The sequence below is a fragment of the Amniculibacterium aquaticum genome, from assembly GCF_003852705.1.
Taxonomy (GTDB): Bacteria; Bacteroidota; Bacteroidia; order Flavobacteriales; family Weeksellaceae; genus Amniculibacterium; species Amniculibacterium aquaticum.
The window spans coordinates 1-57,671 of the sequence record NZ_REFA01000004.1 but is presented as its reverse complement, the minus strand read 5'-3'; the positions used below and the strand labels follow the sequence as shown (position 1 = coordinate 57,671).

52 protein-coding genes (1 of these 52 running past the window's edge) are annotated in these 57,671 nt (G+C 37.5%); 29 read left to right on the top strand and 23 right to left on the bottom strand.

The window, feature by feature from the left end:
- The 6 genes from EIY84_RS02865 to EIY84_RS02840 all read left to right on the top strand — a co-directional run.
- On the top strand, nt 1-1,094 hold the 3' portion of the coding sequence (locus tag EIY84_RS02865; protein WP_124640323.1) for an OmpP1/FadL family transporter. It extends 145 nt beyond the left edge of the window; only the last 1,094 of its 1,239 coding nucleotides appear in the window; the start codon falls outside the window, past its left edge; its stop codon occupies nt 1,092-1,094.
- A 15-nt stretch (nt 1,095-1,109) separates the two neighbouring features.
- Nucleotides 1,110-2,627, top strand: coding sequence for an SGNH/GDSL hydrolase family protein (locus EIY84_RS02860; RefSeq protein WP_124640321.1), 1,518 nt, complete (start codon nt 1,110-1,112; stop codon nt 2,625-2,627).
- Between the two features lie 98 nt (nt 2,628-2,725).
- Nucleotides 2,726-3,664 carry a ribose-phosphate pyrophosphokinase gene (locus EIY84_RS02855; protein WP_124640320.1) on the top strand — a complete coding sequence of 313 codons (939 nt, stop codon included), beginning with the start codon at nt 2,726-2,728 and terminating at the stop codon, nt 3,662-3,664.
- A gap of 109 nt (nt 3,665-3,773) precedes the next feature.
- Nucleotides 3,774-4,418, top strand: coding sequence for a 50S ribosomal protein L25/general stress protein Ctc (locus tag EIY84_RS02850; RefSeq protein ID WP_124640318.1), 645 nt, complete (start codon nt 3,774-3,776; stop codon nt 4,416-4,418).
- Nucleotides 4,419-4,544: 126 nt separating this feature from the next.
- Nucleotides 4,545-5,771, top strand: coding sequence for an aminotransferase class V-fold PLP-dependent enzyme (locus EIY84_RS02845; RefSeq protein WP_124640316.1), 1,227 nt, complete (start codon nt 4,545-4,547; stop codon nt 5,769-5,771).
- 9 nt (nt 5,772-5,780) lie between these two features.
- A complete protein-coding gene (locus EIY84_RS02840; RefSeq protein WP_124640314.1) occupies nt 5,781-7,055 on the top strand; it encodes a DUF6080 domain-containing protein in 1,275 nt (424 codons plus the stop codon).
- 10 nt (nt 7,056-7,065) lie between these two features.
- On the opposite strand, the gene EIY84_RS02835 is transcribed toward EIY84_RS02840, so the two are convergent.
- The 16 genes from EIY84_RS02835 to EIY84_RS02760 form a co-directional block, all read right to left on the bottom strand.
- A complete protein-coding gene (locus tag EIY84_RS02835; RefSeq protein WP_124640312.1) occupies nt 7,066-8,055 on the bottom strand; it encodes a cation diffusion facilitator family transporter in 990 nt (329 codons plus the stop codon).
- 43 nt (nt 8,056-8,098) lie between these two features.
- The gene (locus EIY84_RS02830; protein ID WP_124640310.1) at nt 8,099-9,106 is read right to left on the bottom strand and encodes an aspartate-semialdehyde dehydrogenase; all 1,008 of its coding nucleotides are present in this window, start codon (nt 9,104-9,106) and stop codon (nt 8,099-8,101) included.
- A gap of 41 nt (nt 9,107-9,147) precedes the next feature.
- The gene (locus tag EIY84_RS02825; protein WP_124640308.1) at nt 9,148-9,573 is read right to left on the bottom strand and encodes a hypothetical protein; all 426 of its coding nucleotides are present in this window, start codon (nt 9,571-9,573) and stop codon (nt 9,148-9,150) included.
- Between the two features lie 87 nt (nt 9,574-9,660).
- Nucleotides 9,661-12,306 (bottom strand): TonB-dependent receptor, encoded by a 2,646-nt coding sequence (locus EIY84_RS02820; RefSeq protein ID WP_124640306.1) that lies wholly within the window; start codon nt 12,304-12,306, stop codon nt 9,661-9,663.
- A gap of 291 nt (nt 12,307-12,597) precedes the next feature.
- Complete coding sequence (gene nadC / locus EIY84_RS02815; protein WP_124640304.1) at nt 12,598-13,455, bottom strand: carboxylating nicotinate-nucleotide diphosphorylase; 858 nt, start codon at nt 13,453-13,455, stop codon at nt 12,598-12,600.
- 18 nt (nt 13,456-13,473) lie between these two features.
- Nucleotides 13,474-13,683, bottom strand: a complete 210-nt coding sequence (locus EIY84_RS02810; protein WP_124640302.1) for a hypothetical protein — start codon at nt 13,681-13,683, stop codon at nt 13,474-13,476.
- The gene (locus EIY84_RS02805) at nt 13,661-13,900 is read right to left on the bottom strand and encodes a DUF6132 family protein (protein ID WP_124640300.1); all 240 of its coding nucleotides are present in this window, start codon (nt 13,898-13,900) and stop codon (nt 13,661-13,663) included. Before EIY84_RS02805 ends, EIY84_RS02810 begins: the two co-directional genes overlap by 23 nt.
- Nucleotides 13,897-14,490 carry a methyltransferase domain-containing protein gene (locus EIY84_RS02800; RefSeq protein ID WP_124640298.1) on the bottom strand — a complete coding sequence of 198 codons (594 nt, stop codon included), beginning with the start codon at nt 14,488-14,490 and terminating at the stop codon, nt 13,897-13,899. The genes EIY84_RS02805 and EIY84_RS02800 overlap by 4 nt, the downstream gene beginning before the upstream one ends.
- Nucleotides 14,491-14,502: 12 nt before the next feature.
- Nucleotides 14,503-14,799, bottom strand: coding sequence for a cupin domain-containing protein (locus tag EIY84_RS02795; RefSeq protein WP_124640295.1), 297 nt, complete (start codon nt 14,797-14,799; stop codon nt 14,503-14,505).
- 7 nt (nt 14,800-14,806) lie between these two features.
- Entirely contained in the window at nt 14,807-16,210 is a 1,404-nt protein-coding gene (locus EIY84_RS02790; protein ID WP_124640293.1) for an MBL fold metallo-hydrolase, read from the bottom strand.
- A gap of 23 nt (nt 16,211-16,233) precedes the next feature.
- A complete protein-coding gene (locus tag EIY84_RS02785; RefSeq protein ID WP_124640291.1) occupies nt 16,234-16,617 on the bottom strand; it encodes a sulfite exporter TauE/SafE family protein in 384 nt (127 codons plus the stop codon).
- A gap of 83 nt (nt 16,618-16,700) precedes the next feature.
- The gene (locus EIY84_RS02780) at nt 16,701-17,078 is read right to left on the bottom strand and encodes a hypothetical protein (RefSeq protein WP_124640289.1); all 378 of its coding nucleotides are present in this window, start codon (nt 17,076-17,078) and stop codon (nt 16,701-16,703) included.
- A gap of 7 nt (nt 17,079-17,085) precedes the next feature.
- Nucleotides 17,086-17,529: a hypothetical protein gene (locus EIY84_RS02775; protein WP_124640287.1), complete on the bottom strand. Its 444-nt coding sequence runs from the start codon at nt 17,527-17,529 to the stop codon at nt 17,086-17,088.
- A gap of 115 nt (nt 17,530-17,644) precedes the next feature.
- Entirely contained in the window at nt 17,645-19,636 is a 1,992-nt protein-coding gene (locus tag EIY84_RS02770; protein ID WP_124640285.1) for a TonB-dependent receptor plug domain-containing protein, read from the bottom strand.
- A gap of 120 nt (nt 19,637-19,756) precedes the next feature.
- Nucleotides 19,757-20,608 (bottom strand): FixH family protein, encoded by an 852-nt coding sequence (locus tag EIY84_RS02765; protein WP_124640283.1) that lies wholly within the window; start codon nt 20,606-20,608, stop codon nt 19,757-19,759.
- Between the two features lie 105 nt (nt 20,609-20,713).
- The gene (locus EIY84_RS02760) at nt 20,714-21,073 is read right to left on the bottom strand and encodes a hypothetical protein (RefSeq protein WP_124640281.1); all 360 of its coding nucleotides are present in this window, start codon (nt 21,071-21,073) and stop codon (nt 20,714-20,716) included.
- Between the two features lie 163 nt (nt 21,074-21,236).
- On the opposite strand from EIY84_RS02760, the gene EIY84_RS02755 reads away from it, so the two are divergent.
- The 14 genes from EIY84_RS02755 to EIY84_RS02685 all read left to right on the top strand — a co-directional run bounded on the left by EIY84_RS02755 (nt 21,237) and on the right by EIY84_RS02685 (nt 37,619).
- Complete coding sequence (locus EIY84_RS02755) at nt 21,237-22,769, top strand: helicase HerA-like domain-containing protein (protein ID WP_124640279.1); 1,533 nt, start codon at nt 21,237-21,239, stop codon at nt 22,767-22,769.
- Between the two features lie 14 nt (nt 22,770-22,783).
- Nucleotides 22,784-24,007: a 3'-5' exonuclease gene (locus EIY84_RS02750; protein ID WP_124640278.1), complete on the top strand. Its 1,224-nt coding sequence runs from the start codon at nt 22,784-22,786 to the stop codon at nt 24,005-24,007.
- A gap of 103 nt (nt 24,008-24,110) precedes the next feature.
- Nucleotides 24,111-25,310, top strand: coding sequence for a diaminopimelate decarboxylase (lysA, locus tag EIY84_RS02745; protein WP_124640276.1), 1,200 nt, complete (start codon nt 24,111-24,113; stop codon nt 25,308-25,310).
- A 350-nt stretch (nt 25,311-25,660) separates the two neighbouring features.
- The gene (gene miaB / locus EIY84_RS02740) at nt 25,661-27,094 is read left to right on the top strand and encodes a tRNA (N6-isopentenyl adenosine(37)-C2)-methylthiotransferase MiaB (protein WP_124640274.1); all 1,434 of its coding nucleotides are present in this window, start codon (nt 25,661-25,663) and stop codon (nt 27,092-27,094) included.
- 374 nt (nt 27,095-27,468) lie between these two features.
- Nucleotides 27,469-28,749, top strand: coding sequence for a sigma-54 interaction domain-containing protein (locus EIY84_RS02730; RefSeq protein WP_124640272.1), 1,281 nt, complete (start codon nt 27,469-27,471; stop codon nt 28,747-28,749).
- Between the two features lie 22 nt (nt 28,750-28,771).
- Complete coding sequence (locus EIY84_RS02725) at nt 28,772-29,305, top strand: LptE family protein (protein WP_124640270.1); 534 nt, start codon at nt 28,772-28,774, stop codon at nt 29,303-29,305.
- A gap of 1 nt (nt 29,306) precedes the next feature.
- Nucleotides 29,307-31,037, top strand: a complete 1,731-nt coding sequence (locus tag EIY84_RS02720) for a hypothetical protein (RefSeq protein ID WP_124640268.1) — start codon at nt 29,307-29,309, stop codon at nt 31,035-31,037.
- Between the two features lie 230 nt (nt 31,038-31,267).
- Nucleotides 31,268-31,471 (top strand): cbb3-type cytochrome oxidase assembly protein CcoS, encoded by a 204-nt coding sequence (ccoS, locus tag EIY84_RS02715; protein ID WP_124640266.1) that lies wholly within the window; start codon nt 31,268-31,270, stop codon nt 31,469-31,471.
- A gap of 9 nt (nt 31,472-31,480) precedes the next feature.
- The gene (ccoN, locus tag EIY84_RS02710; RefSeq protein WP_124640264.1) at nt 31,481-33,739 is read left to right on the top strand and encodes a cytochrome-c oxidase, cbb3-type subunit I; all 2,259 of its coding nucleotides are present in this window, start codon (nt 31,481-31,483) and stop codon (nt 33,737-33,739) included.
- Nucleotides 33,740-33,760: 21 nt separating this feature from the next.
- Entirely contained in the window at nt 33,761-33,949 is a 189-nt protein-coding gene (locus EIY84_RS02705; RefSeq protein WP_124640262.1) for a cbb3-type cytochrome oxidase subunit 3, read from the top strand.
- A gap of 11 nt (nt 33,950-33,960) precedes the next feature.
- Complete coding sequence (locus EIY84_RS02700; RefSeq protein ID WP_124640260.1) at nt 33,961-34,839, top strand: c-type cytochrome; 879 nt, start codon at nt 33,961-33,963, stop codon at nt 34,837-34,839.
- 133 nt (nt 34,840-34,972) lie between these two features.
- Entirely contained in the window at nt 34,973-36,427 is a 1,455-nt protein-coding gene (gene ccoG / locus EIY84_RS02695; protein WP_124640258.1) for a cytochrome c oxidase accessory protein CcoG, read from the top strand.
- An 8-nt stretch (nt 36,428-36,435) separates the two neighbouring features.
- Nucleotides 36,436-36,891 (top strand): FixH family protein, encoded by a 456-nt coding sequence (locus EIY84_RS02690; RefSeq protein ID WP_124640257.1) that lies wholly within the window; start codon nt 36,436-36,438, stop codon nt 36,889-36,891.
- The gene (locus EIY84_RS02685) at nt 36,882-37,619 is read left to right on the top strand and encodes a sulfite exporter TauE/SafE family protein (RefSeq protein ID WP_124640255.1); all 738 of its coding nucleotides are present in this window, start codon (nt 36,882-36,884) and stop codon (nt 37,617-37,619) included. Before EIY84_RS02690 ends, EIY84_RS02685 begins: the two co-directional genes overlap by 10 nt.
- A 49-nt stretch (nt 37,620-37,668) precedes the next feature.
- On the opposite strand, the gene lon is transcribed toward EIY84_RS02685, so the two are convergent.
- Together lon and EIY84_RS02675 are read right to left on the bottom strand one after the other, a co-directional pair.
- Nucleotides 37,669-40,074 (bottom strand): endopeptidase La, encoded by a 2,406-nt coding sequence (gene lon / locus EIY84_RS02680; protein WP_124640254.1) that lies wholly within the window; start codon nt 40,072-40,074, stop codon nt 37,669-37,671.
- A 227-nt stretch (nt 40,075-40,301) separates the two neighbouring features.
- On the bottom strand, nt 40,302-41,066 hold the full coding sequence (locus EIY84_RS02675; protein WP_124640252.1) for a WG repeat-containing protein: 765 nt from the start codon (nt 41,064-41,066) through the stop codon (nt 40,302-40,304).
- Nucleotides 41,067-41,280: 214 nt separating this feature from the next.
- On the opposite strand from EIY84_RS02675, the gene EIY84_RS02670 reads away from it, so the two are divergent.
- Nucleotides 41,281-43,428: a SurA N-terminal domain-containing protein gene (locus EIY84_RS02670; RefSeq protein ID WP_124640250.1), complete on the top strand. Its 2,148-nt coding sequence runs from the start codon at nt 41,281-41,283 to the stop codon at nt 43,426-43,428.
- A gap of 82 nt (nt 43,429-43,510) precedes the next feature.
- On the opposite strand, the gene EIY84_RS02665 is transcribed toward EIY84_RS02670, so the two are convergent.
- On the bottom strand, nt 43,511-45,223 hold the full coding sequence (locus EIY84_RS02665) for a tetratricopeptide repeat protein (RefSeq protein WP_124640248.1): 1,713 nt from the start codon (nt 45,221-45,223) through the stop codon (nt 43,511-43,513).
- A gap of 398 nt (nt 45,224-45,621) precedes the next feature.
- Here EIY84_RS02665 and EIY84_RS02660 point away from each other — a divergent pair, with 398 nt between their 5' ends.
- The 8 genes from EIY84_RS02660 (at nt 45,622) to nadB (ending at nt 54,606) form a co-directional block, all read left to right on the top strand.
- Nucleotides 45,622-46,572, top strand: coding sequence for an MlaD family protein (locus tag EIY84_RS02660; protein ID WP_124640246.1), 951 nt, complete (start codon nt 45,622-45,624; stop codon nt 46,570-46,572).
- Between the two features lie 12 nt (nt 46,573-46,584).
- On the top strand, nt 46,585-47,919 hold the full coding sequence (locus EIY84_RS02655; RefSeq protein ID WP_124640244.1) for a (Fe-S)-binding protein: 1,335 nt from the start codon (nt 46,585-46,587) through the stop codon (nt 47,917-47,919).
- 92 nt (nt 47,920-48,011) lie between these two features.
- Nucleotides 48,012-48,797 carry a (Fe-S)-binding protein gene (locus EIY84_RS02650; RefSeq protein WP_124640242.1) on the top strand — a complete coding sequence of 262 codons (786 nt, stop codon included), beginning with the start codon at nt 48,012-48,014 and terminating at the stop codon, nt 48,795-48,797.
- A 74-nt stretch (nt 48,798-48,871) separates the two neighbouring features.
- Nucleotides 48,872-49,363, top strand: a complete 492-nt coding sequence (locus EIY84_RS02645) for a hypothetical protein (protein WP_124640240.1) — start codon at nt 48,872-48,874, stop codon at nt 49,361-49,363.
- A 146-nt stretch (nt 49,364-49,509) separates the two neighbouring features.
- Complete coding sequence (locus EIY84_RS02640) at nt 49,510-50,760, top strand: serine hydrolase domain-containing protein (RefSeq protein WP_124640238.1); 1,251 nt, start codon at nt 49,510-49,512, stop codon at nt 50,758-50,760.
- A gap of 16 nt (nt 50,761-50,776) precedes the next feature.
- Nucleotides 50,777-52,525 carry an Ig-like domain-containing protein gene (locus EIY84_RS02635; RefSeq protein ID WP_124640236.1) on the top strand — a complete coding sequence of 583 codons (1,749 nt, stop codon included), beginning with the start codon at nt 50,777-50,779 and terminating at the stop codon, nt 52,523-52,525.
- On the top strand, nt 52,525-52,983 hold the full coding sequence (locus EIY84_RS02630) for a heme-binding domain-containing protein (protein WP_124640234.1): 459 nt from the start codon (nt 52,525-52,527) through the stop codon (nt 52,981-52,983). Before EIY84_RS02635 ends, EIY84_RS02630 begins: the two co-directional genes overlap by 1 nt.
- 27 nt (nt 52,984-53,010) lie before the next feature.
- Nucleotides 53,011-54,606 (top strand): L-aspartate oxidase, encoded by a 1,596-nt coding sequence (nadB, locus tag EIY84_RS02625; protein WP_124640232.1) that lies wholly within the window; start codon nt 53,011-53,013, stop codon nt 54,604-54,606.
- A 107-nt stretch (nt 54,607-54,713) separates the two neighbouring features.
- Here the strand turns inward: nadB and EIY84_RS02620 are convergent, their stop codons facing one another.
- From EIY84_RS02620 to EIY84_RS02605, 4 genes are all read right to left on the bottom strand, one after another.
- The gene (locus tag EIY84_RS02620) at nt 54,714-55,586 is read right to left on the bottom strand and encodes a GLPGLI family protein (RefSeq protein ID WP_124640230.1); all 873 of its coding nucleotides are present in this window, start codon (nt 55,584-55,586) and stop codon (nt 54,714-54,716) included.
- A gap of 5 nt (nt 55,587-55,591) precedes the next feature.
- On the bottom strand, nt 55,592-55,987 hold the full coding sequence (locus tag EIY84_RS02615) for a hypothetical protein (protein ID WP_124640228.1): 396 nt from the start codon (nt 55,985-55,987) through the stop codon (nt 55,592-55,594).
- Nucleotides 55,984-57,090: a hypothetical protein gene (locus tag EIY84_RS02610; protein ID WP_124640226.1), complete on the bottom strand. Its 1,107-nt coding sequence runs from the start codon at nt 57,088-57,090 to the stop codon at nt 55,984-55,986. Before EIY84_RS02610 ends, EIY84_RS02615 begins: the two co-directional genes overlap by 4 nt.
- Nucleotides 57,091-57,163: 73 nt before the next feature.
- The gene (locus tag EIY84_RS02605; protein ID WP_124640225.1) at nt 57,164-57,415 is read right to left on the bottom strand and encodes a hypothetical protein; all 252 of its coding nucleotides are present in this window, start codon (nt 57,413-57,415) and stop codon (nt 57,164-57,166) included.
- Nucleotides 57,416-57,671 lie beyond the last annotated feature (256 nt).

Here is a 57,671-nt window from a genome sequence, read left to right as displayed (position 1 = left end):
ATCCTGCAGGGATCTCGTTCATCCCTTCTAAATTGAGTATTGTAGCGGGTGGTTTTGGTGCTAAATCCGAAGTTGAATTCCAGAATGTGAGCACCATGACGACTACCAAAACGGACAATCCGATAGGGACTCCGATTTATGCAGCTGTAGCGTATAAAATTAGTCCTACGGTTTCTGCTGGGTTTAGCTTTACAACACCGTACGGAAATACTGTGCAATGGCCAAACAATTGGCAAGGATCGGAAATTATCGAAAAACTAGAACTGAAATCCTACTTTTTCCAACCTATGCTTTCTGTAAAATTAGCACCTTGGATCTCTTTAGGAGGTAGCTACATTTATGTAAAAGGAAAAGTAGATTGGACGCAGGCGATAAGTTCGTTAAATGGAAGTCTGAATCTGTACAACGACAAAGCTTCCGGAAGTGGTTATTCTTTTGGGTTCTATATGCAGCCGGATAGCGATTGGGATGTGTCCATCTCTTATCGTTCGCCGATTGATATGAAAGCCGATCCTGGAACTGCAACCTTTAATATTTCACCGGCTCTTTATTCCAACCCTAAACTGAACATTCCCGCATCTGGAAAAGATAACTTCAGTGCTGTGCTTCCTTTGGCGGAAGAATTTATGTTAGGAGTTTCTTACAAAGTGACACCAAAATGGATGTTGTCTGCAGATTTCAACTATCAAGGTTGGTCTAAATACAGCAAATTGGTCTTGGATTTTGAACATGCTACGGTTGGCAACACATCAGATCCTACCATTAAATCGATTCCGAAAAAATTCCAAAACTCCAAAGTTTTCCGTGTTGGATCTCAATATATGATCACGGATAAGTTTGCCGGTAGAGTGGGTTATTATTGGGACGAGTCACCGTATTCCGATCAAAACTGGATTCCAGATACACCATCGTTCAACGCTCATGTGATAACCGGAGGATTCGGGTATAAATTCGGTAGATTAGGGATAGACGCTGCGGCTTCTTACACTTTTGGAGATGCTAGAAAAGTTGAAAACTCATATTATAACTTAATTGGACAGGCTAGAGCTAAAGTATTAACTTTTGGACTTGGACTTTCGTATAACGCATTTTAATACATTAGAAATATTATGAAAAAATATATTTATCCAGCTCTTGCCTTGGTTGCAAGTGTGTTTTTAACAGGATGTAGCCATTATGATTTTGATACCGATGTAGAAAATATGTCCGTATCTCAAGGAAAGGCTAATTTTTCAAAGTATGTTGCCTTGGGTAACTCTTTAACATCCGGATACCGAGATGGTGCTTTGTACAGCGATGGACAGCTCGAGTCTTATCCGGCTATGCTTGCAAGTGTGATGAACAAAGCGGGAGGAGCTTTAACCTTTAAACAACCGATGATGCCCAATAATGTTGGTGGCTTCCAAGGACTTCCAGGTTTTCCGGGGAAACTTACCTTGCAGGTTGTAGGTGGAAGTTTATTACCAAAAGATTCTGCTCCAGCAGCACCATTGGACAATATTTCTTCCGCAGGTCCATATCAAAATTTAGGAATTCCGGGGGCCAAATCTTTTCACCTTGGTTTGTCTAATTATGGAATGCTGAATCCGTATTATGCAAGATTCTCTACGGGGGTTAGTCCTATTGCTGCAGCGGTTGCTCAGCAGCCAACATTCTTCTCGATTTGGATTGGTAACAACGATGTTTTGTCTTATGCAACAAGCGGCGGTACAGGAGTTGACCAAACAGGAAATGCCAATCCGGCAACTTACGGATCAAACGATATTACGGATCCTGCAGTCTTGGTAGGCTCTATTACTCAATATGTTAATGCCTTAACAGCAGGAGGTGCAAAAGGGGTTATCGCAAATATTCCGAATGTTTCCTCTATTCCATTTTTTACAACTGTTCCGTACAATCCATTGACTAAATTGGTTTTAGGTAGTGGCGATGAAGCAGTGGGACAAGCAAATATTACAGCCTTAAATGCTCAGTTGTACGGTCCATTAAAACAAGCTCTAACTGCTTTTGGTGCTGGAAATAGAATTAATTTACTTTCATCAACCTCACCCAATCCGCTATTGATTAAGGATGTCGATTTGCCAGACTTGTCGGCTCAACTTACAACTGCACTTACACCAAGCCTTGGTGCCGCAACGGCTGCAGCATTTGGTCAGATTTTTGGTCAGGCGAGACAGGCTACATCGAATGATTTTGTTTTATTAACCACTAAACCGGTGATCGGAACAGCTCCATTGGGTGCACCTGCAAGTATTAATAAATACGGGATTTCTTATCCTTTAGAAAATCAACATGTACTTTCACAAATAGAAACCAATAAAGTGCTTACAGCTACTGCTGCCTACAATGCAGGACTTCAAAGTTTAGCTTCGTCTAAAGGTTTGGCTTTTGTAAATGCAAATGCTAAAATGACAGAGTTGTCTTCTTCATCTGGATTAACTTTTAATGGAGTGAAATTTACAACAGAATTTGTAACAGGAGGTTCATTTTCATTGGATGGTGTTCATCTAACAGGTAAAGGATATGCGATTATTGCAAATGAATTTATTAAATCGATCAATCAAAAATATCAATCGACACTTCCACAAGTAAATATTTATAATTATTCTGGAGTGACATTTCCATAAGGATAAAAATAAATAAAGTATAAAGCCATGCAGGACTTCTGTATGGTTTTATTTTTTTTAACTTTGCAAAATCTAATTTAAAGTAAAAACTTATAAAAATGGCAGAACAAGCTGTATATTTATTTACAACCAGAACCAGCAAGGTGTTGGCAGAAAAAATTGCAAAACACTACGGAAAAGATTTAGGAAAAATTAATGTTCAGTTATTCAGCGATGGCGAATTTGAACCGGTTTTGGACGAGTCCGTTCGTGGGGGAAGAGTATTCTTAATCGGATCTACATTTCCACCAGCCGATAATCTTTTGGAATTACTATTAATGATAGACGCTGCAAAAAGAGCTTCTGCAAAAAGCATTACCGTAGTTATCCCGTATTATGGTTTGGCAAGACAAGATAGAAAAGACAAGCCAAGAGCTCCAATCGGTGCAAAATTAGTAGCCAATCTATTGACAGCGGCCGGTGCAACTCGTGTGATGACTATGGACTTGCACGCAGATCAAATCCAAGGTTTCTTCGAAATTCCTGTGGATCATTTGTACGCTTCAACCATTTTTGTAGATTATATTAAATCTTTAAATTTGGATAACTTAACCATTGCTTCCCCTGATATGGGTGGTGCCAAGAGAGCAAAAAATTATGCATCTCATATCGGTGCCGAAGTGGTAATTGCATACAAAGAAAGAAAAAAAGCCAATGTGGTAGAAGAAATGTTCCTAATTGGTGATGTGAAGGATAGAAATGTGATTTTGATCGACGATATGATCGATACCGCCGGTACATTGTGCAAAGCTGCAGATATCCTGATGGCCAACGGAGCCAAGTCGGTAAGAGCCATGGCAACCCACGGTGTACTTTCCGGAAAAGCGTATGAAAATATCGAAAATTCTAAGATGACAGAAGTTATCGTAACGGATACCATCCCGGTGAATACAGAACTTTCTTCAAAAATTAAAGTCTTGTCTTGTGCAGAACTCTTTGCCGATGTCATGAAGTCCGTACACGAGCACCAATCCATCAGCAATAAATTTATCATTTAAGATAAAAATTTAAAGAATAATAAATCCTTTCCCGTGAGAGGATTTTTTTGTGAAAAAAAGTTATATATTTGCAGACTGAAAAATAAAACATTTTAATAAATAATTTATTATGAAATCTATTACAATTCAAGGTACAAAAAGAGAAAGCGTGGGCAAAAAGTCTACTAAAGCTCTACGCGATGCTGAATTAGTTCCTTGTGTTGTTTATGGAGGAAAAGAACCTTTGAACTTCTCTACTGAAGAGAAATCATTCAAAAACTTGGTTTACACTCCAGACGCACACACGGCTACTTTAGTAATCGATGGGGAAACGGTTGAGGCTGTTCTTCAAGACATCCAATTCCACCCAATTACAGATAAGATCCTTCATGCGGATTTCTATCAATTGTCTGCTGATAAGCCGGTAATTATGGAAGTTCCTGTAAGAATCGTTGGTCGTGCAAAAGGTGTTGTTTCTGGTGGTGCTCTTAGACAAACTTACAGAAAACTAAAAGTTAAAGCAATCCCTGCTAACTTGCCAGACGAAATCGTTGTTGATGTTACTCCATTAAGAATTGGTAACAAATTCTATGTAGAAAAATTGAAAAACGATCAGTACTCGTTCATGCATCCTGATAACGCAGTAATTGTTGCTGTGAAGATGTCTAGAAATGCAATGAAAAATGCAGGTTCTATCGTAGAAGACGATGAGGATGAAGAAATCGTAGAAGTAGAAGGAGCAGTTGAAACTCCAACTACAGATAGCGCAGAATAATTTATTCTCCACAATCATACGGATCCCGACTTGAAAAAGTCGGGATTTTTTGTCTCGAAAATGCAGTTTTACAATCAAAGTACTAATTTTAAATTTCGTAAATTTGAACCGTTCTAAATAAGACCTATGCTTGATTTACAAAATATCCGTGCTCAGTTCCCGATTTTGGAAAGAGAAATAAACGGAAAACCATTGATATACCTCGATAATGCTGCAACATCGCAAAAACCAAAGATGGTCTTGGATGCATTGCAAAACTATTACACCGATCTGAATGCCAATGTGCACAGAGGGATACATACCCTTTCGCAATTGGCAACAGTGGAAATGGAAAATGCACGAGTGAAAATCCAAAAATTCATTAATGCCAAACACGATTACGAAATTAATTTTACCCGCGGTACTACAGAAAGTATTAATGAAGTTGCCTATGCCATTGGAAATTCCAATTGGGTAAATTCCGGTGACGAAATCATCATTTCATACTTGGAGCACCATTCCAACATTGTGCCTTGGCAAATGCTTTGCGAAAGAACCGGTGCAAAACTGAAAGTCATCCCAATGGATGAAAACGGTATTTTGCAATTGGATTTTTTACAGGATAATTTGTCTGAGAAAACAAAAATTGTCGCCTTCAATCAGGTTTCAAATGCTTTGGGAATCATCAATCCGGTGGACGAAATAATTGCCACGGTTAGAAAAAATTCTCAGGCTCTTATTTTGGTCGATGGAGCACAGTCCATCCCACATCTGAAAGTAGATGTACAAAAAATGGATTGTGATTTTTTTGTTTTTTCCGGACATAAAATGTATGCCCCAACCGGTGTTGGCGTGTTGTACGGAAAAGAAGAAATCCTTAGAAAAATGCAGCCTTTCCACGGTGGTGGAGAGATGATTGCGACTTGCGATTTTGACGGAACAACCTATGCCGATCTTCCTTTTAAATTTGAAGCCGGAACCCCCAATATCGCTGGAAATATTGCTTTGGGCTATGCTGTAGATTTTATAGAACAGTTGGGACACAATGCCTTACATCAACATGAAATGGATTTGCTGAATTATGCCCAAAAACAACTTTTGGAAATCGACGGACTGAAAGTTTATGGAGAGAAAGCCCATCGTACGGGAGTGGTATCCTTTAACTTGGAAGGGATTGGGATAGCCTCGGATGTAGGAATGATTTTGGACCGAATGGGAATTGCCGTCAGAACCGGGCACCACTGTACACAACCCATCATGAAGTTTTTTAATATTGCCGGAACTGTGCGTGCAAGCTTTGCCGTTTACAACACATTCGATGAGATTGATGCCTTGGTAGAAGGGGTTAAAAAAGCCCAAAAAATGCTTTCTTAAAACCCTTTTATGAATTTAAAAACTAAATGCATTCATTTTTTAAAACTTGTATTTCCCCATAATTTTATTGAATGGGGAATTTTTCTGTTTTTCCTAATTTCTTACGGAATTTTTGGGACAATCATCGCAATGGATTATCGCATCGTTTTTGACGATAGAATCCCTTGGGATGCTTACTTCAGCTTCGATAATCGGTCCATTGTAATGACCGGTGGCGGGTTTGAAAGGCATCCGCTTTCCAATTATTTTTTTGATTGGTACCGAAATTTGGCTTTTTATATTTCAGACGGGAAAAAAGATGAGGTCTTCCGTTTGGTGTATGCTTGGGGATCCAATATTGCCATTTCTTTGTCTTTGGTACAGATTTACAAATACCTTAAGAACATCATTGGACTGCCTGTTTTGGTGGGACTTTTGTTGGTCCTGATGACTTCATTTTTTTCGACCAGTATTTTACTTTCGTTTACCCCGGAGAATTATACCTATACTTTTTTGTTGTTGTGCATTTTCAATTATTATGCCGCATTAAAAATCAGAAACGGACAAGAAATCCCGGTTGCAGCACTCACAATTGCAGGTGTTGGAGTGGGCGGATTGACCATTACCAATATTTTGAAAATATACATTCCGCTTATATTTTCTAAAAATTTATTTTGGAATTGGAAAAAATTAGGACTGCTTGTATTGAAAGGAGTGGTGTCGGCAGGGATATTTGTTTTGCTCTTTCTGAATCGTTTAAATTTCGATTATCATAGAATTTTCACCAAAACCGGAGAGCAGTATGAGAAGTTTTCTCAGCCCAAAGTTACGCCGCTTTGGGATATGATAGCTTCGTGGTTTGTAGGAGGTAATGTTTTATTTCCAAGTTTTGTGATCAGAGACTATCATAACAAGCAAAATTTCCAATACAAAGCTCTATTTATGGATGTATATTCGTCCTATTTTTCCTATGCTTTTGTGTTTTTATTGATTGCAATGCTGCTTTGGGCTTTCCTGAAAAATTTCAAAAATTCATGGGTGCAGATCCTGATGTTGTCTTTTTTGGTGGACATCATCATACATGCAGTTCTCAAGTTTGGGTTGCATACTTCGTACATCTATGGAGGTCATTTTGTATTTGTCTATCCGCTGCTTTGGGGTTGGCTACTTCAGTCCTATAGTGACAAAAAAATGGTGTATCAATCCATTTTGGCAGTCACCGTCTTGATGTTTTGTTATTTGATGTTGAATAACGGCTACCGAATTGCGGAGTTTTTTGATTTTTTGGAAAGGTACTACCGTTAGCAAAAAGGTTTTATTGCAACTGATGTTTCTGCTCTTGAGATATGGTTTCTGTAGTCCATTCTATGATTTTTACAAAAGGTTTTTCTCGGACAGGACAATCTTTTAAAGTGCATATTTCACAAGAAAACGGCTTGCAATCGTCCATGTGGATGTTGAATTCAATTTTTCTGTCAAAATCTTTGGCAACTTGTTTTACCAAATCCTCCATGCTGTTGTGTGCCTTCCTTAGCTCGAAATACCAAGGCAATGTGAGGTGTGCATCCATGTGCAGACGATTACCGTATTGTTGAATTTTGGTGTTGTGGAAGTCTATCCATTCTGGTTTTCTATTATTTTCGAGAATGGTCGAAATTTTTTCCAGTATCTCAGGATCGGCTTCGTCCATGATTCCGCTGAGTGATTTTCTAATTATTTTGTATCCAACAAAGACGATGTAAATCGAGAATGAGAGTGCAATAACCGCATCCTGCCAAAATATTTTTGTGAAATAAACAACAATCAATCCCACAACCACCCCAAGTGTTGTGACGGTGTCTGATTGTAAATGCTTGCCCGAAGCCACGAGAACCAACGAGTTTTCCTCTTCTCCTTTTTTTATGGAAAGATACCCCAAACCGTAGTTGACCAAGGCTGTAAAGGCAACGATGTAGATTCCGTAATCGATCTTGTTGAGGTGATGGCCGATCATTAAAGAGTTGACGGCTTGTATGGCAATCATAATTCCCGCAAACATGATCAGCAGGCCTTCGAATCCTGATGTGACAAATTCTACTTTTCCGTGACCGTAAGGGTGATCTTCGTCTTTGGGTTTAGCGGATAAATAAAGCGAGTACAATCCCATGAAGGCTGCCAAAATATTCACAATACTTTCCAAAGCATCGGAAAACACCATGTCCGAATTGGTAATGTACCATGCCACAAGTTTGGCGATGAATAGCGCTACCCCAGCCAATGCGACGGTTAATTGGAATGAGATATTTTTGTTTTTAGATGGACTCATGATAAAATAGCCATCAAAATCGAATTTTGATGGCTTTATTGTTTTAAATTAATTTATGATCTAAAAGATATTCTGCAATTTGTACTGCATTGGTTGCAGCTCCTTTTCTGAGGTTGTCTGCAACGATCCAACAGTTTAGGGTTCTTGGTTGGGAAATATCTCTTCGGATTCTTCCTACAAACACTTCGTCTTTTCCTTCGGAGTAGAGAGGCATTGGGTAGATTTTGTTTTGCACATCGTCCAATACTTTTACACCGGCAGATTCGGAAAGAATGTTTTTAACTTCTTCTAAATCAAATTCGTTTTCGAATTCGATGTTTACACTTTCAGAATGTCCACCTTGTACAGGGACTCTAACGGCAGTAGCGGTTAGGTTAAAACTGTCATCGCTCATGATTTTTTTAGGTTCACGCATGAGTTTCAGTTCTTCTTTGGTGTAATCGTGCTCGTCAAAAACATCGCACTGTGGGAGTGCGTTTTTGAAAATGTCATAAGGATAGACCTTCTCAATAGTTTTATTTTCCTCATTTACAGCATTGCTAATTTCAGCATTCAGTTGGTCGACAGCAGCTTTTCCCGTTCCGGTTACCGATTGATAAGTGGAGACCACCACTCTTTTCAATTTGTATTTTAGGTGAAGCGGATTCAGAACCATGACCAATTGTATGGTAGAGCAATTGGGATTGGCAATAATTTTGTCGGCTTTTGTCAATTCTGATGCATTGATTTCCGGGACTACCAATTTTTTAGTGGGATCCATTCTCCAAGCCGAAGAATTGTCAATTACCGTTGTCCCGGCTTCTGCAAATTGGGGTGCAAATTCTAATGAAGTGTTTCCACCGGCAGAAAATAGTGCAATTTCTGGTTGTGCAGCAATAGCGTCTTTCATGCTCACAATACTGTATTCCTTACCCTTGCATTTGACCTTTTTTCCTACGGATTTTTCGGATGCAACAGGGATGATTTCAGTAAATGGAAAGTTTCTTTCTTCTAGAACTTTCAACATGATTTGGCCTACCATTCCGGTAGCGCCTACTACAGCTACTTTCATTAAAATTGAATGTTTATTGTTTAAAAAAAATTGATTTACTATTAAAGTCCAAAAACTTTAGCCCAAGGGAATGCAAATGCAAAAAGAGCGACGGCAAGTACTCCCATAAAGAAAATCTTTAAACTAAGAGTATCGTTGGTTTTCACCTTTTTGTTGATGATGGTCATCAGGATGGCTGCAATTAGCATGGAGAATGGGTGTTCTACATACTGAAATCTAAGTGCAGAGTCTTTCATAATGGATCCCATGTCTGTTCCGCTAGAAAAATGAATTCCCAACATGACAATTCCCAAAAGGAACTGGATGTGAAAGAAAATCATGGTGAATAAAGTAATTTTTCTGAAAAGTGGTTTAATCTTACCACTGAACCCGAAAGAGGTGATGACTAAAGTGATGATGAATAACGAAACCAATAATAGTTCCAAATAACCGAATCCTTTGTGTGCGTTAAGCAGAATGTTGTACATAATCTATTGTTTTTACTTTTGATGAACAAAGATAATAAAAATCCCGACTTAGAGCCGGGATCTTGAATTTATTACGAGGGTAATGGTTTAGAAATTAAAGGAAAGTGTAGTGGTCCAAGTTCTACCAAATCCGAAATAAACTTGGTTTTGTTGGCTAATACCGTTCCAGTTTCCTGCACCTACATAAGAAGCGTATTTAGAAGCGTTGCTTGCTAAAGTACCACCATTAATGTCTGTGTACTCTTGTGCAGATAATCCACTGTGGATGTTTGTGTTGGCATCAGAGATGTAGGTTCTGTCAAACAAATTGTACACATTTGCTCTTAAAGTGAAATATTGCTTTGCGTTCAAATTTAATTTGTAGCTTACCCCAAGATCCATTAACCAGAAAGCTGGTAATTTTACAGCGCCTTTTGCTCCACCAGCTTGAGTTTGGAAGTTAAGCGGGTTGATGTTACCGAATAAATTATCAACATATCTGTAGTTAACATCTAAAGATAATCCTGTAACCGGTTTTATGTTAAGACCTGCAGCAGCAGTTAATTGTGCAGAGCTACCTACTTTTACTTTGTCCAAATATAGCGTTGTAGTTGGAGTTGTTCCGGTTACGATGGGTTCGTTGGTTTCTGTAAACAAGCTACCTTCAGCGTTTCCTTCGTAATACCAATCACCGATTGAGAACATACCGTTTAGGGATACATACTTATTGATGTTTGCTACGAAATCAAACTCGGCTCCTTGGTGGATTTCAGTAATACCAGCGATGTTTGCATAAGCAGAAGTAGTGGTAACTGTTGCGCCGGTGTTGTCGGTATAGGTTGCTGTAATGTTGGATCTTCTTTGGAATCTATCTTTCCAAGAAGTTCTGTACAGGTTAACATTTGCAGAGAATATTCCGGAACGGAAACCGTAACCTGCTTCTACACCAAAGATTTTTTCGTTGGTCAAGTTCGGGTTAAGGAAGTTTTTATTGTTTGGATATACGGCATTCAAGAAAGGTTGTTTTGAGTAGTAACCAATATTTGCAAAAACATTGTGCTGCTCATTGATGTTGTAGTTAGCACCACCTTTGATGTTGTACCCCAAGATGTCTTTGAAACCAGTTTTTGTGTTCAATACGGGGTTCAGTGCAGTTGGTTGGTTGGTTGCTGGAGTACCTGCAAGAGTTCCGTTAAGTAAAGAAACACCATCTACTAAGAAATTGTCTATTCTTTGGAAAGCTTGGTTGGACACAGCTCCTTGTACAAATGCAGATAGGTTGTCATTAGAATATTCTAATTGTCCAAACCCACCGTACCACAATACTTCACCGTCGTTATCATAAGTAATCATGTCACTCAAGTTATCTACTTTTCCTCCAAAAGGATTCCAAGATGGTCTTGGGCTAAATGCTTTGGTTACAATGTTATAAGGGATGTTTTTGTTGCTTCCGTCTTTATAAGCGGATGCTCCTAAGAAATCTGAAACTACTTGGTAGTGATAGCCATAATAGTATCTTCCATCAATACCTACGGTAAATTTCAAGTTATCGTTGATCTTGTGATTAAAGCTAGAAATCGCTCCGAACCAGTTGTGAGAGTTGATAGATGCTGCTTGTGCCATCGTGTTTCCTATCGGTGAAGTAGCATCTACTGTAGTTGCTGCATTGGCATTTACAATTGCATCAAAATTAATTTGACCGCTTGCAGTTTTAAAGCTAGGATCTGAAATGGATTTTCCTCCGGCTTTACCTACATTTCCATTTACACCAGCACCTCTACCGAAAGAAGCGTAAACCACGGTGTTTAGTTTGGATTTAGCATCAATTTTCCAATCCCAGTTAAGTGACATAATTGGTTTGTGGTAGTAATTATTTCTGTTTGAGAAAACTTCCCCATTCCTATACCCCCAATCCGGGTTGTATTTTCTATTCGGGTTGGTGCCGTCTCCGTTATTATATTTGATATAATCTGAAATTGTAGAAGAGGTAGATCTGTTGTTGTGCCATTGTGGTGCTCCCGTAATTGTAAATTGGAAGTCGTGGTTTCCACCTGGTTTTTGATATCCCAATGCGAAGTAATAGTTGTATCCTTCATACTCTGTCCCATCAACATAAGTAGATCCTGCAGTTCTGCTCATTAAGAAAGATGAAGACCAACCATTAGTAGATTTTCCTGTATTGTAGGCAAATAATGTTTTTAAGTAATCGTTATTCCCAATACCTACAGATACCACTCCGCCTTCTTTTTTATCAGCAGCTCGGGTAATAATGTTTACAGTACCACCAACGGAAGCAATAGCTAATTTAGAAGATCCAAGTCCTCTTTGTACCTGCATGGCAGAGGTTACATCGGAAAGACCTGCCCAGTTGGACCAGAAAACTCTACCGTTTTCCATGTCATTAACCGGCATGCCGTTTACCATGATCGCGATGTTTTCTTGGGCAAAACCACGGATGTTCAGTTTTCCCTCTCCGAAACCTCCACCTCCTTTTGTGGCGTACACGGAAGGGGTAGTGTTTAGGATTTCAGGAAACTCTTGATTTCCTAGTTTTTCAATAATTTGTGCTTCTTTAATGGTAGAAACAGCCACTGGAGTTTTACGATCTTTTGCGATATCTGCAACTCCTGTTAGTACAACTTGCTCAATGTCTTTGGAGCGGGTGTTGTCTTTTTCTTGTGCAAAATAAACGCTTGCTGTAGATAGTGTAAGCACTACAGCAAAAATCGGTTTTTGGATAGAGTTAATTCTCATAACTTTAAAGTGTTAAATAATAAACTATTTTTCAGTTGCAAAAATCGTTAAATTATTTCAATGTTTCATTAATAAATTGTTAAAATTTAAAATGGCGGGTTTATTTGTTTTAAAATGCAGTATTATAGGCGATTGTAAGGGTGTGGCGCTTTTGTTTTTACAAACTATATGTTGCATAATAATTAGAAAAATCATTTTTTTTTATATTATCAATAATATTAATTTGTGATGGAAATGTTAAAAGCCTGATGGTGGATCAGGCTTTTTATTGGGTTTTCAAAAAAGATAATATTATTTTACCGCTTTTAAACTTAAATCTATATTTTTAGCAGAATGGGTAAGTGCTCCTGCGGAAATGTAAGTTACCCCTGTTTTTGCAATTTCTTGCAATCGATCTCTGGTGATGCCCCCAGAAGCTTCTGTTTCGCATTGGTTGTTGATGAGATCAACGGCTTCTTTCATGGTAGACGTATCCATATTGTCGAGCATAATTCTGTCCACTTTAGCGAGAAGAGCTTCTTTAACTTCTTCGATGTTTCTTGTTTCTACTTCAATCTTTAAGTTCAGATTGTTTTCTGCCAAATAGTGCTTGCACATCTTTACGGCATTGCTGATGTTGCCGTTATAGTCGATGTGATTGTCTTTCAACATAACCATGTCGTATAATCCGTATCTGTGGTTGTTTCCGCCACCGATAACCACAGCCCATTTTTCGCAAATTCTGAAGTTGGGAGTGGTCTTTCTCGTGTCCAGTAACTTTGTTTTGGTACCTATTAGCCTAGAATTCCAATCGTGGGTCAAAGTCGCAATGCCACTCATCCTTTGCATACAGTTTAGTACCAATCTTTCTGTGGAAAGTATGGATCTTGCATTTCCACTTACAATAAATGCGACATCCCCTTTTTTCGCATTTTCGCCGTCGTTGATGAATCTTTCGATTTGCAAATTTTTATCAAAAGTTTTAAAGATGATTTCTGCCATTTCGACTCCAGCAAGGATGCAGTCTTCTTTTACCAAAAGCTTTGCTTTTTGTTGCAAATCCGCAGGGATGGTGGATAGAGATGAGTAGTCGCCGCTTTCAATATCTTCTTCTAACGCCGCTTTTATAAAGGTGTTTAGGTTTTTATCGTTTAAATATGTTGGTCGCATAGATGTTTCTGTTTGGTTTTATTTCTTTGGAATTTCACAATTTCCGGATGCACAGCCGAATTTGAAGATGGACATGGCTATAAAATACAGCCCAAAAATAGACATCCACCATGTTTGGTCTTTTACAGACAATGCAACCATCCAAAATCCTCCGATGAGGTAGAGGATTCTTCTGAAATTCCAACCTTTTATAATGAGTATGTTTTTAATTTTGTTGATGATTGTCATTGCTCGTATTGATGTCTGCTGATTTTTTTTTCGGTTCAAAAATACTAAAAGTAAGGTAACCCATCAACATTCCGTACACCGAAGAGTTTATAGGCTTGGAAGTAATGGCACAAGTCCCAGAGCTGCATCCGATAAAGTGATAATAGGCATAGCCTAAGATGCCGCCAACAAGGATACCCGCCAGTCCCAATTTATTTTTTTTTATAAATGCAGTCATACCGTTTTTTTGTTTTTTAGGTTGATGAAGACCTCGCTTCCTTTTCTAGGTTCAATACTATTGTAGCAGTCTTCCATGGTTTTGATTTCAAAATATTTGTCAAAAAGTATTTTGTATTCGGTCTTGTCTCCGCCAAATGGAGGTCCGGCTTTTTCAAATTCGGTATTGAACAGCAAACCGATTATTTTCCCTTCTGGTTCTAAAATTTCTGAAGCTTTACGGATGTATTGCTCTCTTAAATCTGGAGAAATGGCACAAAAAAATGTTTGTTCCACCATGAGGTCGTATCGGTTTTCGTGCAAGAAAAAATCATCGCAAACCGTATTGATGTTGGGGTGGTTTTGGAACTTTTCTTTCAAATGCTCAACAGCAGTTGGTGCAATGTCGAGAAGCGTAATGTTTTGAAAACCCATTTCTGAAAGAGCAAAGGCTTCGTGAGCATTGCCGCATCCCGGGATGAGAATTTTAATGTCTTTATCAAGAACTTGTTCGAAATATTTTACGATGGCCGGAGAAGCATGACCAATATCCCAACCCGTTTGTTGGTTTTTCCATCTCGCATCCCAAAATTCTTTATTCAATTCTTCCATTTTCAAGGAGTCTTACAGCTCTTGGCAAACTAAAAAAACATTTTCATCTTCCAAACCGTGTACCTCATGCATTTCATCTACAGGGATTTCGAAAGTGTCCAAAGTATTCAAGATATAATTTCTGTCTTCAAATTTAAAATCAATTTTCCCTTTTGCAACGACAAGGGTTGCCGGGAAAGCAGTGGTGTGTTTCTGCAGTACTGCATTTTTGCCAAGACCTACGGCAAAATATTTGATGTTTTCATTTTTTTTGATGATCGCAACGCTTGGCTTATCATTGTGGAACTGTAAATTTTCGATGATATTCATAATGAAATTATTTGGTTGATGGACAAACGAAATTGGTTTTAGGAAGGTTGGTTTCTTTTATTTTGTTGTATCCTCCTTCTATTTCTGTGAAATTTCGGATTCCTCGTGCATTTAGAATGCTGGCGGCAATCATACTTCTGTATCCACCGGCACAATGCAGGTAAAAATGTTGGTCGTTGTTAAATGTATTGAACCATTGATTGATGTTGGAAAGAGGTAGGTTTTCTGCTGCTACAAGATGTTCTGCGGTGTATTCGGTTTCTTTTCGTACATCCACAATTTTATCTTTATCTTGGATTTGTTGTTCCATTTCTTGTGGACTAATTCTGTTGATGCGATCCACTTCTTTTCCGGCTTTTTTCCAGCTTTCTATTCCTCCGTTCAGATAGCCTAATACATGGTCAAACCCAACTCTTGCCAATCGTGTAATGGTTTCTTCTTCACTATTTTGATCGCAAACTAAAAGGAGGGGTTGTTGTACATCGACAATCATTGCGCCTACCCAAGGTGCAAAATCTCCTTTCAAACCGATATTAATGGATTTTGGTACAAATTCTTTGTGGAAATCGGCTGCGTTTCTGGTGTCTAAGATCAGGGCGGAATGTTCTTCAGCGATGGCTTCAAATTCATCTACCGACAAGGCATGGTTTCCTTTTGCCATCACATTTTCAAAACTTTCATATCCACTTTTATTCATGGCTACATTCATTCCGAAATATTGTGGTGGAGCTGTTAGTCCATTCAATACTTCTTTTACAAATGCTTCTTTATTGGGCTGGTTCAGCGCGTAGTTGGTTCGTTTTTGGTTTCCCAAACTGTCCACAGTTTCTTTTTGCATGTTTTTCCCACACGCAGATCCTGCTCCATGTGCCGGGTACACAACGATGTCGTCGGCAAGAGGTAAAATTTTATTTTGTAAACTTTCGTAAAGGATACCTGCAAGTTCTTCTTGGGTCATGTTCGCTGCTTTTTGCGCAAGATCGGGTCTTCCGACATCGCCTAAAAACAGAGTGTCACCAGAAAACAATGCGGTTTCTTTACCGTTTTCATCTATCAAAAGTAAGCTGATGCTTTCCATGGTGTGTCCAGGTGTGTGCAGGACTTTTACTTGGATGTTTCCAATTTTAAAGATCTGCCCATCTTCGGCAATAGTGGTTTCAAAGCTGGGATTGGCAGTGGGTCCGTAAACGATTTGTGCGCCGGTTTTTTTGCTCAGATCCAAGTGTCCGGACACAAAATCAGCGTGGAAATGTGTCTCAAAAATGTATTTTAATTGTGCGCCATCTTTTTCCAATCTATCAATGTAGGGTTGGGTTTCTCTTAACGGATCGATGATGAACGCTTGGTTGTTAGAAACAACATAATAAGCACCTTGTGCGAGACATCCTGTATATATTTGTTCTATTTTCATTTCTTAAATTTTTTAATTTTTAATTACATTTTAATGGCTTTGTCGAAAAAGAGCATTTTTATGGCGATGACGATGAGCAATACGGCAAATATTTTTTTCAAAATATCTTGAGGGATTTGGTTGGCCCATTTGCCACCAAAGTATCCACCAATAAAAAAAGCTAAGGCCAAAATGCCTGCTGTTTTTATATCGCCGTGTCCAGCTTTATAGTACTGTAGTGCTGCCATAAAACCCACCGGTAAGACCATCATCATCAAAGTGGTTCCTTGTGCGGTTTGCTGTGAAAATCCCATAAATATGGCGAGTGCGGGGATGATGAATACGGCACCACCAATACCGAGTAAGCCACTCAGTATCCCACTGATGAGTCCTAAGATGAGTAAAATTAAAATTTGATTGAGATCCATTTTTGATTTTTTTTAGCAAATATCTGACATTTAAAACAAAAAATCTGTAATAAAGATTACAGATTTAATAGAATGTGTCGATGTTATTGTTCGTCAGCGGGTTTGTAAACGGAGATTGTTCCGGACTTGTCGGTCAGCCTTCCAGACATACCACTTTCCATAATTTCCCATGCAAAAGTCTCGTCTGTAAATATGGGTTCGCCTTTGTTGTTACTGCCTCGGGCATTTAGTTTGTGCTCTTTTCCTTCTTTGGTGATTTTAACGGCAACTTCATCGCCGTCTGCAAAATACACTACTTTTATGGTCTCTCCTTTGTCGTTTTTCAACATTTTAGCTTCTTGCTCTAGTGAGGTTTCTGCTGCTTCAGTAGTTGCTGTATTGTTGGTTTCTGTTTTCTGACAAGAAAATAAAAATACGGAAGCGATAGCTGCAACGATTATGCTGGATTTAATTTTGTTCATTCTGAAATTATAGTATGTTAACGATTGTATGTGTGGTGTTTCCTACTTCAATAGATGCTCCAATTTTTTGACCTTTTAGTTTAGAAAATATGGGTGCATCTTTAGAAATGCAAAACAATTCTTTGCCTCCAAAGGTAAGTTTCGGAAGTGGAACGGCTAAGAAAAAGTAGTTTTTGTCGGTTTCAACAATGGCGCCAAATTCAATTTCTGTGTACGACTTTTCCATTTCGTTCAATACGAATTCTAAATCATTTTTTTCTTTTTGTAGCATTTTTTCAAAACGCAATTGCATGTCTTTGGCTTCCGCTTGTCGTGTATAATCATCCGGATCCGATGTGCTGTCTTCGTCCATGTCCGAGGCAGTTTTGTAGCCGTCGACACTGTCTTTTAAGCTTTGGATAACTCGGTGCTGTTCTTTTATAATTTCTTTGAGGATATCTTCTCGTTTCATGTTTTATTTTTTAGTGAAAAAACAAAGTTATGAATATTTTATCGACTTTTTAAATCGGTAAGGCTAAGAAAAATCAGGAACGCGATAGGACAAGATTTTAAAGCTGTTTGTCAATCTATAAAGCGTAATTGATGTTGATGAAAAAGTTTCTGCCGGGTCTTGGGATTTTATTCCAATCTGAAAAAGTGGTGTAATAAGTGTCAAAAATATTTTCGACTCCCGTTTTTACCATAATTTTATTTCTTCCGAAATTAATCGAATAACCAATAGTAGCATTCAATATTGCGAAATCCGGAGTCGAACTTTCTCCATAATTGGTATTGTAGTGCTTTTTTGAGGTGTTACCGATCAACGAAATTTCAGTATGAAGCGCATTTTTATCGAAAGCCAAGCTGCTTCGGTAGCGGATTGGACTGATGTAAGGAAGCAGTTCGCCACGATGATCCTTGCCATAATTGTAGGAAATCTGAGTTTTCCATTGCAGTTGTGGTGTGATTTTTATTTCTGTATTCAACCCCAGATTGATAATATTTGCATGATCCAAAGCCGTCATTTTTTTTACGCCCAAAGCACCGATGGTCATTGGGGCAAATCCAGGAATAACTTCTCCGACCATAAAGTTTTGAATGTAAAAGATCGAAGCGTTCAGTTTTAAAGTAATATTTTTATTCTTTTTCCAGCTAATGTAGGAATTGCCTTCCCAAGCATTTTCATTTTTAAGATTTGGGTTTCCGATGTAGTCGTATTTTTCCGAAGAATTGAAAAGGTAAAAACCATAACCTTCCGAAACGGATGCAGATCTTTCCCCGTATCCTGTGCCTATCCCTGCCTCAAAATCACCTGTTTTAACGATGTAGTTGAAGGCAAAATTTTTCAAAATTCTACTTTTGTCGACTTTTAATTCGGGATAGAAAATTTGCAAACTTTGCAGCCCCATTTCTTTTTCGATCTTGTTATGGTGGTAATTTATACCAAAGGATGCTTTTAAACTATTATTTTCGTTCAAGGTGTAATGGTCTTCAATAAATAATCCTTGATTCAAAGTTTTTACACCGGGCCAAGTAAGCATAAACATTAATTTTTCTGTAGAATTGTTGGGATACATGGTCATTTCTGCCAAAGAATTGTTGGTGTATCCTGAAAGATTCACTAAAAATTGATGTTTGTTGATGTCGAATTGTGCCTTGCTGTAGTAACCGTAAGTGCTGCTCCATCCCGGCATGTCCATACGGATGGGCACAATTGGTCTTTTGCTGTCGTCCATCCTGTGTGTGATGTTGTTGTAATAAAACTTGGTTTCCCAACTTTTAATTTTTCCTTCGGGGTTTTCGTAACGGTGTTTAAGTGAAGTAATGATGGCTTCGGCCAAGGAAACATCCATAGGAAGTGCCGGATATCCGATATTGCTGGCTTTGTCGTAGATCAGGGAGCTTTCTACGAGGTGCTTGTCGTTGATTTTATACCCCAAAGTTTCGGAAAAGTTAATTTTCTTGAATTGTGAATATAAAATTTCTGTTGATTTTCCGGTGTGGTAATTTCCAGCTTCTCTAAACATAAAACTGGCATCGTTGTAGAGTTTAGAGTTTTTAAATACAAATCCTGCTCCTAAAATTTTTTGTGAATTTACCGACTCGAAGCCGGAGTTTAAATTTATTTTTAAATTTTCAGAACCAAATGCAGTTTTGCTTCTTTGCAAGTCGATTGCTCCACCGATGGTTGCGCCGTGGCAAGAACCTTGTTGTCCGCTTGTAATTTTTGCTGAAGCCAGATTAGAAACTTCTACATACGAGGTTATGGGATCCATTTTGTCGGTGCATGCACCAAAAATTCTCATGCCATCTATGGTTACAAGGGTTCTCTCTGTGCTCATGTTGTTTACAGTAGGTTCCCAAGCGTAGGCGCCTCTACGGATCATATCCACCTGAGCCGATTTTTGCAAATAATCATCAATAGAACCCAGAGGTTTGTTTTCTTTGATGGAAATGTTTTGTGTTTTGATAACAATGACTTCTTGGATGCCTCGAGTTTTTAAGCTGTCTTGATCTTCTTGTGCTTGCATAATACAAGAGAATGCCAAGCACAATATGATGATGAAATTCTTTTTCATAATACAAAAGGGTTTCAACCAATTTTGGATGATTAATTTTTAAAAACTGAAATTTTGAGATGCAAAATCACAGCAAGAGTTTTGTTAAAATCTTGCTGTAATTGGTAAGTGAAATTTAAACTAGAATTCTAGTTCGAAATAAATACTGCTGGCAGGTGTGCTGTCGTTTATTTCTTCACCTTTTAGTATGGTGCCCGATTGATCGGCCAATTGCAGGTTGATTTTCCAATATCCACTCATGGTAAGAGACAGTTTGCCAAAATACAAGCCTCCCGCATTTTTTTGTGTTGCATGCATGTTGTTGGGAGAGGTGTGGTTGCCCATGCTCGGCATTCGAGGATCAATTTTTACAGTATATCCATCCACCACAGCAAAAGTATTCATGTCCACCATTTTCCAAACCCCTACAACGAAGTCGTTTGTTGCAACTTTAGGGTTTTTAGGTTCGATATAGGCTAAGATGTATTTTGTATTGTCACTGCCTTTGAAAGAGGTTACGACTCTTTTTGTTGTCGCAGGTACATCCAATACGGTGGTCGCGGTGTGGCTTATACCGTCTATGGTGTAGTTTACTTTAAGATCCCAATATTCAGAAGCATTTTGAGCCATGGTGAACACAATGTATCCTTTATACAAGTTGTTTCCTAGAGGTTTTGATACTGCAGATTTTGGACAAGAGTGGCTCATGCTGGTCATGTGCATGGTTGGGGTCCAATCTATTGTAGCGTTGTTCTCGTATTGTCCCGTTGCTTTATTTTTTATTCTTAGACTGATTTCGTGATACCCTTGGCTCAATTTTCCACTGGCCGAATAAAGTTCTATGATGTGTTTGTCGTTCGAGAATTCTTTGATTAATTGCAGTCCACTCAGTTCGTTAGGGGATTCTACAATTGGATCTTCGCTGTTTCTACAAGATATAAGGGATAGGGCCATTACCAATGTGGCCAATATCGTTTTGATAATTGATTTCATTTTTTTAGAGTTTAATTGATTTTTAATAAAATTTAGTCGAAAAAAGATGCTCGATTTCTGCATTTGTAAAGACTACAAATGATCTGAGCTTGACGATTGAATCAATTAAATCTGAGGAGGTCTCGGTATTTTATGGAAATATCCGTGGGATAAACGAGAAGAATATCGGTTAAAATTAATCTTAACCAAAGGGTTCTCAATTCCGTTATCTTCTGTGATTTTGATTTCAGAAGTGGGCAGAACATTCATTTCGAAACAAAACTTTGCTACCAAATAAATTCCAGATTGGTCTTGCTCTTGGTTCAGTTGGCATTTACCATGGCAGCTCAGTTCGGGACGATCTTTATTTTCGCAATGGTTTTCGTAAAAATCCTGATTGATGTGGTAATCGACCAACACCAACGAGCTTTGAAAGCTCGAAGCGAATATAAGAATTGCTAAAAGTGTAGTCCACCAGGTTTTCATACCAACAAAATTAAACTCTTTTGTCGTATTTTGAACTGACTTATCTCATAATTGCTGGCTGATATTCATCATGAAAAAACAAGGAATCATCAATCAAAAATTTTCATTCGTCCTAAAAAATTATTTACCTTTATCCATTCTTTAAATTTAAAAGACACAAACAATGGAGAAACAAGTGAAATTTGTTGATGAGCTGAGTGTAAAATACAGCACAAAAGGAGAAAGCATAACTCTTGGAAAGGGAATGTTGGACGGAGAAGTGGTGCGGGAAGTGGATGTTAAAATTCCTCTAAAAACCATCAACCGACACGGATTAATAGCCGGAGCTACCGGTACCGGGAAAACCAAAACCGTACAAGCATTTGTTGAACAACTTTCCAAAGCGGGAGTTCCCACTTTGGTATTGGACATCAAAGGGGATTTTTCAGGAATCGCTGTCGAAGGTGCAGAAAATTCCATTATTCAAGAACGATATGCAAAAACGGGTTTCCAATTTCAGCCTCAGGCTTTTCCTGTGGAATTGATGTCCATCTCCGGTGAAAAAGGAGTGAAACTTCGGGCTACGGTTTCTGAGTTTGGTCCAGTTTTGCTTGGGAAAATTTTACAACTGAACGATACGCAACAAAGTATTCTGGCTATTGTTTTTAAATATTGCGATGACAAAGGTTTGCCGCTCATCGATCTGGAGGATCTGAAAAAAGTTTTGCAATACATCACCGATCCGGAGGGAGGGAAAAAAGAAGTGGCCGAAAATTATGGCAATGTTTCACCGGCATCTTTTGGAGCCATTCTTCGATCCATCGTTGCGTTGGAGCAAGAAGGGGCATCCGATTTTTTCGGTGAACTAAGTTTTGATGTTTGGGATTTGCTGGGCAAAGAAGGTGATAAAGGCGTGGTGAATATCCTGAGGGTGGGCGATATTCAAAATAAACCCTCCTTGTTTTCAACCTTTATGTTGTCTTTGTTTGCAGAAATATACATGAGTTTTCCTGAAGAAGGCGATAGCGGAAAACCCAAATTGGTCTTGTTTATCGATGAGGCTCATCTTATTTTTAAAGAAGCCTCCAAAACCCTATTGGCACAGATAGAAACGATGGTAAAGCTGATTCGATCCAAAGGAGTGGGAATATATTTCATTACCCAAATTCCAGGAGATGTGCCCGAAAATGTACTTTCGCAATTGGGTCTTAAAATTCAACATGCGCTGAGAGGTTTTACAGCAAAAGATAAAAAAGAAATTGATAAAGCTGTAGAAAATTATCCAATGACCGAATATTATAATGCAGGTCAGCTTATTCAAAATTTAGGTATTGGAGAAGCTTTTGTGACTGCCTTGGACGAAAAAGGAATACCTACACCATTGGTTCAGGCTTATCTAATTTCACCCGAATCCAGAATGGATGTTTTAACCCAAGATGAAATCGATGATCTGACCAACGCCTCTGGTTTGGTGTCCAAATATTCCGAATTGGTGAACAAGGAATCGGCTTATGAAATCCTATCTGAAAGAATGCAGGTGAATCAAGAGGTGATGGCACAGGAAAATACAAAATCTAAAGAAATTCAAGACGAGCCCAGTATGTTCGAGCAAGTGATGAAAAGCAGTGCGGGAAGAACTTTCGCCAATACACTGATGCGAGAAGGAGCAAAAGCCGTTTTAGGAATGTTGGGGTTGGGAACAAGAAGAAGGAGATAAATTAAAAAATAAAAGTGTATTCAATAATCGATATAGAAAGCAATGGTGCCGGATTTAGGAAGGAGAGCATCATCGAAATTGCCATTTACAAATACGATGGCCATCAAATTGTGGATCAATTCATCTCATTGGTAAATCCAGAAGCGGATATTACCCCTTTTGTACAGAGATTGACCAAAATTTCTCCAAATATGGTGAAAACAGCACCAAAATTTCATGAAATTGCAAAAAGAGTGGTCGAAATTACCAAAGGAACAACTTTGGTGGGACACAACATCGAGTTCGATTACAGGATGCTGAAGCAGTCTTTTGAACGCTTGGGCTATCCCTACAAAATAGATGTTTTGGATACCATTCCCATGGCGAAAAAACTCATTCCCAATGCAGAAAGCTACTCGTTGGGCAAGCTGACAAAATCCTTGGGGATCCCACTTACAGAGCATCACCGAGCTGCAGGAGATGCCCGGGCAACTTTGGACTTGTTCAAGCTGTTGTTGACCAAAGATGCGGTACACGAAATTATCCAACATCAATTTGAAGAAACACAAGCCAAATCGTTTTCCAATAAAATAAAAGAACTTACAGCGGACTTGCCCAGCGATCGAGGTATTGTCTATTTTCAAGACCAAAAAGGAAAGTTGCTTTTGTCAGAATATTCGGAGAACATCAATCGCTATGCAAAGAGTATTTTGCAGTCCAAATCATCCAAAAGAAAAAAAATTCAGGATCAATGCGAGCAAATTAATTTTGAACTCACCGGAAATCCGTTGCTCACCAAGCTTATTTTATTGGTAAAAGGAATGAAGCTGAAAGAGACCCTACCTTTTGGATTGTATTTTGAAAAAGGAAATTATGTTGTTGAAAAAATCAGTCTTCACACCGAAGAAAAACCTTTGTTGAAATTCAAATCCTTTACACAAGGTGCTAAAGTGGTTTCTTATATTGATAAACAACTGGAATTTGCTGATTTAAAGGCTTTTAAAAGCAAAATGGATTTGAAAAAGAGATCTGGAATTTTGGTTACTGAAGGTCGTATTTTAGGTGAAAAAGCATTTCTTGAATTTCAATCGGGACAGTTGGTTTCTTTTGGTTTTTATGAATATCATACCCAAGTGCAATCCAGAAAACGATTGGATATGCTGAAGATGGAATTGCCCAAAATAAGTCCTGAATTGAAAAACGAATTGCAGTTGGCTTTGCTCAGAGATGAGTTTCAACTATTTCCACTTCCGCAATAAATAGAAATATTTCACATATAAAAGCGCAGATTTAGGAAAAATTCCTACTTTTGTTTGGGTTTTCAATACTGTAAGCCATAATTTAATTAAAATTTTTAATCCAATGAACAATAAAGAATTGTTGAAAGTAGCCGAAGACTTCGGCACGCCTACTTATGTTTATGATGCCGAATCCATCAAGATTCAATACGAAAAACTAACCTCTTCATTTGCTAAGAACACCAAGTTTTTCTACGCATGCAAGGCGCTTTCCAACATCAACATTCTTAAATATGTTCAATCTTTGGGCGCTAATTTGGATTGTGTTTGCATCAATGAAGTGAAATTGGGACTAAAAGCCGGTTTCGAACCGAAAAGAATTCTCTTTACACCCAATTGTGTAGATCTGGCAGAAATCGAAGAAGCCATGGCTTTTGGTGTGCACATCAACATCGATAACATCTCTATTTTGGAGCAATTCGGTAACAAACACGGAGGTTCTTATCCTGTTTTTGTGAGAATTAATCCACATATTTTTGCAGGCGGTAATTATAAAATATCTACCGGTCACATCGATTCCAAATTTGGAATTTCCATCCACCAGCTAAGACACATCGAGAGGATTGTAAAATCGACCAATCTAAATGTAGAAGGGCTTCATATGCACACGGGAAGCGAGATCAAAGATCCGGAGGTCTTTTTGCAAGGGCTGGAAATCATGTTCGAATTGGCGGAGCATTTCCCAAATCTAAAATATTTGGACATGGGTTCGGGCTTCAAAGTGCCGTACCAAGAAGACGATATAGAAACCGATGTGCAGACTTTGGGTAAAAAAGTGAACAAAGCGGTAACCGATTTTTCAAAAGAATCCGGGAAAAAATTTGAACTTTGGTTTGAACCTGGAAAATTTTTGGTAAGCAAGTCCGGTCATTTTTTGGTGAAAACCAATGTCATCAAACAAACAACAGCAACCGTTTTCGCGGGCATCAACTCAGGATTCAACCACCTGATTCGTCCTATGTTCTATGATTCGTACCATAAGATTGAAAACCTTTCTCATGCCAAAGGTCCAGAAAGAATTTACACGGTGGTTGGGAACATCTGCGAAACCGATACTTTTGCATGGGATCGAAAGATTACCGAAATCCGCGAGGGCGATGTTTTGGTTTTTAGAAATGCCGGTGCTTATGGTTTTGAGATGTCTTCTAACTTCAACTCCAGATTAAAACCTGCCGAAGTGTTATTTTTAGATGGAAAAGCCCACCTAATCCGTAAAAGAGACGAGTTTGAGGATTTGTTGAAAAACCAAATTGAAGTTTTGTAACATAACAAAATGAAAATAAAAGGATTGTGTTTACAGTTCTATACGATGGTTTCGGCTCAGCAAAGGATAACTACAAAACTGGGACTTTTTCTATTTTCATAGCATAAATAAGCACAGATTCTAACGGATAGCCAAATGTTTAACACGATTTTAGTTTATTTTTCCGTTCAACCGTCTTTTTTCCAGAAAAAGTGGTTTCTAAATGCTACTTCCAAATAAGAAAAGTCAAGAATTTTTGTTCTTGGCTTTTTGTTTTTTTTTAACATCCAACTTCTGCCATTTTGACAGAAAAACACTTATCTTTGCACCTCGATTTGAATTTTAAATTCAAGACTTAAAAATTTTACAAAGTGCAAGAGAAATACATAGACGAAACCAAACAAGGCGAAGCCTACGCCATCGCCGATAAAATAGGAAATACCAAAAAATTATTCTTAGAAAGCTACGGCTGTCAGATGAATATGTCCGACTCCGAGATTGTGGCCTCCATCCTCAACGATCAGGGGTATAACACCACCTTGAAAGAGGAAGAAGCCGATCTTATCCTCCTGAATACCTGTTCTGTTCGTGAAAAGGCAGAGCAAACCGTAAGGATGAGGTTGTCCAAATTCAAAAGCCTGAAAAGAACCAAACCCAACCTGATTGTGGGAGTTCTGGGTTGTATGGCAGAACGATTGAAGCATAAATTGCTGGAAGAAGAACAGTTGGTAGATTTGGTAGTCGGTCCAGATGCCTACAGGGATCTTCCCAATCTTTTAAAAGAAACCGAAGGCGGAAAAGACGCCATCAATGTCATCCTTTCCAAAGACGAAACCTATGCCGACATTTCTCCCGTTCGTTTGGGTGGAAACGGCGTTACGGCTTTTGTGACCATCACCCGTGGTTGCGACAACATGTGTACTTTCTGCATCGTGCCTTTCACAAGAGGTAGAGAACGAAGCCGAGATCCGCATTCCATCATCCGAGAATGTAAAGAACTTTGGGACAACGGATACAAAGAAATCACTCTTCTGGGGCAGAATGTAGATTCTTACCTTTGGTACGGAGGTGGAGCCAAAAAAGATTTCGACAAAGCATCAGAAATGCAACAACTTACAGCCGTTCATTTTGCCGAATTGTTGGATATGGTAGCGACAGAACTTCCAGAAATCCGAATCAGATTTGCAACTTCCAATCCTCAGGATATGAGCTTGGATGTTTTCAGAATGATGGCAAAGCATCATAATATTTGCAAATATGTTCACCTCCCGGTGCAAAGCGGTAGCGACAATATGCTGAAAGCCATGAACAGACAGCATACACGACAAGAGTATTTGGACTTGATCCGTGAAGCAAAATTAATTGTTCCGGAAATTGCATTTTCTCAAGACATCATGGTAGGCTTCTGCAACGAAACCGAGGAAGATCACCAAGATACCATTTCGCTAATGAAAGAGGTAGAGTACGATTACGGTTACATGTTTACCTATTCTGAAAGACCAGGAACTCCGGCACATAAAAAAATGCCTGACAATATTCCGGATGATGTAAAAAGCAGAAGGCTGCAAGAAGTGGTGGATTTGCAAGGAGAACTTTCTACTTTAAGAATGAAATCCTATGTGGGAAAGGTGCACGAAGTTTTAATTGACGGAATATCTAGAAAAAATGTAAACCAATGGAAGGGCAGAAACTCGCAAAATGCCGTGGTGGTTTTCGATATAAAAGAAGGAACAAAACTTGGAGATACGGTACAGGTTTTTGTGAACTCGTCCACCAGAGGAACTTTGATTGGCGAGATGTTGTAAGTGATTTTGTTTCATGATTTGTGTTTCAAGTTTCAAGTTTAAGATAAAAAGTGATGTCAACTGTTAAGAGATTTGAGGATTTAGAAATTTGGAAAGAAGCAAGAAGGCTGTCAAAAGTTATTTTTAGACTGACTATCGAGACCGAATTAAATAGAAATTTTAGATTCAAGGAACAAATTTGAGTTTTCGATTATGGTTTTATCGAAAAAGAACAACTAGAAATACTTATTTTAGATTATGAAAATTGAAGTGGAAAGATCAGTAATTTTATTTCCTATTTGAATAGAAATGATTTTTAAGGGAATAAATTCAGAAAACCCTAAACCTGAAACTTGAAACCTGAAACTTAAAAAGAATAACCTGAACTATAAATAATGACCAACCTACAAAATATAAAAAATCGATTTGGGATTATAGGAAATTTTCCAGTCCTCAATCGTGCTTTGGAAAAAGCCATACAAGTTGCCCCCACCGACATCTCCGTTTTGGTAATTGGTGAGTCGGGTGTGGGAAAGGAATTTATCCCAAAAATTATTCATTCCGAATCCAAAAGAAAGCATCAGCCGTATGTGGTGGTCAACTGTGGAGCCATTCCGGAAGGAACCATAGATTCTGAACTTTTTGGTCACGAAAAAGGAGCTTTTACCGGAGCTACAGCCACTAGAAAAGGCTATTTTGAAGTGGCCGATGGCGGAACCATTTTCTTGGATGAAGTGGGCGAGTTGCCTTTACAGACCCAAGTGCGTTTGCTTCGCGTCTTAGAAAGCGGAGAGTTTATGAAGGTGGGATCATCACAAGTACAAAAAACCAATGTGAGGATTGTGGCAGCAACCAATGTCAATATGATGAAGGCCATACAAGACGGGAGGTTCAGAGAAGATCTGTACTATCGTCTGAATACCGTGCAAATCGATATGCCGGCACTTCGAGAACGACATGGAGACATCCATCTTTTGTTTAGAAAATTTGCCATTGATTTTGCCGAAAAATACAGAATGCCAGAATTGGTACTTACAGACGATGCGGTACATTATTTAGAAAATTATTCGTTTCCTGGAAATGTTAGGCAAATCCGAAATTTGGTTGAACAAATGACGGTTGTGGAACAGAATAGAGAAATTACAGCCGGCAAATTGTCCGAGTATATCCCTATGAATGCGCATTTGCCAGCCGTAGTTCAGAAAAATGGAGGAGGTGTTAGCAGCTCCGAATTTCATTCGGAAAGAGAAATCATGTATAAGATTTTGTTCGATATGCGTAACGACATCAACGATCTAAAGTCTCTCACTTCCGAGTTGATCAAAAACCGTGGGAATGCCAATATTTCCCATCAAGAAAAGGATTTGATTTCCAGAGTTTATGCTCAAAACCAAGAGGTCGGTCAAAATTCTTTGTTGTATTTTGAAAATGAAAATACCGGAAAGCTGCAGCATCCGACCATCGTTTCGCATCATTCTGATGATTTTGATGAAGTAGAAGATATCGAACTGGAAGAGGCACAACCCGAATCCCTTTCGCTTCAAAACAACGAAAAAGACCTGATTATAAAAGCGCTCGAAAAGCATAACGGTCGCCGAAACAAGGCTGCTGATGAATTGGGAATTTCTCAAAGAACATTGTACAGAAAAATAAAACAATTTAACTTAGAAGAATAATTTCTTTCGCTCGTCATACAGTATGAAAATAACAAACATCGTCATAAAATCTTTTTTTAGCTTGATGCTCATGTTGGTCTTGGTTTCGTGTTACAGTTTTACAGGATCATCACTTAGTCCGGAAACTCAAACGATTTTGGTTAGAGACTTTCCGAACAATGCCGCCTTGGTCAATCCCAATCTTTCGCAGCAGTTTTCTACCGATATTCAGAATCGATTTTTGCAAAGGACAACTCTGAAAGGGACCAAAGACAATCCGGATATTTTAATTGAAGGAGAAATTACGGATTACAGCATAGCACCCACTTCCATATCTTCCCCAACCAATACCGGAAACGGAAACTTTATGCAAGCCGCACAAAATAAGCTGTCCATGACGGTCAAGGTGCATTATGAAAATAAAAAAGAACCGGAAAAAAGTTTTGACAGAACTTATACCGACGAGAGTACTTTCAGCAGCAATCTCAATTTTACTTCCATAGAAGCGGCGCAAGTAAAAATTGTGAACGAAAGAATCATCAATAAAATTTTTAACGATATTGTAGCCAATTGGTAAGATGAATGCAAGACTTTTAGAAATCGTAAAAATGCCCAAGCAGATCGTTGAAAACGATTTGGATTTGTTGGAGAAAGAAATAAGCAAACAACCGTATATGCAGAGTCTCAGGGCTTTGTATCTCTACGGTTTGCATCAGTTCAGAAAAGAAGACTATGCCTCGCAACTGGCTGTTACAGCGGCATATACAACGGATAAAAAGATTCTATATCAGTTGATCAAAAAAAATGAGCCGATCCAAGCGGTTGTTAAAAACGAAACTTCACTTGAAGAAAAGTCGATGGAAACCCCTGTAGCTACAGAAATTACAGAGGTTGTTACGAATGATGAGGTTAAAAATTTCACCAACATTGAAGCCAAAGAATTGGAAGAATCGGTTGAAAATCAGGTAAATATTCAGCCGGAAAAAGTCGTTTTCCAGAATGAAGTTGAGGCAAAGGAAGATCTTGTAGCGCCATTAACCCAAACTGTTTTCGTTGATGAAAAAGTCGAAGATGTCGATGTTGAAGAATCCCATGTTGCAATGGATGTAAATGGAATGGTCGACGAAACCCAAAGTGTGGTAGAGCCTGTTGTATTTGAAGAAGAATTGAACGAAGAAATTGTCGTTGAAACAACTGAAGAAGTCCCGACCATCAACAATAATATTGAAAAACAATTGGAAGTGAAGAATGTAGAATTGGATGCAAATGCAGAAGCAGAGGAAATTCAACAAGACCATGACGCTGGACTGGATTTCCATGGGGTTGATGAGTTTTTACCGAAAGTTTCTATGATTGGTCATTCCGAAAGTGCATTAACCAACGATATGAAAAGGGAAGAGCAGCGATTGAAGGAGAAAAAACAGCAGGATGAAATGCAAAGATTGATTGCTGAGGTTGAGGCTAAAATGAAAGCCAATAAAAAAACAAAAGTAGAAGCCACTCCAATTGTTGAAGAAATCCCTGAAAATAACGAAATTAATTTTGCAGAAGTTCACGATGTTTTTTTGGAAAGAAAAGAAATTGTTATTCCAAATTTAACGGAAAAAACAAAAGAAGAAATCATCGACGAAAGTCCAATGGATTGGAAGCCAATGGATTTAAAAGAAAATATTTCGCAAAGTCGTTTTTCTAGAAACCTACCTGGGTCTCAGAATGTACCGGTTGATGAAGAGAAAACCGTTACAGATCTGGAGAATAGACCGGCTGTGGACATTTCTTTTTTTGAAAATACGATCGTCTCATCGGATGAAGAGAAAGGGAATTTGCATGAAGAAGTTGTAGTAGAGAAGACTGCAGAAAAAATAGAAATACTCAACAGCAACATCCCTCAATTTATAAGTACTTGGCACAATTGGTTGCAGTTGGATAAGGAACAGCTTGAAGAAAGTATATTGCTCGATCGTTCCAAATCGGAAGAGGAAATTGTAGAAGAAATTGTGGAAGAAATTGTCTTTGAAGATTCCAAAGAAGAGATTAAAACCAAAGCAATCGATTCCTTTATAGAAAATGAGCCAAAAATTTCTAGACTTAAAGAGGGTGTCGATGTGGCATACAAAGATCGAGGCGATGATATTTCGCATCTGATGACGGATACCTTGGTGGGACTTTATATAGAACAACGATTGTACAGCAAGGCCATTCGCGGTTATGAAATTCTCATGGAAAAATTCCCTGAAAAAAAAGAGGACTATTTGATGAAAATTGAAGATGTGAAAAGCCTAAAAATCAATCCGAAGTCCAATGAATAGGATTTTTTAATCCGAAATTTGTAAAAAGGATCAATTATAAAGAAAATATATAGATTTTTTTAATCAATTTTAAGAAAATGATTTGTCTAGATAAGAGTTTAATAATCAGGAACTAAACGCTTGTGGGGTTATTTAGATTTTTTATAAATTAACATTTTTTAACAATTGAAATCGAAAATCATATTAAATTACTAATTTTGAATGCTTATAAACCTTAAATTTGCGGCGAAATGGAATTTTTGTATTTGATGATCATTTGCTCAGTCTCATTGGCGGTGGTTTTCTTAATCATCTTCATCATCAATGCCAAAAAAGGACAGTTTGAAGATGACGAATCCCCAGCGGTACGAATTTTATTTGACGATGAGGTGAAGGAAAAGCCGAAAACAGAAGACCTTCCAGATCAAGAAAAAAAACAGGAAAAAAACAGTTAATTATATAAAATGGAGACACAAAAGTTTAGTTACGACAACAGTATTGTTCGTGCGTTTCTCTATGCTACCGTAGTATTTGGTATCGTAGGGTTTTTGCTTGGACTTACTGCTGCTTTGATGTTATTCTACCCCGAGCTTCCTGAATACTTTTTAGGAACCGATGATACAACCATCAAGACCCTATCTTCTGGAGGGATTCAGGGCTTGATCAACTCTCACGGTTATTTCGGTTTTGGTAGAATTAGAATGTTGCATACTTCTGCGGTTATTTTCGCATTCGTATGTAATGGTTTCTTTGCCGGAGCTTATTACTCTATGCAAAGAGTGCTTAAAACGAGAATGTACAGCGATACCCTTTCTTGGATTCATTTCTGGGGTTGGCAATTAATGATCGTTGCTGTAGTGATTACTTTCCTTATGGGAATCAACACTTCTAAAGAATATGCTGAACACGAATGGCCAATCGATATCATGATTACGCTTGTATGGTTGGTTTTTGGTTACAACATGTTCGCTACAGTAGCAGTTAGAAGAGTAAGACATTTGTATGTTGCCGTTTGGTTCTTCATCGGAACTTGGATTGCAATTGCAATGTTGCATATTTTCAATAACTTAGAGGTTCCTTTGTCTTTCACCGGATGGAAATCGTATTCCGCTTATTCTGGTGTGAAAGATGCTTTGGTACAATGGTGGTACGGTCATAATGCTGTAGCATTCGTATTGACAACACCTATTCTAGGTTTGATGTATTACTTCGTGCCAAAAGCGGCCGAAAGACCTGTGTTCTCTTATAAACTATCTATTATCCACTTCTGGTCTTTGATTTTCGTATATATCTGGGCTGGTCCTCACCACCTTCAATATACTTCTTTACCAGCTTGGGTTCAGGCAACAGGTACCGGTTTCTCTATCATGTTGATCGCTCCGTCTTGGGGAGGTATGTTGAACGGATTACTTACCCTGAGAGGTGCTTGGGATAAGGTGAGAGAAAATCCGATTCTGAAATTCTTCGTCGTTGCTATTACGTGTTATGGTATGGCTACTTTCGAGGGACCTATCTTGGCAACAAAAACTTTAAATAAAATCGGTCACTTTACCGATTGGGTGATTGGGCATGTGCATTTGGGTGCTTTAGGATGGAACGGTTTCATCACTTTTGGTATGGTATATTACTTATTGCCAATTATGTGGAGAACCAAACTTTGGTCTGTGAAATTGGCCAACTGGCATTTCTGGTTGGGTACACTAGGGATTATTTTCTATGCCGTTCCTTTGTACATCGCAGGATTTACTCAAGGTTTGATGTGGAAACAATTCAACCCGGACGGTACACTTGAATGGAAAAACTGGTTGGATACCGTAACGGCTATTCTACCGTATTATAAAATGAGATTTGTTGGTGGTTTGCTTTATATTGCTGGTGCTATTTTGATGTGTATCAATGTGGTAGCTACAGTTAGAAGTGGATCTTTCCAAAAAGATGTTCCGGCAGAAGCTCCTGCATTGGCAAACATCGGAAAAGCAAGAAAAGAAGGAGAAGGCGTACACTTATGGTTAGAGAGAATGCCTTTGTATCTTACAGTTTTATCTTTAATTGCGCTTGCAATTGGTGGTATGGTACAGATTATTCCTACATTGACCGTAAAAGAAAATGTACCTACAATCTCTGCTGTTAAGCCATATTCACCACTAGAATTAGAAGGTAGAGACTTGTACATCCGTGAAGGTTGTAACTCTTGTCACACGCAAATGATTCGTCCTTTCCGTGATGAAGTAGTTCGTTTTAACGGGAAAAATGGTCAATATTCTAAAGCCGGAGAGTTTGTTTACGATAGACCATTCCTTTGGGGATCTAAGAGAACGGGACCGGATTTGCACAGACAAGGTGGTAAAAACCCAAGTTCTTGGCATTACAAACACATGTACAACCCAAGATCGACATCCGCAGGTTCTATCATGCCTCGTTACCCATGGTTGATCGCAACCGATTTGGATCGTACCAAAATGGTGGATAAGTTGAATTTGATGAAGAATACTTTCGATGTACCGTATACTCAAGCAGAAATCGATAGTGCTAACACTTGGGCAGATAACCAAGCGAAGAAAATCGTTAAGGATATTTTCTCTGAAGCAGCCGACCTAAAAACGGCTTACGCAGATAGACCAGGTCAGTTAGAGAAAAAAGAAATCGTAGCATTGATTGCTTACCTACAAAGATTAGGAACAGACATCAAAACGACGGAAGTAAAAACTGCTAGTATAAAATAATCAAATTTCTAAAGGAGCATTATGATACCACAAAGTTTTAGAGACATCCTCTCCAACGGAGAGAACTCCAATCTTTTTCAGATTATCGCTTTACTTATTTTTATCGTATTCTTCGTAGGTTTGATTATCTATGTGTTTTCCAGACCCAAGAAGTACTATGATGAAGAAGCGAATGCTCCTTTAGATGATGATTCAGATATTAATCTTTAAAGTATTAAATTATGAAACCTAGAACTCCTATATACATCAGCATATTTTGGGTATTTGTTATCCTGTTTGTTGTTTATTACATGTTTGTACAAAACAGTTCTTTCTTAACTTCACCATATTTCTGGGGGACTTCAGTAATCGCTGTGATTCTGACTTATATCCACAGTTCCATTGGTGATATTATCGAAAATGAAAAGTTTAAAAGACTTTCGGATGCTGAAAAAGCAGCGTATCTAGAAAGCAAAAAACAACCTTATTTCAAGTCACTTTACCAATCGGCTTTCCAAAAGCAAACGGCTAAAGAAGAAAAAGACATCCTTATCGACCACGGTTTCGATGGGATTATGGAATTGGACAACCAATTACCAAAATGGTGGTTGGGTCTTTTCTGGTTCGGTGTCGCTTATTGTATCGTTTACCTAATTGCATTTTCATTTACAGATTTTGCTCACCAAGGAAAAGAGTACGATGAAGAATACAAACATCAAACTGCTGCAATTGCCGAGTACATGAAAACTGCTCCGCAAGCCACTTTAGAAAATGCAAAATTCTCTGCAGACAATATTGCCGCTGGTGAAGAGATTTTCAAATCCAATTGTGTGTCTTGTCATGGTGATGGTGGTAAAGGTGGTATTGGTCCTAACCTTACCGACAATACTTGGATTAACCAACCAGAGAAAACTTTATTTAAAAATGTTTTCCACATGGTTCAAGACGGTAGTCCAAACAACCCTGCCATGCAGGCCTTCGGTAAAAATGGTGTGTTAACCGGTAACGATATCCAAAATGTTGCGGCTTATGTTTACCACATCAATCAAGAAGTATCTCCAATTACACCTGCTCAAGGTGGTGCAGCTCCTCAAGGAACTCCTGCAAATTGGGAAAAATAATTTTTTATAAATTTTAGAAAAAGTCATCTTTTAAAGCTGGCTTTTTTTAATTATAGAAATACTTAAATGTAATCATAGTCACCATTTATCTATATTTTTAGCCTTAAATTTGTAGAAAGAAAAAACAGTTTTAATGTCAGATACAGAACACGGCCACTTTAGAGGTGGTCAAGGTCAAGTTGTGGACGCAGAAACTTTCAGAGATTCTGTGGGCACCATGGACAATACAGGAAAAAGAAAGTGGGTATATCCAAAAATGCCAAGTGGACGATATACCAATTACAGGACTATTGTCGCTATTTTACTTCTTATTACTTTCTTTGTACTTCCTTTTGTTAAAATTAATGGTAATCCGTTATTTTTAATCAATGTTTTAGATCGAAAATTCTTTTTGTTTGGTCAACCGTTTTTCCCACAAGACTTTTTCATTCTAGCATTGGGTTCTATTACCGCTTTGGTATTTATTATTCTATTTACCGTAGCTTTTGGTCGTATTTTCTGCGGGTGGATATGTCCTCAGACCATCTTTATGGAAATGGTTTTTAGAAAAATTGAGTATTGGATAGAAGGGGATAGAAACAAACAAATAAAATTAGACAAACAATCTTGGAATTCAGAAAAAATCTGGAAAAGAGGTTTGAAATGGAGCATCTATGTTCTTATATCTCTTGTTGTCACCCATTTTATGTTCATGTACATTGTAGGTTACGAAGAGGTATTGAAAATAATGAAAGAGGGACCTATTGCCAATTCAACCAATTTTTTGGTCATGGTCTTGTTTACGGCAACTTTTTATTTTGTTTTTGCATGGTTCCGAGAGCAGGTATGTACTTTGGTTTGTCCTTATGGTCGTTTGCAAGGTGTACTTATTGACAAGCAAACCATCAATGTGTATTACGACTTCAAAAGAGGTGAAAATAGAGCAAAATGGAGAAAAGGAGAAGATCGACAAGCTGCAGGAAAAGGAGATTGTATCGATTGTAACCAATGTGTGGTCGTTTGCCCAACCGGTATCGACATTAGAGACGGTCAGCAGCTGGAATGTGTGAACTGTACAGCATGTATCGATGCTTGTGATGAAGTCATGGAGAAAGTAGGTTTTCCTAAAGGTCTCATTCGTTATGCAACCGAAGATGAAATAGAAAAGGAACAGCCTTTCAAATTTACAACCAGAATGAAGGCGTATGCAGCGGTACTTATTGCAATGATAGGTTTTATGGTGTTTTTGATGCAAGATCGTGGTACCATGGAAGCAAAATTCATCAAACCGGCAGGTTCTACCTATTTCTTAAGAGATGGGAAAATTACCAATTCATACAACTTTACTTTGCTTAACAAATCCAACAAGGATATTAAACTTAGCATAAAAGTTTTGGAACCTAAGCACGGCGAAGTAACCCTCAGTGGAGAAAAAACAGTTTTGGTGAAAAGAGATCAAATTTCCAAAGGAACGGTAAACATTAGCTTCCCAGAAAAGGAAATAAAAATGTCTAAACAAAATATAGAAATTGGTGTTTACGATGAAAAAGGTAAAGAATTGGATGTCTTTAAAACCTATTTCGAAGGACCATTTAAATTAGCTTTTTAATTTTAATTATGTTGAAAAAATTAAATTGGGGACATGGCGTTGTGATTGCCTTGTTACTCTTTATGGGGTTCATCCTATTCATGGTATTGATATTCCCCAACGGGAAGCAAAATTCGGAAATGGTTTCGGATAATTATTATGAAGATGAAATGCAGTATCAAAAAGTAATTGATGCTAAAAACAATGCAGAAACTCTAGAAGAAAAACCTTCTTATACCGAACTTTCTGAAGGAATAAAAATACAATTTCCTAGTAAAATTGTACCGGATACTCAATCAATTCATTTTAGCCTGTTCAGGACCGATGATAAAAATTTAGACATTAACAAAGAGGTTGGTTTGGACAACAACCAAGCATTTGTGATTCCAAAAGAAGTTTTGGTCTCGGGTTCTTATACTTTAAAAGTGAAATGGTCTGTTGATAAAAAAGAATATCAAGTGGATTACGATGTTTTATGGAAATAGCACTTGTAATATCGGCTTTAGCTCTAGGTTTTGCATCAGGGTTTCACTGTATTGGGATGTGCGGGCCTATTGCACTTTCCTTGGGGCTGACAAAGTCTCAAGCCATAAATTATTACCTTCAAAATTTGACCTACCAGTTCGGGAGAATTGTTTCGTATTCTTTTTTAGGAGCGGTATTGGGTATTGTGGGACAAGGGTTTGAAATGGCAGGATTCCAAAAGTACCTAACTGTTTTAGTGGGAGTTCTTTTAATTTTAATGGCTGTTTTTTCCTTTGGGGGTAAAGATTTTGCATCAAAAATTCCTTTTCTTACCCATATATTGTTCTCTGTGAAAAAAAACTTGGGACAATTGCTGCAAAAAGCAGACTATAAATCCAGATTTCTAACCGGTATTCTCAACGGATTTCTTCCATGTGGAATGGTCTATATGGCTCTTACGGCCTCTCTAGCAGCTGGTGGAATATGGCAGAGCGCTTCTTTTATGGCTCTTTTTGGGTTGGGCACGCTTCCGTTTATGTTTGCCGTAGTATTAATCGGTAATCTAATGACACAGGCTTTTAGAATTAAAGTTTTGAAGATAATCCCTTTTATAATGATTGTTCTTGGCGGACTGTTTGTCGTTCGAGGTTTGGAGTTGGGAATCCCTTATCTCTCTCCAAAAGCCGAAGCTTTGCATTTGCACAAAGATCATGATCATCCAGGCGAACATCAAGAGAATTGTCATTAATACAAAAATAAAATCCCTTTGAAATCGTAATTCAAAGGGATTTTATTTTTTATTTTTCTATGGCCAAATCGATCACCTCACTCATTGAATTCACAAAGTGAATTTTTATATTTTTCAAGTAATCTTGTTTTATTTCTTCAACATCTTTACGGTTGGCTTCACATAAAATGACTTCTTTTATTCCGGCTCTTGTTGCGGCAAGTAATTTTTCTTTGATACCACCAACAGGAAGCACTTTCCCTCTTAGGGTAATCTCACCGGTCATGGCAAGATGCGATTTTATTTTTTTATTTCTAAAACTGGACACCATAGAAGACAGCATGGCAATACCTGCAGAAGGTCCGTCTTTTGGTGTAGCTCCTTCAGGTACATGGACATGAATGTTTTTATTTTCTATAAGTTCTACCTCAATGCCCAAGTCCAGATGTTTGGCTTTTATATATTCTAAAGCAATGGTTGCAGATTCTTTCATGACATTTCCTAAGTTTCCGGTCATGGTAAGGTTGCCCTTACCTTTGCTCAAAATACTTTCGATAAATAAAATATCACCACCTACGGATGTCCATGCCAATCCGGTAACCACTCCAGGTACATTAGTGGTTTCAGAAAGGTTTTTAGGTCGTGGTACGCCTAGGATTTCATCAATTTTATCAACGGATATTTTAGGGTCAAAATCTTTTTCCATGGCGGTTTGTAGCGCTACCCATCGTGCTACTGCTGCAATTCTTTTTTCTAAAGTTCTCACGCCGCTTTCAGAGGTGTGGGCCTCGATGATGTGTTTCAATTCTGCATTCCCCAGTTTGAAGGATTTTGCATCCAAACCGTTTTCTTCTTGTTGCTTTTTGATAAGATGTCTCTTGGCAATCTCAATTTTTTCTTCTAAAGTATATCCTGCAATCTCAATCAATTCCATACGATCCAAAAGAGGAGTTTGGATGGAAGAAAGTGAATTGGCAGTGGCAATAAACATGACTTTAGAAAGATCGTAACCCATTTCCAAAAAATTATCGTAAAACGAATGGTTTTGTTCCGGATCCAAAACTTCTAAAAGTGCTGAACTCGGGTCTCCGTGTATGCCTTGTCCCAATTTGTCAATTTCATCTAAAACGATAACCGGATTGGAGCTGCCTGCTTTTTTTATGCTTTGTAATATTCTACCGGACATTGCTCCAATGTATGTTTTTCTATGTCCACGGATTTCGGACTCGTCGTGGAGACCTCCCAAAGACACACGAACATATTTCCTACCTAAGGCATCGGCAATGGATTTGCCTAAAGAGGTTTTTCCTACACCGGGAGGGCCTACCAAACATAAGATTGGAGATTTCATGTTGGCTTTCAGTTTTAAAACGGCCATGTGTTCCAAAATTCTTTTTTTGATATCCTCCAATCCAAAGTGGGCTTTGTCCAAGGTTTTTTGAGCTTTGTTGATGTCAAAAACATCTTGGGTATAAGTGTCCCATGGCAAATCGGTAAAGAAATCCAAATAATTTCTTTGGATGTTGTAGTCGGGGGAGTTGGGGTTGTGTCTTTGCAGTCGTTTAATTTCTTTCTGAAAATGCTCCTCAACTTCTACTGACCAATTTTTATTTTCGCCTTTCAGTTTCAGGTCTTCAACATCCGATTCCGGACCTCCTCCCAATTCTTCTTGTATGGTTCGGATTTGCTGATTCAGGAAGTATTCTCTTTGGTTTTTGTCCAGTTCTTTATTGGTTTTCTGGTGTATTTGATTGCGGAGTTCTAATTTTTTATAGTCTTCCAACATCATTTCATAGCATTTTTCAGCTCTTTTGTGGATTTGTTTTTCTTCCAACAAAATTTGCTTGTCCGAGGCATCAAAATTGGCATTGGTACAGATGAAATTCAGCATCTCTTCACCTTTAGCCATGTTGCTGATGGCAAAGTTGGCACCGTTTGGGATGTTAGGATCCAATTGTATAATTTTCAGAGCCAGATCTTTGATGTTCTCCAACAGGGCATCGTATTCTTCTTTATTTTTAGAAGCAGTATCGGTAAGTTTAGAGATTTCTGCACGGAAATACGGTTGGCTTTCAACAATTTTTTTTATTTTGAATCGTTGTATTCCTTTGGTGATCACCGTAGTGTTGCCATCCGGAAGTTTGATGGTTTTTATTACTCTTACGATGGTTCCTGTTTGATAAAGATCGCTGCCTTCGGGGTGCTCTACATTCGCGTTTTTCTGACTAACAATCCCAATCAGCTCGTTGTTTTTTTGAGCTTCTTGTATTAGTTTTTTACTTTGTTCGCGCCCAGCAGTTATGGGGATTACTATTTTAGGAAACATCACCAAATTTCTTACCGGCAAAATCGGAAAGGTGCTTTGCTTTATGTTTTTGTCATCGGTGGTTTGATCTTTTAGATCTATTTCTTCTGTCACAATGCTGAACCCATCGGTAAGGATATCATCAAAGTCGATGTCATCAAATTCTATCATAATTAACTGACAATTTGTCTATATTGTTGTTTTGAATATAAATCTCCCACTCCCAAATTGTTTGGGAAGCCGTGTTGGTCGAGACTTAAGCTGTATATGCTCAATTCTTATGCCACAGGAGTCGGTAAGACAATTTTACATGTTTTTTAAAAAAAACAGATCGCTAAAAACCCAAGAAAATCCATCTCAGAATTGAAATGGATTTTCTTGGGTTTGAAAACAGTAAACTATTTGTAAACTTTGTTTTGATTGTCGATGTAGTAAAAGCGATGTCCGTCTTTGGAAACTTCAAATAAACTTGCCAATTTCCAACTGTAATTTCTTTTGATATCGGCATAGTCAAAAGGAACAATGATGTTGTTGTTGATGTCGATGATGCCAAATTTATTTCCTTTGCCTGCAATCAACATGGGGTTTTCCAAATCATTGCCTTCCAAAACATGAATCATATCGTACTCAGGCTGTATTTTGAATTCCTGCTGATGTTCGTCTTCTGTGTATTTGTCATATTCAATCAATCCGTATTTGCCGTTTACGATGTAGGCCAAATAATGTTGCTTTTGATAATTGCTAATGCATTTTCCTAAATCGTCGTCTTTGAAAGTGTAAACTTTATTGCCGTCTTTATCAATTCGGTATTGGTTGTTGCCGAGCTGAACGGATGCATAGTCCGAACTTCCAAACTTCCGAATGCTTTCATTTGGGGAATTAAGTATCCTGCATTCTTCTGCAAAAAAGCAAACATTGTTATACACGATCGGAATGGCAATGGATCCATTTTGATCTTTGAAGCCATATTTCCCTTTTTGTTGAAAAGGGATTAACGAAGCAACGGGATAACCGATCGTTTGACGATTCGTTTCCACACGGTTGGTGGTTGAATTTTTATTCATCATTTGTGTGTCTGCACCTCTCGTAGGGACTAAACTAGCAATTTGTGCCGATAGAGAAGCACTGAAAACCACCATTACAAGTAAACTAATTTGTTTCATTCCAATGGGTTTTAAGTTGATACAAAGGTACTTTTATTTTCAATTTTACCATAAGGGTTTTAACTGAACTTTCTTGTAGAATGTGTTTAAAAATCATTCAATTGTTGAAGTTGAATTAATTGAATTTTACTTTTGGATGAAATATTAGATTAAATTTTTATAATCTCTTAAAAATGTGTATTTTCGCACACTATATAAAAAATGATAATATAAAATGGCAGTTTTAACTGAGATTAGAAACAGACCGTGGCTGTTGATGGGTACTATTGTTATTGCACTTCTTGCATTTTTAGTAAACCCAGACAGCATTGATAAAGTCTTTGGGCAAAACCCAGATGTCCTTGGGAAAGTAAATGGAGAAAAAATTACCAGAGAAGAGTATCAAGATCAACTCTTCGTATTGCAACAGCAAGCTCAACAACAAGGTCAGCCAACGACCGGTTTGGAAGAGCAAGCGTGGCAGTTTATGGTACAAAGCAAATTGATCAAACAACAATTTGAGAAAATGGGCTTCAAAATGACCGACGAATTGTTCTGGTCCATGTTGCCTTCAGATCCTATGTTTGCACAAAATCCTTCGAACTTTGACGAAAAAGGAAATTTCAAACTTCAAGACATCAAAAAACAAATTGAAGAAGCTAAAAATTCTAATCCAGAGGTATATAACGGTTGGTTGAAAACCAGAAAATCCATGGAGTATAGAATGATGGCCAACATGGTTTTTAATAACCTAACTGCCGGTATCACAACGGGTAAAAAAGAGGCCGAAGAAATGATGAAGCAAAAAGACCAAGTTGCTGATATTGATTTCGTGAAAGTTAACTACGATGAGTATTTGAAAAAAAATCCTATTAAAGTTACCACTGAAGATCTAAAAAACTATATCGACAAACATCCTCTTCGTTTCAAATCCGAACCGAGTAGAAATATGGGAGTTGTTTTGTTCCCAGCACAAGCAAGTGCAAAAGATGAGGAAGTTATTTTGAAGGAAATGAACAAGTTGTTGTCTGTTGGTTCTGACGCCAGTGGTGGCAAGGAAAACTTCCAAAATACAACCAGCGACTCCTTATTTGTTGATGCCAACTCTGATGTAAGGTTCAACCCTTCGTACATGAATGCCAATATGCTACCGGCTGCAATCAAAGATCAAGTGCCAACAGCAAATATTGGTCAAATTTTTGGTCCGTACAAAGAATCCGGATATTATGTTTTGTCTAAATTGGTAGGTAAAAAACCATCTGACTCTACATTGTCCAGCCACATATTAATCGCTTATAAAGGTGCAGATCGTTCTACTGCAACTCGTACAAAAGAAGAAGCAAAAGCCATCGCCGATAAAATTTTAGCAGAAGTAAAAGCAGATCCTGCTAAATTTGAATTGGAAATGAAACAATCCGATGAACCAAATGCCGTAGAAAGAAAAGGAAGTGTGGGATGGACAACGCCAGAATCTCCATTTGCACCAGGTTATTTGAGCTTCTTGGCAAACAATGCTAAAGGGAATTATGGACTTGCAGAAACCTCTTTTGGATATCACATCATTCATGTTGATGATAAAAAATCCGGATCCATGGGGTACAAAGTGGCGAATGTAGCTAAGTTGATCAAGCCGTCTGCAACCACAGAAAGCGATATCGATAAGAAAGCCAGAAGGTTTATCCAACAAATTCAAGGAAAATCATTCAACGATTTTGAAAACTTGGCAAAAAAAGACAATTATGCATTCAGCAATCCAAAATCTGTGAAAAGATTTGACGGATCTATCCCAGGATTAGGAACCGATAAAGATGCTGAAATTACGACTTGGGCTTTTGATAAAAATAGAAAAGAAGGCGATACAGAATTCTTTACTGTGGACGGAACAGGAGACAGAATTGTTGTGATCCTGAAAGGCATCCAAAATAAAGGTGCTGTAAATCCTGAAAATGTTAGAGACCAAATTGAGCCTATCGTAAAAAATCAATTGGCTGCAAAAAAGATTTCCGAAAAATTGGCTTCTGCTAAAATTGCATCTTTGGATCAAGCGGCTAAATTATTTGGAACAAGCATTCAAAATGCACAAGTTAATCTAATCAACCCACAAGTTGCAGGTTCTATTGAGCCTAGAGTGGCTGGAGCGGCATTTGGTGTTGCGAAAAATAAAGTATCTAACCCAATCGAAGGGAATACAGGAGTATTTGTAGTACTTAAAAAGAACGAAGTGGTTAACAAGCAGCCGGGAGATCTAAAGCAAATGGTACAATCCATTACACAGCAAAATGCTCAGTTCTTCGGACAAGGATTTATCAAGTCACTTCAAGATAACGCCGATATCGAAGATTATAGAATAGAAATTTGGGGTAAAACTGCAACTCAACAATAAGATTCTATTTTTAAATATATAAAAAAACAGACTTCAATTTTTTTGAAGTCTGTTTTTTTTTGTGACGAATTTTTTGGATTGCTTATTCATTAGAAATCTCGAACAAAGAATCGTATTTGTCTCCCAGTTTTTTTCTGAGTCTTTGTTTTGCTTTTTTTACAGCATCGGCACTAATGCCCAAGATGTTTTGTATCTCTTTAGTATTGATGCCTAATTTTAATAGAATGATTAATCGTAAGTTCGACTCTGTCAGATCTTCAAATTGGGTGGTTAGGTATTCAAAATAGTCGGGATAGGCTTCCATGAAGGTCTTTCTGAATCGAAACCAATTTTCGTCCGTCATCAAATGGGATTTCAATAACTTTTGCAAATCGTTTATTTTTTCATTTTTATGAAATGTGCTGCTTTTTTCTAGAGAATTTATTTTTTTGTTTAATGTTTCTATATGTTGGTTCTTTTCATTGAGATACTGAAAGTAGGAGTCGATAGAGTGGTGGGCAGCTTTCAGCTTGTTCTCCGAGTTTATTTTATCGATTTCGGCCGTTAATAAAATGTTTTGATGTTCCGTTTTTTCAATTTTAAACTTTCTATTGATGTTTATGAATGTAAGAGTGGATAAAACCAAAACAAAAACCAAAACAAGAATTAAGATTTTGTTGTTTGTATTGATTTCTTTTAGTTTGGACTTCTCATTTTCCATTTGCAAGTTTACAGCGGATAATTGAGCGTGATACTGTGTGTTGGTTATGCTTTCAGGACCGTCGGTATGGGAAAGGTCTTTTTTTAATAGTTCAATTTTTCTTCGGTATTTCAATTCATTTATCGTATCGTTTGTTCTCATAGCGATGCCTTTTAGAAGTATTAGGATTTCCAATTCAGAGGATTTGAAATACGATTTGCTTTCTGCGATTTTTATGGCTTCATGGAGCAAGCTGTCCGATTTTTTTATGTTTTGTTTTGCCTCATAGGCTTTGGATAGCTGTATCAACGCAAACATGGTGTTTTGCTTGGCCTGGTGTTTTTTAGACAGTACGACATCTTCATTTAATAAGGCTATGGCTTTGTCCACTTGCATTTCATCGATATAGATTTGGGACAAGTTGCCGTATATTTTTCCTATTCTTAGCTCGTCGTTGTAGGTTGTTGCAATTTTAAGGGCTTTATTAAAGCTTTTTTCTGCAAGTTCTTTTTTATTTTGTTTTAAGTAAATGATGCCCACATTGTCATAAAGAGAACTTAGTTTTTGATGTTCATGAGTGACATTTATGGCTTTTTGTAAATAGATTTGTGCTTCTTTGTACTGTTGGATGGTCATGTAATAATACCCCAAAAACTGATAAGTCTCATCGGAATAGATGATGTTGTTTTCAGAAGTTTTTTCAATTAAAAAAGTAAGATCGATAACAACCGGTAAGGATCTGGGCATGTTTCGGAATTGATACAAGTACTGTGCATAGTTCAGTTTTGCAAAGATTTCTAAACTTGTAAGATTGTGCTTTTTTGCCAAAACGATTGACTTCTCAAAATAATCGTTTGCCTTCGGAGTTTCTTTGTCCCAAAGTTTAGTTTCCTTGTTACCAAGTTCAATAAGATGTATGCATTTCTCTTCAACCTCATTTAGTTTTACATTTTTGTTCTGGTCGTTTTCTTCTTTCTTTCCGTTCAGGTAAGTTTCGTAATCGGCAACCGTAGTTTCTTTTTTGGAAGTACATTGAACCGTTAAAAAAAGCCAACCATAAAGCAATATGGAAAATAAAATAAGGGTTGAGACTTTTATTTTTTGAAATATTTTCACAGAATTTAGTTTAGTTTTGTAAAAGTACAGCAATATTTTTAAACTTTTCCTAGGTCAAATGTATGATTTTTCAAAGACTTAAAATGTTGAAAATCAACACAATATGAATGTGAAAATTTCTGTCCCCCTTTTGTCCCTCATATAATTTCATGAAAATGTGATTATGAACATATATTTGTTGCAAGAACTAATAACCATTAGCTTTTAATTGCAACAACCCAAAACGACACAAAACACAGAATGATGAAAAATCTGTTGCAGTTATGAAATTCCAAGAGACAACTTTTTGTTTGTCTCTTTTTTTATGCACTACCCTTCGCTTTGTAAGGGTGTTGGCTTATTTTTAATTCTTCTAAATTCTAAAATCAGTATATTTGCGGATTATAAAATTTTTAATAGTGAAATTTAGCAAAGAAATAAAAGCCGGATTAATAGCCGTTCTAGCCATCGTAAGCTTCGTCGTTCTTTTTCAATTTATGAAGGGGAAATCCTTTTTTTCTACCGATAATACTTTCTATGCTCAGTTTGATGATGTGGGCGGTTTGGCAACTTCCAGCAAAGTGTCCATCAACGGATTGGGGGTTGGACAGGTCGATGAAATAAAACCGATTACCAACAAAGAAGGAAAAATAAGCTTTGTAGTCAAAGTTTTGATCAAAGACAATTTTTCTTTTTCAAAATCATCTACTTTAGAAATTTATGAACCGGGAATGATGTCCGGTAAGGAAGTGAAAATCAATGTGGTGTACGGTGGAGATATGGCAAAAAGTGGCGATACTTTGAAAGGCGGAAACGAACTTTCACTGATGTCCAGCCTTGGCGAAAAAGCAGGCCCTATTTCCGATCAACTTCAACAAGCTTTAAAAAGAGTTGATTCTTTAGCCAGCAATGCCAATAAAATACTTGATGATAAAAATAGAGCTGAAATTCGTGCCCTCTTAATTAACCTAAACAGAACCGTTGCCGGCTTTGAGACAACTTCGAAACAAGTGAACAGCATGTTGGCAAGCAACGATCCTAAGTTGCAAAAACTTTTGGAAAGTGCCGATAAAACCATGGTTACCACCAATTCTGCAGTCGAAAAATACGGAGATTTAGCTAAAAATATCGACACGAAAAAACTGAACGATGCCGTTGCTAACTTGGATGCATCAATCGGTAAACTGAATACCGTTATTTCCGGCATACAAAATGGCGAAGGAAGTCTTGGAAAACTCGCAAAAGATGAACAACTTTACCAAAATATTAGCCAGGCTTCTGCCAACCTTAACAATTTGTTGATCGATCTAAAAGCCAACCCAAAAAGATACATCAACATCTCTGTTTTCGGAAAAAGTACTAAAGACTAAAACCCTCACGATATGCAATATCTAGATAATATTTTATTCGTAATCCTCCTTGTTCTAGGATTTGGATTGTTTTTAAAAGGCCTAAAAGAAATTTACCGAAACATCCAATTGGGAAGACCCGTCAACCGAAGTGATAGACGAAAAGAAAGATGGCAAACCATGTCCCGTGTTGCATTGGGGCAAAGTAAAATGGGAAAAAGACCCATTGCTGGATTTCTCCATGTTTTGGTTTATGTTGGTTTTGTAATCATCAACATCGAGCTGGTCGAAATTATTATCGACGGTACTTTTGGTACGCACCGCTTTTTATCGACCCTTATGGGGCACACCCTTTACGGTGCATTTACCGCAACATTAGAAGTGTTAGCACTTTTGGTATTGGTGGCCGTGGTTTTATTTTTTATCCGCAGAAATATTCTTCATGTAAAAAGGGTGAGCTCAACCGCAAAGGATTTGCAAGGATGGGCCATTAGCGATGCCAATATTATTTTGATCATAGAATTTGCTCTGATGATGGCATTCTTCAAAATGAATTCAGCCGATTTCTTATTGCAACAGAGAGGCGTTTTCCACGAAGTGGGTTCTTTTCCAATCTCTCAATTGTTCATGGTACCTATTTTTGACGTCTTCAACTTCTCAGACGGTTTCTTGATGTTTGTGGAAAAAGGAGCTTGGTGGTTTCACTTTGTAGGAATTTTGGTGTTTATGAATTACTTGTATTTTTCCAAGCACTTGCACATCATTTTTGCATTCCCGAATACTTGGTATGCCAATTTGGAGCCGAAAGGAAAGTTCAATAATTTGGAATCCGTAACCAAAGAAATAAAACTGATGATGGATCCCAATGCAGATCCGTATGCTGCACCTGCTGCAGATGCAGAACCGCCTGCCAAATTTGGAGCCGAAGATGTGTTCGACCTCAATCAGGTACAATTGCTCAATGCGTATTCTTGTACAGAGTGCGGTCGTTGTACTTCATCTTGTCCAGCAAATATTACCGGGAAAAAACTATCACCACGAAAAATTATGATGTCCACCAGAGATCGTATCGAAGAAGTGGGTAAAAACATCAATAAGAATGGAAAATTTGTGGATGATGGCAAAAAACTTTTAGGAGATTATATCACCAAAGAAGAGTTGTGGGCATGTACCAGCTGCAACGCATGTGTCGAAGAATGTCCCGTTCTTATCGATCCTCTTTCAATTATTTTGGAAATGCGTCGTTTCATGGTTATGGAACAATCCGCTGCACCACAAGAACTAAACTTGATGATGTCCAATATAGAAAACAATGCGGCTCCTTGGCAATATAACCAAGCCGACCGATTGAATTGGGCCAACGATTAATCTGTTTGTACCTTTGTAACCACGCTACGCAAACCCATTGGTGCAGTTGCAACGGTACATTTTCAAATGAATAAATTGACAAATTTTAAAAAATGGATTTCAAGATAAAAACAATGGCAGAATATGCTGCCGAAGGTAAAATGCCAGAAGTACTGTTCTGGGTAGGTTGTTCTGGAAGTTTTGATGACAGAGCAAAAAAAATAACCCGTGCTTTTTGTAAAATACTTAATCATATTGGTGTAGAGTTCGCTGTACTGGGACAAGAAGAATCCTGTACCGGCGATCCCGCAAAAAGAGCAGGAAACGAATTTGTATTCCAAATGATGGCGATGACCAACATCGAGATTTTGAATGCTTACGATGTGAAAAAAATCGTAACCGCTTGTCCACATTGCTTCAATACCATCGGGAACGAATATCCTGAATTGGGTGGCAAATACGAAGTTCTTCATCATACACAGTTCCTTAAAAATTTAATGAACGAAGGTCGATTGAAAATTGAAGGCGGAAAATTTGAAGGTAAAAAAATAACCTTCCACGACCCTTGTTATTTGGGAAGAGCCAACGGCGAATACGAAGCTCCAAGAGATCTTTTGTCTAAATTGGATGCCGAATTGGTCGAAATGAAAAGGTGCAAAAGCAGCGGACTTTGTTGTGGTGCCGGTGGTGCACAAATGTTTAAAGAACCGGAAAAAGGGGACAAAGACATCAACATCGAAAGAACGGAAGAAGCTCTCAATGAGAAGCCGGACATCATTGCAACAGGTTGTCCTTTCTGCAACACCATGATTACAGACGGCGTGAAGCATTTCAATAAAAATGACGAAGTTGAAGTAAAAGATATTGCAGAACTTTTGGCCGAAGCCGAAGATTTGTAAACCAACGAATCTCATGACACATTCCAAGAAATCTAGGTTTCTTGGTTTTTTTAATAAATATTCAGTTTGAAAAAATGAAAATAGAAGAATCCAGCATTGTAGAAACCAACGATTATAAAGTGATTATCTATCCTGCATCTCGTAAGATGAAAGCAAAAGAAGTGAAGGAAATTACCGAAAAATTATTCGACTTTCTTCCCCGATGGAATGCTCACGGAAAACCCTTGTCTTCGTCTTTTAAAATTGATTTTTCACAATTCATCATCATCACTGTAGATGAAGAAAATGTGCAAGTGTCCGGATGTTCTGTGGATGCCCTAAATGCATTGATGAAGGACATCGATAAAGAATACAATTTGGGACTCTTTGATAGAATGAAGGCGTGCTATCTGGAAAACAATGAGGTGAAAACCCTCAATCTGAACGATTTTAGATTGGCGGTTAAAAACAAAGAAGTTTCAACTGAAATTGAAGTTTTCGATTTTTCAAAAGATTCGTATGTCAACTATCTCTCCGATTTCAAACTGCCTCTCAGAAGAAGTTGGGCAGGGATATATTGGGACTAATCGTTCAACTTATAATAGATTTAACCTTTCTAAATAATAATTTGGAAAGGTTTTTTTTATAAAGATGTTAAAAAAATATTAATATTAAGATTTACCTTATCAAAACAAAGTAGAAAGCCCTAAATTGCAGTGATTTTGAATGAAGAATGAAGAGAAGTATCATAATGTTTTTGCTCGGGTTTTCCATCATCACCTCTTGCAAAAAAGAAGAAAACTACATCGAAGAAAGCAAAACAAAACTCCCTAATTTTGGAAATGTAAATTTGGATAAAGTCTTTTCCGAAAAGGAAAGCCGCCTGTCCAATGCCGATTCGATAATTCCATACATCAACAATTATTACCAGAAAGTTTGGGAGAAAGGTGACCTAAGCGGTTCTTTTTTGGTAGCCAAAGGCGATCGGATTATTTCTGAAAAATACAGAGGCTTTGCCAGAGAAAACGGAACGGCCATCAATGCCAATACAGCACTTCATGTGGCATCCGTTTCTAAAACCATGACGGCAATGGCGGTTTTGAAGCTTGCCGATGCAGAAAAAATTGATATCAACGATCCCGTTACCAAATTTTTCCCACAATTTCCATACAAAAAAGTAACGGTTTTCCATCTTTTAAGTCAAAGGTCGGGATTGCCAAAATATGAAAATTTTATAGAAACCATCACACCTCAGCCCGAAGAATTGTCCAAACCTTACCTAAGCAATAAGGATATTCTCAACCTGATGATCAAGTACAAACCCGATTTGGCTCGAGAAACCAACACGGGATTCATGTATTGCAACACCAACTATGCCCTGTTGGCTCTTATTGTAGAAAAAGTGACCGGTGTCTCATTTCCACAAGCCATGAAAGAGATGGTTTTTGCACCTCTAAAAATGAAAAATTCTTTTATTTTCAGAGAAAAGGACATCCCTTCTGCAGCGCAATCGTTCTACAATCGTGGGAACCGACTGTATCCATTGGATCGTTTGGATCTAATCTATGGCGACAAAAATGTGTACACCACACCTCGAGATTTGCTGAATTTTTCAAAAGCACTGTACTCCAAAAATTTTGTTAAATCGGATCTTAAGAAAATGATCTTCCAACCCTACAGCAACGAGAAAAAAGGGATAAACAACTACGGTTTGGGCTTTAGAATGAAAATTTTTGATAACGGTGAAAAACTGACCTACCACAACGGATGGTGGCACGGTACCAATTCTGTTTTTGCCCATCTTCTAAAATCCGATGTGACCATCATTGCCATCGGGAACAAATATTCCAACCGTGTGTACACAGCATTGGCTCTGTCAGGTTTGTTTGAAGATTTCCCGTTGGAAAAATCGAGACTGAGTAAGATTATGAACGATACTGGTTTGGAAAAAGACAGTGCGACTGACAATGCAAACGGAGAATAATTTCTAAATTTGCGAAATGAAGAATTTTCTTTTCCTAATTGTCGTTTCAACATTTCTCATTTCTTGTGCTCGAGTGGGTTCGCCGGTCGGTGGGAAAAAAGATTCCCTGGCTCCGAAGTTTTTGTTTTCTAACATCGACAGCTCAAAGGTCAATGTTCCTGCATCTACCAAAGAGCTTAGGTTGTATTTTGACAAATACATCACCCTGAAGGACATTACAAAAAACCTGACCATTTCGCCTCCCATAAAAAATATTAAAAAGATTTTGCCAAACAGTTTGGCCAATAAATACATCTTGGTACAATGGGAAGATAGCCTAAAAGCCAATACCACCTACAATTTCAATTTTGGTAATGCCATTGCCGATAACAACGAGGGCAATGTACTTTCCTATTTTAACTACGCATTTTCTACAGGCGATCATTTGGACGATTTGTACATCAGTGGAGAGGTCAAAGATGGACTGAAAATAAAGGACTCTAAGGAGTCTAAGCCCATTGTGGTGGGGCTGTATCCCGATAGCGACAGCATCGATTACAAACAAAAACCGTATTACATCACCAAAGCAGATGACGACGGCTATTTTGAACTGAATTACCTTTCGCCAGGAACCTACAAACTGATTGCTTTTCAAGATGAGAATGCCAATTCTGTCTACGATTCGGGAAAAGAAAAAATCGGTTTTATTAAAGAAGCTTTACACATAGAAAAAAGTATTTCCGGATTGAAACTGGCGGTTTTTCCATCCAAAAAGCAGGTGAAATTTAAAGAAGCAAAAGCAGTTTTGGGCGGTGTTTTGTTCCTGTACGAAGGACATCCGGAACATGTAAAAATAGAATCGCTGACGGAAAAACTAAAAGAGTATCGTGTGAGCCACCTGCCAAAATCCGATACCGCGATGGTCTGGTTTGATGCCAAAACTCAAAATATTGGAGTGGATAGTCCGGAAGGAATAAAATTTTCTTACCAAGCCGATGCGCAACCCCAAAAAGAAACTTCCATTACCTATCGTTATCAATCCAAAGACGATTTAACTTTGAATAGCGAAGAAACGGAATTGGCTCCCAATGAAGATTTTAAAATAAATTCTAATTATTTTGTAAAAGAACTGAACACCGAAAAGTGGTCGTTGAAAGTAGATAGTCTTATTACTCAAGCTTTTACAGCAACGGTATCACCTACCAATCCTTATCAAATCCTTGTGAAATCCGATTTCAAATCCGGGAAAAAATACCAACTCACGGTACCTAAAGAAACGATTTCTTCTTTTTACAAATCAAATTCCAAATCCTATCTTTGGGACATTTCTGCGGATGGAATAGAACAATACGGAAAGCTGACCGTTAACCTATCACCAGTACCTGCTGTGCCTTTTTGGGTGAAATTGTTTGACTCGGCCAATACCGTAAAATACAGCAAAAAAGCAGAAACTAGTGAGGTGGTCTTTGATATTGTGAAACCGGGAACTTATTTCATGAAAATTTTTATTGATGAAAATAAAAATGGGCAATGGGACGAAGCCGATTTTGAAACACAAACCCACGCCGAACCAGTAAAAATCTATTACAAACCGGTTTTGGTAAAAGCACTTTGGGAAATGGTAGAACCTTGGGATCTGAACGACAATCGCACCTTGGAAACTTCGTCAACAGAGGCGAATTCCGGATTGGGTACAGAGGCGAAGGATAGGGCAAAACCACAAAACCGCCCCGTTCATAACAACCAGCCTAAAAGAGAGCCTGGAAAATTAAAAATGAAAAATTAATGAAAAAATTAGTTAAAATACTCGTTATACTTGTTGTTATTTTTGGTCTAATGCAATTGGTACCTGTAGATAAAGTAAACCCACCGGTAAAGGTTTCAGAAAATTTTGTTTCGGTTTTCAATACGCCGAAAAATGTTCAAGAAATTCTGAAGTCGGCTTGTTACGACTGCCATTCCAACGAGACCATTTATCCGGATTATGCCAAAATAGCTCCTGTGTCTTGGGCCATAAAAGATCACATCAACGAGGGTAGGGAGCATCTTAATTTTTCCATTTGGACCACCTACAATCAGGATCTAAAAAGAAATATGTTGGAAAGCAGCATTGCCGATTTGGAACAAAACCGAATGCCCATTGCAGGATATACGGTTTATCATCCTGACGCCAAATTGAACGATGCCCAGAAAAAAGTGTTGATTAACTATTTCACCGATATTTTAAAGTCGGAAAAGTATTAAGATCATTAATTCTAATCAAAATTATTTATGATAAAAGCAGATGTACTCGTAATCGGTTCTGGGATTTCAGGTCTTTCGTATGCCATAAAAATTGCGGAAAAAATGCCGGAAGCACACATCATTATCGTAACCAAATCCGATGAAGACGAAAGCAATACCAAATATGCACAAGGCGGATTGGCGGTAGTGACCGATTTTGATAACGATAATTTTGAAAAGCATATCGAAGATACCATGCGTGCCGGAGACGGAGAAAACAACCGTGCCGTGGTCGAAATGGTCATCAAAGAAGGCCCTGCCCGTTTCCAAGAATTGGTGGATTGGGGTACCCGATTCGATATGGATCAGGACAGCCATTATAAGTTGGGCAGAGAAGGTGGACATACAGAAAATAGAATTGTTCACCACAAAGACATCACCGGTTTCGAAATAGAAAGAGCTTTGCTTGCCACCATCAACCGATCCAAAAATATTGAAATTCTGGACCACCATTATGTCATCGATTTACTTACCGAACACCATGTTCCCGGGAAAACTTTTGATGATAGAGAAATCAATTGCTACGGTGCTTACATCTTGGATGAAAGAAATAAAAAAATAAAGAAAATTACTGCCAAAATAACATTAGTAGCAACGGGCGGTGCCGGTCATGTGTACAAAAATACCACCAACCCGATTATTGCCACCGGCGATGGTATTGCCTTTGTCCACAGAGCAAGAGGCAAGGTGAGCAACATGCAGTATTTGCAATTTCACCCAACAGCCATGTATTCTAAACACGATGGCATGTTGTTTTTGATCTCGGAAGCGGTGCGTGGCGACGGCGCAAAACTCCGTACAAAAGACGGAAAACCCTTCATGCAAAAATACGACGAAAGGCAAGAGTTGGCTTCCAGAGATATTGTAGCACGAGCCATTGACAACGAACTGAAAATTTCCGGTGACGAGTATGTTGGTTTGGATTGTCGTGAAATGAATCAAGAAAAATTCACAGAACACTTTCCCAATATTTACAAAAAATGCATGTCCGAAGGGGTGGATCCTTTCCAACAACTGATCCCCGTTGTCCCGGCCTGCCATTACCTGATGGGCGGGATAGAAGTGGATATGGACGGACAAAGTTCCATAAAAAATCTATTTGCCGTGGGCGAGTGTACCAATTCCGGATTGCACGGAGCCAATCGCTTGGCATCCAATTCTTTGTTGGAAGGTTTGGTTTTTGGACATAAGGCAGCGGTGAAAACTGTGGAATTGTTACAGGAAAACGACTTCAATTTCAACGACCTGAAAGCCATCCCCGAATGGAATGAAGAAGGCATGAAAATGATGGACGAAATGGTGATGGTCTCCTATCTAAGAAAACAATTGCAAGAAATGATGAGCGATTTGGTAGGGATAGTCCGTAGCAACTCCCGATTGGAATTGGCAAAGAAAAAACAATTCGAAATATACGAAGCCGTGAACGAGCTGTACAACTATTCCATCATGTCGCCACAACTTTCAGAACTTAGAAATTTGGTTAATATTTCTTATTTGATCATTAAGCAATCTCTGCAAATGAAGGAAAATAAAGGCGCTTTTTACAATAAAGACCTTACCGATCAAGCATTGATAAAAAAATAGTGGCAATATTGTCCACTATTTTTTTTGGAATGGTTATATTTGAAAATGGCTCAGATTGTAAAATTCAAGCCAAATTTAATAGCAGACACACTTCATGTATTGGGTTGTTATTGATTGGTGATTTCAATAGGATTTTCATTTGTGTGAAGGGCTTTAATCCTAAGTTCCTCATCTCTTATTAATTGTTGAAGCGTGGTTTCTGTACCTGGAACTTTATTGTTTAACATTTCTTTGGTCAATTGGCTTTTCATCATGGCAAATGGGTTTTGCGCATATTGAGAAATAGCTTTAGCAAATTTTATTTTTGGGACTGTTTTATAATTTCCTTTATCGATTTTTTTTAATTTTTCAATTTCAGAAAACTCTTGATAATTGGTAATTTTGTAGTTTCCAACAAGTTGCCAAATAAAATTTTTGGAGTTGTCTTCTATCTTAACGATTAATCCAGGCAAACCATGAAACTTGTAAGGGCCATCGCTAATTGGGATTTGATTGGTAAACCAAGCTATCCATTTTCTGCCTCCGAAGGTTAGGGTAGCCTTCTGACAATCATAATTGTTAATGTTTTCTTTAGAATTTTCGATTTTCCAGTCTAGATTTACAATTTCATTATAAGTTAAATATACTGGTAAAGTGCCACTTTCTAAAACTTCTATGAATGAAATTTCTTGGGAAGGCAATTTTTTAATCACCTTGTAAGATATTTTAGGGTTTTTTATTTTCTTTAATATCTCAGTAAAATTATTGGTCTCTTTTGCATTCTCAATTTTTATTTTCATTATGGAATCTTGAGAGGCATAAGTATAATCTTTATAAGTTGATTGTTTATCCAAAACATCGAGTACTGTTAATACATTCTCTAATTCTCTTGCATTTTTCTTTTGTTTGAATTTTAATTCATAAAAAAAACGATTGGCATTGGTTTGAGATAAAGCCAAATTAGAAAGAAAAAGGATTAATAAAATTGTTGTTTTTCGCATTTTATTTATAAATTGTTAATTTTCATTAGATTGTTTTTTACCAATTTGTACATCGATGGATATTCTACCATTATTCCAGAGTTTAATTGATTGTTAATGGTTGCATCTTCTATAAAATGATATTTTTCTAAGGGTATTTTTAGCGAATTACATTTTTTTATTAAAGCAGTTCTATAGCGAGTAGAAATCCAAAATTCATTTTTAGTAAAATGTTGACTTTGTCTATTGAGTTCTTTTAGTTTTTCTGTACAGGCAATACATTCTGAAGATAAAACCAATATGATTATTTGTTTCTTATTGTTTTGTTTGCTTTGTGTTTTTAGAAAAGACACTGTATGCGTGGTTTCTTTATAACACCCTAATAGCAGAAATAGAGAAACAATAAAGATTTTTTTTTTCATTTAAAACTCATTTTATTAAAATCAAAAGGGATTGCAGTGTCTATATTTACATTGTTTATTGGGTTGATGTAGGTGTTGTCATAAAAAGTTTCATTTTTAATACCATTATTTAGCCCTCTATATTGGTAGTTGTTTTCATAATAATGAAAATAGTATTTTCCATTATTTTTTTGATTAATAATCATCACATCATCTCTATCAATAAAAAATTTATAGGCTTTACTTTTTTCGTCAATGCTTGTATTTTGTGTGTTTTTTTTAGATTTTGAAAGCTTAAATATCCCCTCATAAATTCCAAAATCATCGGTATCAATTATTAAACTACCATTGTACAATCTATTTTCCTCTTTTTTTGGACTGAATTTTAGAATGTATTTTCCATCTATTTTCCAAATTTTGAAATCATACTTTTGGAATTCTCGTATTAAATTTAGAATTTGTATTTGTACTCTTGCAAAATGGATGAGAAAAACGGTATCATCAGCACCTCGTAATGGTATAAATTCTTCATCTTTGTACAGTATTTTTCTCTTTACTTTACCTGTGTCATTAAAAGCGGTGTTAGTGTAACTCACAAAATTAGGGTCGATATAGAAATTGTTTTTACTTTCCACAAACAATTCTTTTCCTTTTTGAAAAAAGATATTGTCAATGGTATAATAAGTTTTTTCTTTTGTGGCTAAAGACATTTTTAATGCATATTTTCTAACAGGCACATTCAAAGTTGTATCTCTTACCACCATGAAAACTTTGTTAAGTATTTGTTGGACATCAAACTTATCACTTTTAATCACGACCTCTTCTATTTTTGAGGTTCGGATGGAATCCATTTTTAGCTCTAAAGGTATGTTTTTGAATATGAAAACAGGATTGTCCAAACCATTTTTTATAAAATATACAGAATCGTTCGGACTCATATTGCCAATAACTGCTTTTCCTAAGGCATTAGTTTCTCCTATTTTCTTTTTTTGTGTATAGATTCCAACTTGAGATATTGCTTGTTTTTTCGCATCAACTATTGTAATGTTTTTGTCTTGAGCGTTAAATATTACAGTTGAAAAAATACATACAAAACACCAAATATTTTTTAAATTTCCTATCATTTCTTTGCTTTTTTAAATGCTAAAAGTTGCCCAAAAATATGGACAACTTATGCTCTAACGAAGAACTTTAACTTTAATTAACATTATAGTCTTGTGGTGGTGTAATTGTTTCTTTTACCCTACCAGTACAGTTTCTTATTTCAGTTCGTAGATATTGACCATTATCGTCCAATATATCGACAGTTACAGAACCAGTCCAAAAAGTAAGCCCTAATATACCCCATTCAACACAAGTATTTTTTGTTTGAATTTCTTTGTTTGCACTAACTAATTGTGGGGTAATTAGGGATAAAACCATAATTGAAGTAAATAATTTCTTTTTCATAGTATTTCTTTTAATTAATTTTGCAAAGTTGTAATTTGTTTTCAAAATTCACTATATCACACAGAATAAAATATATTTGTTAGAATAAAATATTCTTTTATTTCTTTTACCTTTGTAAAAATCAAAATAATGAACTTGTTTAAAGTAAAAAAATCGATAAACACCTTTAAAAAAAGGCGTTAATTATTTGTTTAAAAGACTGGTATTCAGTATATTAGAGGAAAAATAACTACAAATTTCTCTATGCAAAAGAATA

Bases quoted from the DNA above. Each gene is read 5' to 3' on its own strand.
- EIY84_RS02860 (WP_124640321.1), top strand. From the start codon at position 1,110: ATGAAAAAATATATTTATCCAGCTCTTGCCTTGGTTGCAAGTGTGTTT.
- EIY84_RS02855 (WP_124640320.1), top strand. From the start codon at position 2,726: ATGGCAGAACAAGCTGTATATTTATTTACAACCAGAACCAGCAAGGTG.
- EIY84_RS02850 (WP_124640318.1), top strand. From the start codon at position 3,774: ATGAAATCTATTACAATTCAAGGTACAAAAAGAGAAAGCGTGGGCAAA.
- EIY84_RS02845 (WP_124640316.1), top strand. From the start codon at position 4,545: ATGCTTGATTTACAAAATATCCGTGCTCAGTTCCCGATTTTGGAAAGA.
- EIY84_RS02840 (WP_124640314.1), top strand. From the start codon at position 5,781: ATGAATTTAAAAACTAAATGCATTCATTTTTTAAAACTTGTATTTCCC.
- EIY84_RS02835 (WP_124640312.1), bottom strand. From the start codon at position 8,055: ATGAGTCCATCTAAAAACAAAAATATCTCATTCCAATTAACCGTCGCA.
- EIY84_RS02830 (WP_124640310.1), bottom strand. From the start codon at position 9,106: ATGAAAGTAGCTGTAGTAGGCGCTACCGGAATGGTAGGCCAAATCATG.
- EIY84_RS02825 (WP_124640308.1), bottom strand. From the start codon at position 9,573: ATGTACAACATTCTGCTTAACGCACACAAAGGATTCGGTTATTTGGAA.
- EIY84_RS02820 (WP_124640306.1), bottom strand. From the start codon at position 12,306: ATGAGAATTAACTCTATCCAAAAACCGATTTTTGCTGTAGTGCTTACA.
- nadC (WP_124640304.1), bottom strand. From the start codon at position 13,455: ATGCGACCAACATATTTAAACGATAAAAACCTAAACACCTTTATAAAA.
- EIY84_RS02810 (WP_124640302.1), bottom strand. From the start codon at position 13,683: ATGACAATCATCAACAAAATTAAAAACATACTCATTATAAAAGGTTGG.
- EIY84_RS02805 (WP_124640300.1), bottom strand. From the start codon at position 13,900: ATGACTGCATTTATAAAAAAAAATAAATTGGGACTGGCGGGTATCCTT.
- EIY84_RS02800 (WP_124640298.1), bottom strand. From the start codon at position 14,490: ATGGAAGAATTGAATAAAGAATTTTGGGATGCGAGATGGAAAAACCAA.
- EIY84_RS02795 (WP_124640295.1), bottom strand. From the start codon at position 14,799: ATGAATATCATCGAAAATTTACAGTTCCACAATGATAAGCCAAGCGTT.
- EIY84_RS02790 (WP_124640293.1), bottom strand. From the start codon at position 16,210: ATGAAAATAGAACAAATATATACAGGATGTCTCGCACAAGGTGCTTAT.
- EIY84_RS02785 (WP_124640291.1), bottom strand. From the start codon at position 16,617: ATGGATCTCAATCAAATTTTAATTTTACTCATCTTAGGACTCATCAGT.
- EIY84_RS02780 (WP_124640289.1), bottom strand. From the start codon at position 17,078: ATGAACAAAATTAAATCCAGCATAATCGTTGCAGCTATCGCTTCCGTA.
- EIY84_RS02775 (WP_124640287.1), bottom strand. From the start codon at position 17,529: ATGAAACGAGAAGATATCCTCAAAGAAATTATAAAAGAACAGCACCGA.
- EIY84_RS02770 (WP_124640285.1), bottom strand. From the start codon at position 19,636: ATGAAAAAGAATTTCATCATCATATTGTGCTTGGCATTCTCTTGTATT.
- EIY84_RS02765 (WP_124640283.1), bottom strand. From the start codon at position 20,608: ATGAAATCAATTATCAAAACGATATTGGCCACATTGGTAATGGCCCTA.
- EIY84_RS02760 (WP_124640281.1), bottom strand. From the start codon at position 21,073: ATGAAAACCTGGTGGACTACACTTTTAGCAATTCTTATATTCGCTTCG.
- EIY84_RS02755 (WP_124640279.1), top strand. From the start codon at position 21,237: ATGGAGAAACAAGTGAAATTTGTTGATGAGCTGAGTGTAAAATACAGC.
- lysA (WP_124640276.1), top strand. From the start codon at position 24,111: ATGAACAATAAAGAATTGTTGAAAGTAGCCGAAGACTTCGGCACGCCT.
- EIY84_RS02730 (WP_124640272.1), top strand. From the start codon at position 27,469: ATGACCAACCTACAAAATATAAAAAATCGATTTGGGATTATAGGAAAT.
- EIY84_RS02725 (WP_124640270.1), top strand. From the start codon at position 28,772: ATGAAAATAACAAACATCGTCATAAAATCTTTTTTTAGCTTGATGCTC.
- EIY84_RS02720 (WP_124640268.1), top strand. From the start codon at position 29,307: ATGAATGCAAGACTTTTAGAAATCGTAAAAATGCCCAAGCAGATCGTT.
- ccoS (WP_124640266.1), top strand. From the start codon at position 31,268: ATGGAATTTTTGTATTTGATGATCATTTGCTCAGTCTCATTGGCGGTG.
- ccoN (WP_124640264.1), top strand. From the start codon at position 31,481: ATGGAGACACAAAAGTTTAGTTACGACAACAGTATTGTTCGTGCGTTT.
- EIY84_RS02705 (WP_124640262.1), top strand. From the start codon at position 33,761: ATGATACCACAAAGTTTTAGAGACATCCTCTCCAACGGAGAGAACTCC.
- EIY84_RS02700 (WP_124640260.1), top strand. From the start codon at position 33,961: ATGAAACCTAGAACTCCTATATACATCAGCATATTTTGGGTATTTGTT.
- ccoG (WP_124640258.1), top strand. From the start codon at position 34,973: ATGTCAGATACAGAACACGGCCACTTTAGAGGTGGTCAAGGTCAAGTT.
- EIY84_RS02690 (WP_124640257.1), top strand. From the start codon at position 36,436: ATGTTGAAAAAATTAAATTGGGGACATGGCGTTGTGATTGCCTTGTTA.
- EIY84_RS02685 (WP_124640255.1), top strand. From the start codon at position 36,882: ATGGAAATAGCACTTGTAATATCGGCTTTAGCTCTAGGTTTTGCATCA.
- lon (WP_124640254.1), bottom strand. From the start codon at position 40,074: ATGATAGAATTTGATGACATCGACTTTGATGATATCCTTACCGATGGG.
- EIY84_RS02675 (WP_124640252.1), bottom strand. From the start codon at position 41,066: ATGAAACAAATTAGTTTACTTGTAATGGTGGTTTTCAGTGCTTCTCTA.
- EIY84_RS02670 (WP_124640250.1), top strand. From the start codon at position 41,281: ATGGCAGTTTTAACTGAGATTAGAAACAGACCGTGGCTGTTGATGGGT.
- EIY84_RS02655 (WP_124640244.1), top strand. From the start codon at position 46,585: ATGCAATATCTAGATAATATTTTATTCGTAATCCTCCTTGTTCTAGGA.
- EIY84_RS02650 (WP_124640242.1), top strand. From the start codon at position 48,012: ATGGATTTCAAGATAAAAACAATGGCAGAATATGCTGCCGAAGGTAAA.
- EIY84_RS02645 (WP_124640240.1), top strand. From the start codon at position 48,872: ATGAAAATAGAAGAATCCAGCATTGTAGAAACCAACGATTATAAAGTG.
- EIY84_RS02640 (WP_124640238.1), top strand. From the start codon at position 49,510: ATGAAGAGAAGTATCATAATGTTTTTGCTCGGGTTTTCCATCATCACC.
- EIY84_RS02635 (WP_124640236.1), top strand. From the start codon at position 50,777: ATGAAGAATTTTCTTTTCCTAATTGTCGTTTCAACATTTCTCATTTCT.
- EIY84_RS02630 (WP_124640234.1), top strand. From the start codon at position 52,525: ATGAAAAAATTAGTTAAAATACTCGTTATACTTGTTGTTATTTTTGGT.
- nadB (WP_124640232.1), top strand. From the start codon at position 53,011: ATGATAAAAGCAGATGTACTCGTAATCGGTTCTGGGATTTCAGGTCTT.
- EIY84_RS02620 (WP_124640230.1), bottom strand. From the start codon at position 55,586: ATGCGAAAAACAACAATTTTATTAATCCTTTTTCTTTCTAATTTGGCT.
- EIY84_RS02615 (WP_124640228.1), bottom strand. From the start codon at position 55,987: ATGAAAAAAAAAATCTTTATTGTTTCTCTATTTCTGCTATTAGGGTGT.
- EIY84_RS02610 (WP_124640226.1), bottom strand. From the start codon at position 57,090: ATGATAGGAAATTTAAAAAATATTTGGTGTTTTGTATGTATTTTTTCA.
- EIY84_RS02605 (WP_124640225.1), bottom strand. From the start codon at position 57,415: ATGAAAAAGAAATTATTTACTTCAATTATGGTTTTATCCCTAATTACC.